The following is a 57,671-nucleotide window of genomic DNA, read 5'->3' on the forward strand; positions in this document are numbered from 1 at the left end:
GGCATTGACTTGAATACTGTAGAATGGGCCGAACATTAAGAATAACCGGAAACAATCGGCCGTCTGAAACGGTTTCAGACGGCCAAACGAAACGAACAACCATACCAATACACAAGGAACCCTATCATGGCATATAGCGATAAAGTAATTGATCATTACGAAAACCCCCGTAACGTCGGCTCTTTTGACAAAGACGACAACGACGTCGGTACCGGCATGGTCGGCGCCCCGGCCTGCGGCGACGTAATGAAACTCCAAATCAAAGTAAACGATAACGGCGTAATTGAAGATGCCAAATTTAAAACCTACGGTTGCGGTTCTGCCATTGCCTCTTCATCACTAATTACCGAATGGGTAAAAGGCAAAAGCTTGGACGAAGCTTTATCGATTAAAAACAACCAGATTGCCGAAGAACTGGAACTGCCACCAGTAAAAGTACACTGCTCTATCTTGGCTGAAGACGCGATTAAAGCCGCAGTTTCCGACTATAAAAAGAAACACGGCGGCGAATAAAGTAAGGTGTGTGCGGCTCTCCGCCTTATCCTATCTTTCGATCATAGCGGCATAGCTCATTGCCGCTGTTGGCACGGATAATGGTTTCTTCCATATCCGGAATAATAATTGGCACATTCTTCAGCTGAAAACATACCAATACAATTGGTTGATATAAAGGAAAAGCCATGCCGTTCAGCGAAACGGAAATCCAATCCCTATTGGCACAAAAAGGCATTGGCAAAACCATATTGCAACGCTTACAACAAATGGGTTTAGATAGCGTGTCGACTCTGGCCTGTGCCAATATAGATGATGTTTTAACACAAGGTTCGGCACTTACCGGCTCAACCTGCTGGAAAAACAGCCCACAGGCAAAAGCTGCGATCAGCAATGCTATTGCATGGGCACAACAACAGTCGGTCTCCCCAAAGCCAACCTATAAAACGGAAAATAAACAGACATGATTACCCTTACCGAAAAAGCAGCCAATCATATCCAAAACTTTCTTACCAAACGTGGTAAAGGCGAAGGCATCCGCTTGGGCGTAAAAACCAGTGGCTGCTCAGGCATGGCCTATACTTTGGAATTTGTGGATGAAGTCCAACCCGAAGATATGGTGTTTGAAGGTTTCGGCGTGAAAGTCTTTGTCGATCCCAAAAGCCACGTTTATTTAGACGGTACCGAATTGGACTACACCAAAGAAGGTTTGCAGGAAGGCTTTAAATTCCAAAACCCAAACGTGAAAGACGAATGCGGTTGCGGCGAAAGCTTCCACGTTTGATGATTGCCCTATTCAGTTTTAGACGGCCTATTTTCAATCATACAGGCCGTCTGAAAACTGTTTTGCCATAATCTCAATACCTTGTCTGATTTTATGGCCTCATAAAATTCTAGGTCGTCTGAAATATTTTTTTCAGACGGCCTTTTCAATATCATCAAAATCATTCATAAACCTTATCGCCCACCCCTACGGCCATTAGGTTTCAGCAGCAGATATGCTATACTCGCCCCCATCCGAAACCGATACGAATCAAGGAAAATACAATGGCTGATTTCAATAAAATCCTAACTCCCGGCGATGTAGACGGCGGCATTATCAACGTTGTCAACGAAATTCCTGCTGGCAGCAACCACAAAATCGAATGGAACCGCAAAGTTGCCGCATTCCAACTCGACCGTGTAGAACCTGCTATTTTTGCCAAACCGACCAACTACGGCTTTATTCCGCAAACATTAGATGAAGACGGCGACGAACTCGATGTATTGTTGATTACCGAACAGCCTTTGGCAACCGGTGTCTTTTTAGAAGCCAAAGTTATCGGCGTGATGAAATTTGTCGACGATGGCGAAGTAGACGACAAAATCGTATGCGTACCGGCAGACGACCGCAACAACGGCAACGCCTATAACAGCCTGAGCGACTTGCCCGCCCAATTAATCAAACAAATCGAATTCCATTTCAACAACTACAAAGCCCTGAAAAAACCGGGCTCCACCCAAGTACAATCATGGGGCGATGTAGCGGAAGCCAAAGCGGTTATTAAAGAATCTATCGAACGCTGGAACGCGCAAGCAAAATAAAGCTTTCTTTATTAAACACAGGCCGTCTGAAAGATTTCAGACGGCCTGTTGTATATAGCAGAATCGGTTCCATCATTTCACAAAAAAACGGGCAAAAAAACGATGCAACACATCGGCCGTGCCAATAACCACCACCATTCTGGAAACATGAAATGCCGTCACCAAAGGCACGCCTAATCGTAAGGTCTTAGCCGTAATCGTCATTTCCGTTACCCCGCCCGGTGCCAGCCCCAGCCCTAAAGTAGGCAGTGACACCGCCACCGTATTGGCCAATAAATAGGTAACCAATGCGGTTAATAACAACGAAACCGCCACATTAACCGCCACCACCGTCAGCAATCGCGGCGCACTCCGGAAAAAACCCGGCACAAACTTATTGCCCAACGACCACCCGATAACAAGCTGGCTGATATGCGAGATAGACGACGGAATAGCCGAAAGATGAATTTCGCACAACGTCAATAAAGTGGCTGCGGCCAACGGGCCGAATGTCCACGGATTCGTCCACTTAAACCATTCAAACAAACGCGCACACGCATAGCCGCACACAAACAACCCAAGCAACCCGAACCAATGAACGGACGTGTTGTAAGCCAAATTACCGCTATCGGTATTGTGAAAACCCATATATTGATAAAAAAACGGCACAATGGTCACAATCATCAGCACCCGCAAAGAGTGTGCCGACACCACTTTACCAATATCCGCCCCTTTCTCAGCAGCCATATAAGCCATCTGGCTGGCCCCGCCCATAGCCGAAGCATACCAAGCCGTTGCAAAATCAACCTTAGCACGGCGATACATAAACAGACTACCGAAAATACCCAACGATAGGGAAAACAACATGCCGAAGATCATCAGCGGCCAATAAGTCAACAATATCGCCGCCATCTGCGGGGTGAAATACAGGCCGAGCGAAAGACCGATAACCATCAGGCCGGTTTTGGTAGACCATGCCGGCGCACGAACCGGCACCCCGTTCAACCCAAAAACAGCCGTTGCCAGCAACGGGCCGAGCAGCCAGGGAATCGGTATATGGGTGACATCGGCCAACCAAGCACCACCCAAAGCAATCATAAAACCGGATAGATATTTTATCGAAGCCATTATTCAGCCATTTTAAAGCCGATCAAGAAGATATTCAGAGCCAATAAAATCACATTACCGATAAACAATGATGCAATCAACCCCCCATACAATATCAAACTGTTCGCCGAACAGTTTCGAGCCGAGCGCACTCAGAGTTTCACCAATACTGAAAAAACAATCACAATCGTTGCAACCCGACTGCTACTTGAAAATTTAATCGGTAATTATATACACCCATCATCACCAAACTTAAGCTAAAAAGCACTACATACCGATTCAAATCATTTAAGTTAAAAAACTACCAAAGAAACGCCGTCTGAAATTATTCAGACGGCGTTTCTTGACCCCTCTATCAACTACCTCGATAAGTAGAATAACCGAACGGAGATAATGTAATCGGCACATGATAATGATTGCCGTCTTTCAATTCAAAAGAAACTTCTACAAACGGGTAAAAATTATCCACTTTATCCCGAGCAAAGTACTCTTTAGTTTTGAATTTCAGTTTATAAGTACCTTTGTTATCTTTTCCTTCTCTTAACGGCAAAAAATTTGTGATCCTACCGTTATTATCGGTTTTGTTCTCACCAACCTCATCCCATTGACCCTGAGCATTCATTTTATACAATTCGACACTAACATTGGATGCAGGCTTGCCTTTACGAATATCCAAAATATGCGTGCTCAACTGATAATTATCCGCGGCAAAAACAGATGATGCCAAACCGCTAAAAATAATACAAAGTATAGTTTGTAATTTCATCACTCGTCTCCTTATATTTAAAGCTGTTTAAAGCCATTTATCCGGTTCAGGCAATAACTTGCCCGGATTCATAATATTATACGGATCCAATTGCTTTTTAATAGCACGCATCAAGTTCAGTTCAGTTTCACTCCGCACTTTAGGCAACCAATGTTTTTTAATCTGTCCGATACCGTGCTCTGCAGCAATGGTTCCTTCACATTGGAAAACATTGGCATAAACCACCTCATTAACCGCATTTTCATACTCATAAACCCGATTATCCGAGATATCCAGTAAAAAAGTATTGTAATGCAGGCTTCCGTCACCCAAGTGACCGAAAACTACAATCTGAATATCTTTAAAAGCTGTCTGAAGTGCTTTGCCGCAGTTTTCTACAAACTCAGCCACACGGGCAATCGGTACCGCAATATCATGCTTGATGCTGACACCGAGATTACGCTGTGCCGCAGAAATATTTTCACGCAACCGCCATAATTCGGAACGCTCCGATTCCGAATGCGCTAAAACCGCATTCTCAAAACCGTTATCCATTAAAAACTCAGCCAATAACGTACCTAAATCCTCCCGCGCAACCGAATCGGTTAATTCCATTAATACATGCCATGGTGCTTCAATAGGCTCACGACTTTGGCTAAAATCAGCCGATAGGGTCAATGCAAATTGGCTGATAAGCTCGAAACTGCTTAAGCGTCCGGAAAATGCTCCTTGTACCAACGACAACAAAGTGACTGCCTGCTCAATTGATTGAACGCCCACCCAAGCAGTCTCTTTAATAGTTGGTTGTGCAAATAATTTCAGTGTTGCACCCGTAATCACACCTAAAGTACCTTCACTACCGATAAAAAGATGGCGTAAATCATAACCGGTAGTATTTTTATGAAGGGGATTCAAATGAGATATCAACTCACCATTAGGTAATACAACTTCTAACCCCAAAACCAAATCGCGCATCGCACCATAGCGCAATACATTCAATCCGCCGGCATTACAAGCAATATTACCGCCGATTTGACAAGAGCCCTCACTCGCCAGACTCAGCGGGAAAAACCGTCCCGCTTTGGAAGCCGCTTCTTGCACATTTTGCAACACGACACCTGAATCTACCGTAATCGCATTATCTGCCACATTAATTTCCCGAATACGATTGAGCTTGGATAGATTGAGTAATACACCGCCATTGGGTACCGCTCCGCCGCACAATCCGGTATTCCCTCCCTGAGGGGTAACACTAATCCGGTTTGCAAAGCAAAAAGCCATTAATTGCCTGACATGTTCGACACTTTCAGGCTGTACGATAATATCGGCATACCCCGTATAACGCTTACGTTGGTCAACCAATAATGCCGTACTGTCTTCCAATATTTCCGAAGAATTGAGAAATCTTTTCAGCTGTTGTTTGATTTCTATCGGATTCATATTCATATAAATACCATCTGAAAGTGTAATGAGGAGTCATCAAGTAGTCTTAAGGATAAATTATAAAGATATAAATTTATATTTACATATAAGATTAAATAAGTATATTGAAACAACTATTGATATAAATAGGAATTTGATATGGATAAATAAAAAAGCAGAGTACGAAATGTACCCTGCTTTTTTTACATATTCGGAAATATGATTCTTTAATTTAGTTTGCAGCAGCAGAAGCTTCGGCAGCAGTTTCAGTAGCAGAAGCAGCAGCTTCGGCAGCAACAGCAGCTTCAGCAACAGCAGCAGAAGCATCGCTGTCACCTTCAGCCACAGCTTCTTGAGCATCAGCAGCAGCTTCAGACGCAGCTTCTTGAGCATCAACAGCAGCTTCAGATGCAGCTTCAGCAGCATTTTGTAAAGCTTCAGATGCATTTTGAACCGCATCTTGGGCTTGTTGTGCGTGATCGCCACAAGCAGCTAAGAACAAAGACATTAAAGCAGCAGCAAGTAAAGATTTTTTCATTTTCAAATACCTTTTAAATCGATTTAAAAAAACAAATATGAGGTAATCTTCTTTAATATAAGCCTCATAAGAATTCATCGCTGAACCTTGACAATTATGCATGATAGAAAAAATCAATGCAATGTAAGCAGTTTGCGTTTTCAGCAAGAATATGGTGGGTTAGTCACCTTTACACCCAAATAAGTTCGGCGTATAAAGAAAAAATTTACATTTTTTTTGTAAAAAAATAAAATTTCGCATCTATATTTCAAAATTAATTTTGAAATGTTAAAAATTAAAAAAAATAATTTATAAAATCGAATTTTATTGTTATTTTAATAAACAGTAGTATATAAGCAACACGGCAAAAGTAACCACTCGCCTCTATCTTGCTACTTTTACAAGCCTGAGAATACCCTCCATACATTCAGCCCAGCTATGTTGTGCTACAATTATCACTTTATTTTTCATTGATTATATACAACGCATAAGGATCTTCCACATGGCTATTCAAAAAAATTCCGTTGTCACGCTTCACTATAAAATGTTTGATGCAAACGAACAGCTGATTGATGAAACGGAACAACCGATTGTCTATCTCCACGGAGGTTACGACGGCATTTTCCCTCTAGTGGAAGAAGCATTACATGGTAAAGAAGTCGGCGATACAGTTGATGTACAACTGGCTCCGGATGATGCATTTGGCGAACAAAACCCGGAATTGGTACGTATTGAAAGCGTAGACGTTTTCCCCGTCGAAGTAGAAGTCGGCATGATGTTTGAAGCTGACGATCCGGAAACCGGTGACGTATGGGTTTACCGTGTAACCGACGTTGCTGACGGCAAAGCAGTTGTTGACGGCAACCATCCTTTGGCCGGCATGAAAATTCACTTCCAAGCAACAGTAGAAGATGTACGCGATGCAACCGAAGAAGAAATCGCTCATGGTCATGTACATGGTGAACATGGTCATCATCATTAAAATACGATTAAATATACCAATACAAAAACGGTCGGTTTATCCGACCGTTTTTGTATTGAAAACCCGTAAATTAGGTAATAAGGAAACGGCCTATACCGTTGCCATGTAAAAAAAACAGCTTATCCAATATGATTATTCATGATGGTTTTGCAGCAGCCAATGCACATAACGGCTGACACCTTCGTCTACATCAAAAAATGCATCCTGATAACCGGCTTCGCGCAAACGGGAAATATCCGCTTCGGTAAAACTCTGATACTTGCCTTTAAGCGCATCGGGGAACGGAATATAGCGAATCAATTCCTCTTTCACCAACTCTTGCAAGCTCATTGCCGCTTCGCCCTTTGCCACACGACAAGCATTTACCGTTGCCGCCGCCAAATCGTTAAACGGCTGGCTACGACCCGTACCCAAGTTAAAGATGCCCGATTTATCGGGGTTGTCTAAAAAGAACAGGTTCACTTTCACCACATCTTCCACGCTCACAAAGTCGCGGGTTTGCTCGCCTTTGCCATAGCCGTCGTTTTCACCAAACAGGTTCACATAACCTTGCGTTCGGTATTGGTTGAAATGATGGAATGCCACCGAAGCCATACGGCCTTTGTGTTGTTCATGCGGGCCGTAAACATTGAAATAACGGAAGCCGGCAACTTGTGCGGTCAACCCTGCTGCCATACGGCGGCGCACCACTTGGTCGAACAGGAATTTGGAATAACCATACACATTCAACGGTTTTTCCAATTCGCGCTCTTCGCGGAAAATCTCGCCCTTACCATACACCGCCGCACTGGAAGCGTATAAAAACGGAATCCGCTCATCCTGACACCAATCCAGCAAATCCAAGCTGTATTGGTAGTTATTTTCCATCATATACAGGCCGTTATGTTCCATCGTATCGGAACAGGCACCATCATGGAAAACGGCCTCGATTTCATCAAACGGCAGTATATGCTCACGCACCTGACGGATAAATTCATGCTTATCCAGATAATGGGCGATTTCGCATTCGGCCAGATTTTTGAATTTTTCACCACGGGTCAGATTATCGACAGCGACGATATCGGTAATCCCACGTTCGTTTAACGCTTTAACAATATTGCTGCCGATAAAGCCGGCGGCACCGGTGACAATAATGGTCATCATCTTTTCCTTTTATTGATTGGTGGCTGTCTGAAAACTATTCAAGTATTTTTCAGACGGCCTGTTCTTGCTCTTTCAATGCCGCAGTCAGTTCTTCAAACGAACACACGGCTGTACCCAATTTGGCTACCACCACGCCGGCGGCGGTATTGGCAAGGTGCATGGCTTCGGTTAAATCGTATCCTGCCGCCAAGCCCAAGCCCATACTGGCGATAACGGTATCCCCCGCACCAGAAACGTCATACACTTCCTGAGCGCGGGTGGGCTGGTTGTCGATCTGGTTGCTGCGAAACAGTGTCATGCCCTCTTCGCTGCGGGTCAGCAACAATGCTTCCAATTCGAGATGGCGGCGCAGGCTTTGGGTTTTTTCTACCAATTCTTCTTCATTGCGCCAACTGCCCACCACTTCTTTTAATTCGGCACGGTTGGGCGTGAGCAGAGTCGCGCCGGCATATTTTTCGTAATCATCGCCTTTCGGGTCGATCAACACAGGTTTGCCGGCCAAGCGGGCGCTTTCTATCATGGCGGCAACGTGCAACAACCCGCCTTTGCCATAGTCCGACAGCACCACCACATCATATTGCGGCAATAATTGTTGGTATTGTTCTTTCACCGAGTCGAGAATTTCCCGATGCGGTATTTCTTCAAAATCCAGGCGGATAAGCTGTTGGTTGCGGGCGACCACACGCAGCTTAACGGTGGTGGCGATTTCGGCATCGCGCATCATGTAAGCGGCCACCCCGTCCTGCCGCATCAATTCTTCAAGCGCCGACGCGGCTTCATCATCGCCGGTCACCGACAATAACGCGGCCTGCCCGCCGAGGGAAGCAATATTACGCGCCACATTGGCAGCACCGCCCGCCCGTTGTTCGACAGTGGCGATTTTGGCGACGGGTACGGGGGCTTCCGGTGAAATACGGGAAACATCGCCGAACCAATAGCGGTCGAGCATCACATCCCCTACCACCAAAACACGGGCTTGGGCCAAGCGGGATTGTAATTGTTGGGTATCGGCATTAAGAACCATGCGCTTATCCATTTTGTATGATTAAAAAATATGAAACCGATGGTTTTCAGACGGCCTCACATTATCAGGCCGTCTGAAAACAGATTATAAGCCGTTCACCGCTGCATTCACTTCACGCAATACGGCGACGGGGTCGGTCGCCAAAGTCACCGGACGCCCCATCACCAAATAAGTAGAACCAGCAGCCAACGCTTCGGCGGGAGTCATAATGCGGCGTTGGTCATCGTTATTGGCGGCAACATTCAAGCGGATGCCAGGGGTCACCAATACAAAATCTTCGCCCAAAGTACGGCGCAGCGGTGCCGCTTCATGCGCCGAACAAACCACGCCGTCCAAACCGGAATGTTTGGCCAACTCCGCCCAACGCACAACCAAATCTTCCACCGGTATATCTATACCGATTTCTTTCAAATCACTTTGTTCCATACTGGTGAGCACCGTCACACCAATCAGCAGCGGCTTTTGAGCATGATTGGCCACGGCTTCGGCAGCCGCTTCCATCATCCGCCGACCGCCGGAAACATGCATATCCACCATCCAAACGCCGATATCCGCCGCCGCTTTACAAGCTTGGGCAACGGTGTTGGGAATATCGTGGTATTTCAAATCAAGAAAAATCTGAAAGCCTTGATGAATCAGCTTTTCAACCAAGCTGCGGCCGGTTGCGGTAAACAATTCCTTGCCGATTTTCAAACAGCATAAGCTGGGGTCTAAGCGGCGCACAAAGGCCAAGGTGTCTTGTTCGTTGGCAAAATCCAAAGCCACGATAACCGGCGTGCGGGTGGTTTCGGTGTTGAAGTCGGTGATTAATGGATTCATAACAGGTTCCGTATCGGTTTATTCAGACGGCCTGCCGCAAAATAAAACAGGCCGTCTGAAACAATAAAATGTCTTCCGATTCTATCAGCTTTTACGCCGTTCCCGCATGATAAAATCACGCTTTCTTTGTTTTCAGACGGCCTTATTATGAATTGTCTTGCTTGGAACCATGTGCCCGACACCGCCACACTGGCACACGCCATCGCCACACAGGCCGCACCACTGTATCTCATTGTCTGCCTGCCAGACGATAGCATCCCCGAATTTCAACTTTCCGCCACACCCGATGCTTTAGAACAAACGCTGCACCGCAACCTGACGGCACAACTCGGCTGCATACAGTTTAACGGCCCCAATGTTTTAGAAAATATCCTGCCCAACGTACACCTATGGCTGATGCCGTCTGAAACCGCCACCCGACTCGGCGAACATTTCCCCATGCCTTTATTATGGCAAACCGAAGCCATGCCGCAAAAGGAAACCGTACCGCCGAAACCATGGTTCAGGCCGTCTGAAAACCGTGCCATCCCTACCCGCGTGCTGATTATCGGTGCGGGCATTGCCGGCGCCGCCACCGCCCGCGCACTGGCACAACACGGCCTGCCGGTAACCGTATTGGAAGCGGCCGAACCCGCCACCGCCGCTTCCGGCAACCGGCAAGGTTTGCTGTATGCCAAAATTTCACCGCACAATACCGAACAAACCGAATTGTTGTTGTGCGGATACGGCCACACCCGCCGCCTGTTGCAAAATCTACTGTCCGAACAAACCGACTGGGGCGGCAACGGCATCCTCCACCTCAATTACGATAATGAAGAAGCCCGCCGCAACCGTTTACTCAGCGAACAACGCCGACACAGCCATCTTTACCGTGCCGTTTCAGCCGATGAAGCCACACAAATTGCCGGTATTCCCATCGCACAAAGCGGCCTTTATTGGCCGCAAGGCGTTTGGCTGCATCCGCCCGCCCTTGTCCGCGCCCTGCTCAATCATCCTCTGATTGAAGTGCATAACCAAAGCCCCGTATTATCAGCCGAACACAACGGCCACTCTTGGCAGGTACACACTCCGAAGCACATCTTTAGCGGCAGCCATCTGGTTTACTGCACCGGCGCGCACAGTCCGCATATTGCCGATGCCAATATTGCAACCCTACCCTACCGGCTGATACGCGGCCAAACCGACCTTGCCTCGGCCACACCTTATTCGCAACAACTGCGCTGCGCCCTTTCCGGCACCAGCTACATCAGCCCCGCTTGGCAGGGTCGGCACGGCTACGGGGCGACCTTTGTCCAGCACGATACCGGCACCGACTGGCGTGAAGCAGACCGCCAAACCAATCTGCTGAACCTACAAACCTTAAATCCCAAATTGGCCGCCGAACTAGCCCCGCCATTACTTTCAGACGGCCTGAATCATATTCCGCAAGGGCACGCCGCCCTCCGTTGCGACAGCCCCGACCATTTGCCTATCGTGGGCGCATTGGGCGATATCCAAGCCATGCAAAGCGTTTACGCCAAACTCGCACTTGATAAAAACTACCGCATCCGCACCGCCTGCCCCTATCTGCCCGACGCCTATATCAACACCGCCCACGGCAGCCGCGGCCTGAGCACCGCCCCAATTTGCGCCGCCGCCGTTGCCGCCGATATTCTCGGTTTGCCCAACCCGCTTTCACAACGCATCCGCACCGCCCTCAGCTCCAACCGCCTGATTATCCGCGCCCTGATACGACAGCAGCCTTTAAGCGTATCTGCCCCTTAACAAGCGGACAAATACAATCGTTTCCATCCGAATAAAGCAAAAAGAAACAACCTAAGATACAGAAAACACAACCCAAATAGGCCGTCTGAAAAAAACCTGGCAATTATTGTAGGATAATCAGGCGGATTATCTTACAATACCGTTCATGACCAAAATAAACCACAGAGGCCATACCACTATGCAGTATGCCAAAATTCTCGGTACGGGCAGTTATCTGCCCGCCAACCGTGTCAGCAATGATGACTTAGCCAAAAAAATCGATACCTCCGACGAATGGATTACCTCGCGTACCGGTATCAAATTCCGCCACATTGCCGACGAAAACGAACAAACCAGCGATTTAGCCGTTATTGCAGCACGCAACGCCTTAGAAAATGCCGGTATGGCCGCTGATGAAATTGATTTGATTATTGTGGCAACTTCTACGCCCGATATGATTTTTCCGTCCACCGCCACCATCGTGCAGCAAAAGCTCGGTATCGGTGCCACAGGCTGCCCCGCATTCGACGTGCAGGCGGTGTGCGCCGGTTTTATGTATGCCATTACCACCGCCAACGCCTATATTAAAAGCGGCATGGCCAAAAACGTCTTGGTTATCGGGGCGGAAACCTTCAGCCGCATTTTAAATTGGGAAGACCGCACTACTTGCGTTTTATTCGGCGACGGTGCCGGTGCGGTGGTGTTAGGCGCATCAGACGAACCGGGTATTATCCACAGCAAATTACAGGCCGACGGCGACTATATCGACCTACTGAAAACACCCGGACAAGTCGTTAACGGACAAGTTTGCGGCACCCCCTTCCTCACGATGGACGGCCCCGGTGTGTTTAAATTTGCTGTAAAAATGTTGGCCAAAGTAGCCGAAGACGTTTTAAAAGAATCAGGCTATACCTCCGCGCAAATCGATTGGATTGTGCCCCATCAGGCCAATAAGCGTATTATCGAAAGCACCGCCAAACATTTGCATTTGAGCATGGATAAAGTGATTCTCACCGTAGAAAACCACGGCAACACATCCGCCGCATCGATTCCGTTGGCACTGGATAGCGGCATACGAAACGGCCAAATCCAGCGCGGCCAACACCTGCTGCTCGAAGGCATCGGCGGCGGTTTTGCATGGGGAGCGGTATTGCTAAAATACTAATTTCCAAAAGCACACAGGCCGTCTGAAACAATAAAAACATACTTCAGACGGCCGGGAGCAGGGGAAGCTCCCTTCCAATAAAAACAATATACTCACTTTAAAATCAATAAAAATGAATAAGCAAATACATTACGGCACGGTAACGCATTGGTTCGACGAACTGCAACGTGGATCGGTTTTTTCCGACGACCACGGCACACAACGAATTCTGCTGGAACCCTCCTCTCTAAATACAAACTATCCGCATCCCAAAAGCGGCGACCGCATCAGTTTCAGTCTCCATCAAGACGATAAAAACCGTTTATGCGCCGAAGACGCAACCTTATTGCCGCCTTTAAAAGAAAACGAACGTGTTGAAATCACGCTATCCGACTGGAATTACCAACAAAACGGCGGTTATGGCAAACATCAAATCCAACGCACCACACCTATTTTCATTTTAGGCCAGTTTCTTAATGATCAAACGCGTATCCCCGACACAGGGGAAATTTTGGAAGGCAGATTGGTCAAACACAGTAACGGCCAATGGTTGATGGTTGAGGCCGATATTATCGAACCTCCTCCCGAACTGCCCAAAGACATACCCGGCCCTAATGAAATACGCAGCCTACAAGCCGAACTAATGCCGCCTCCGCTACTGAAGAAAACCAAACCTACTTTCAGTAAACATGCTGCTACGCCATCGGAAAAACCTGCTACGCCCAACACTACAAATACTGAAGAAACTGAAAAAGCGGGTGCCGACACACTCCCTGCCAATAAAGTATTGTGCGGCACCATTATCAGTTGGAACGATGAAAAAGGATACGGTTTTATCTGTACCGAAAACAATCAAACCGTATTCTTCCATATTTCGGCCTTTCATTATGCCGCCCAGCGTCCGCAACAAGAGCAGCAAGTCAGCTTTTACTGTAACCGCCCAACAGGAAGCGAACCGCAAAGAGCCATGCGGGTGGTATTGCTCGGCCATGAAGCGGCTTTATTTTCCGAACGACCCTACGATTACCATGCATTTAATTTCAACCTGCAAAAACTATTATCCTACGGTATATTCGGACTGGCTTATTTAATAGTGGTAGCCTATTTTTCCGCCAAACTTGCACTTCTCTATCTGGCAGCCAGTGCCATTGCTTTTGGCATGTACCGCAGCGACAAGCAAACAGCCGTTACCCAAGCCGGCAAACAAGGCTATCTCGGGCGGGTGCCGGAGCAAAAACTCCATCAAATCGGCTTAATCGGCGGTTGGCCGGGTGCCTTATTGGCACGGGGCGCATTCAACCACAAAACCGGTAAAACCTCATTTATCCGTATTTTTTGGATAACTGTCGCCGTAAATATTGCCATCACCTATGCCCTGCTGATACATTATGCCGATAATCCGATCGCCTTATTTTTGAAAAACTAAAGGAATAATATGTCTTTTGCATTCTTCTTTCCCGGTCAAGGCTCGCAAAGCCTCGGCATGATGAACGGTTTTGACGGCGTTGCCACTGTCCGCAATACTTTCGACGAAGCATCCGCCGCACTCGGCCAAGATTTATGGGCGATGATAAACGGCGAAGATGCCGCGCCCATTAACGAAACCGTTAATACCCAGCCTTTAATGCTGGCGGCCGGGGTAGCCACTTATCGCGCTTATCTTGAAGCAGGCGGCAACCTACCCGCCGTGGTAGCCGGCCACAGCTTGGGCGAATACACCGCTTTAGTGGCTGCACAAGCCTTAAACTTTACCGATGCCGTACGCTTGGTGCGCCTGCGTGCCGAATTAATGCAAAATGCCGTGCCGCAAGGTGAAGGAGCAATGGCGGCTATTTTAGGATTGGATGACGATACCGTCCGCGATGTCTGCCGCCAAGCGGAACAAGGCGAAGTGGTTGAAGCCGTTAATTTCAATTCGCCCGGGCAGGTTGTGATTGCAGGCGCTACCGCCGCGGTCGAACGTGCGATGAATCTGGCCAAAGAAAAAGGCGCCAAACGCGCGCTGCCGTTGCCCGTTTCCGTCCCCTCACACTGCCGCCTGATGAAACCGGCTGCCGACAAACTGGCCGAAGCACTGCAAAGCATTAATATCAAGCAACCTGAAATCCGCGTGATTCACAATGCCGATGTCGCCGCCTACAACGATAGCGACAAAATCAAAGATGCTTTGGTACGCCAGCTTTACAGCCCCGTGCGTTGGACGGAAACTGTCAATGCTTTGGTTGCCGAAGGCATTACACAATCTGCTGAATGCGGCCCCGGAAAAGTATTGGCCGGTTTGGCCAAACGCATCAATAAAGAAGCCGTTTGCACTGCACTAACCGATATGGCACAAGTCCAAGCCTTTATCGAGGCGCACCGCTAAGCGCATAACAAACTAAACTTTCCTACAAAAGCAATAGGCCGTCTGAAACTTTCAGACGGCCTGCTTACGTATCAAAACCACTATATTTAAAATACAAAGCCCAATCAGCGTTTTTCCTGTTTACGTATCAAATACACCCCCAAAATACCAAACAACACAGTCGGTAAAATGGCAGCTATCACCGGCGGCACATTATAGAGTTGGCTGGTAAAACCGAATAATCTTCCGGTAAAATGGAATGCCAAACCCAAACAAATACCGCCAAATAATTTTAAACCCATATTGCCCCGACGGTTATTCTGAGGAGTAAATGCCAACGCCACCAATGCCATAATCATTGCCGCGATGGGATACATTAATTTTCGCCACCAAGCAATCTCATAGGTTTTAGTTTGCTGGTGATTGTCTTTCAGATGGCCGATATAAGTGGTGAGCGCTGTCACAGACATCTGCTCCGGCCGTACCAATAAAACATCCAATAAATTGCGTTGCAGTTCAATCGACCACTGTTCGACAGCCTGTGTTTCCGTCTTCACACCATTACCGTCCAACAGGCTGTGACGGGCATTTTTCAGCTGCCAGCCTTCGTTGTTTAAAACAGCAGAATCAGCCTCAACCGTTTCGGCAAGCTGAAAATCAACATTATGTGCCCAGATTTTTACGCCCAACAAAGTATGGTCGGGCAACATTTCGCGCACATTAATAATGTTATTCCGCTCTTTCAGCCATAAACCCTGACTACCGGTACTGATTTTACCGTTCACAGCTGTCGCTTTAAGATTCTCGGCACTACGGCTGAGAGAAGGAGCCGCCCACTCTCCCAACACAGCCGTCAATACAGCAAAAATCAAACCGAATTGCAGCAGAATGCTAATCAGCTGCTTGGTACTCATACCACTGGTTTTCATTACCGTCAGCTCACTGCCTGAAGCCAACTGGCTGAGTGCAATCAAGCCACCGATTAATACCACCAGCGGCATCAGCTCATAAGCATGGGCCGGCATCTGCATCACCACATATTGCATCATTTTCAGGCCGTTATAACTGCCTTTACCAATATCACCCGCTTCGGAAACAATATCGAAAAAGCTGTATAAGGCCAAAAAAGCCAACAGTGCATAAAAAGACGTTGCCGTGAGACGGCGGATAATATAACGGGTTAACAGCATTATTTCACCCCGCTTTTCAAACTCATTTTCACTGCCTGCCAAAACGGCTGTGCCGGCATGCTGCGTACCCTCAGTAAGATGATGGCAATTGCAGCAATCAGAATATGCATGGGCAACATACCCAACCAAAAATTCAGTTTACCGTCTTCAACCGCATTACGCAGAAAGGTCAGACCATTTTGATAAACCAGATACAACCCAATGGCAATCAGAATATTATAAGTATGGCCGGTACGTGGGTTGAAATAAGAAAGCGGTACGGCTAAAACACTCAATATCAACACACTGATAGGTAAAGACAGCCGCCACATCAATTCGGCCTGATGTTGCGCATCGCTGCTGCCGAATAATTCTGCCGTCGGAATCGTGCGGCGGTGTGCAATCGGGTCAACAATTTTGGGAACGGTACTGATAATCAGGCTTAAATGCTCAAACGACACCTGATTATAATCCGCTCTACCGGGTGTTCCGCTGTATCGGTAGCCGTTGCTAAGCTCTAAGGTGCGTTTATTGTCTTTTAACGAAAACGTTCCTTCCTTCGCCAAAATAATATTATCGTTTCCCTTATCATCTTGCTCGCGCAAAAACAGATTTTTCATCACACCTGAATCAACATCGAAAGTATCGACAAAATAAACCCTGCCATTACGTCTGCCTAAAGTGTTGAATTCCCCCGCCTCGACTAATGAAAGCTCTTGTTTCTGTTTAAGCAATTCAGCAAACTCACGACTTTTTAACTCTGCCCACGGCATAATCCAAAGCTGCATAACGGCAATCAGTACGGCAAACGGGATGGCAAACCGTAACACAGGGGCTACCCATTGTTTTAACGCCAATCCGCATGACAGCCAAACCGACATTTCACTATCGCGCCAATAGCGGGTCAGCACAGTCAGGATACTGATATATGCCGTTAACACCAATAACAACGGCGTCATCCCAACCACCCAGAAGCCGACCAGCGCGGTAACCGCATCAACGGCAACCCTCCCGTCGGCAGCGCGCCCGAGCAGGTTAATGGCCTGTGTCGACACCAACACAGCCAGCAATACCGCAAAAATACCCATTGCGGTAAGCGACAATTCTTTAAGAAAGTTTCTTTGATAAATCATAAATATGAACTACTTTCCTTACAGATGCTTTTTTCATACAGGCCGAGGCGTTTCAGACGGCCTGATATAGAGTACAATCAAAGGGAAAGATTTCGGTTGGCTTTTATCGGAATGATGCTAAGGCCGTCTGAAAAATCCGAATTTGAATCATTATCTCAATTAGGAGAAAAAACGTGAAATTTAACACAAAAGCTGAAAAATTGCAGCCAAACCAAAATGGTGCGTTACTGTATGTCTGTGAAGATACCTGCCCCTGTAGTGAAAACAGTAATAATGAAACCGCCGCCCTGCTCTGCGGTTCATTGGAAGAAGGCCAATCTTTTGCCGAAACCAAAGTATCTGTAAACGGCGGCCTGCAAGCCGTTGCCGTTGTCCGCATCAAAGAAATGAAACGCGACCTCATTGCCAAAGCGGCAGCCGAAGCAGCGGCTTGGGCGCAAAAGCAAGAACAGGTAAACGTTTGCTTGGCCGCATTTAACGCCGAGCATACCGAACTGGTTGCCGAGATTTTTGCAACTGCTTTCGGTACCGCCGTGTACCGCTTCGACCGCTACAAAAAAGAAAGCAAGCCTGCCAAACTGAATGAAGCGGTATTTTTTAGCGAAGCACATCCTTCATCCGTCGTCGCGGCACTTTCCCTTGCCGAAGCACAAGTATACGGCATGAGTATTTGTAAAAACCTCGGCAATGCGGCACCCAACGAATGCACTCCGAAATTCTTGGCACATACCGCCCGCGAAGAAGCCAAAAAAGTCGGCGCTTCGGCAAAAATCTTGGAAAAAGACTACATCAAGAAACATATGGGCGCGTTCTGGTCAGTAGCCAAAGGCAGCAAACAAAAACCCTATCTGGTCGAGCTGTCTTACTTTGGCGCGGCAGACAAAAACGAAGCACCGGTGGTTTTGGTCGGTAAAGGTATTACCTTTGATTCAGGCGGTATTTCCTTAAAACCCGGCCTGAATATGGATGAAATGAAATATGATATGTGCGGTGCTGCCAGCGTGATTGGCACTTTCTGTGCTGCTGCCAAGCTCAAATTGCCGATTAATCTGATCGCTATTGTGCCGACTTGTGAAAACATGCCTTCAGGTACAGCCAACAAACCCGGTGATATTGTGACCAGTATGAAAGGCTTGACCATAGAAGTGCTGAACACCGATGCCGAAGGCCGTCTGATTTTGTGCGACGCGCTGACTTATGCGGAACAGTTCAAACCTAAAGCCGTGATTGATGTCGCCACACTCACCGGCGCCTGTATTGTAGCGCTTGGCCATGATGTCAGCGGCCTGATGGGCAATAATCAAGAATTGGTCGATAATCTGCTTGCTTCAGCCAAAGCTACCGATGATAAAGCTTGGCAACTGCCGTTGTTCGACACTTATAAAGAACAGCTCAAATCCAACTTTGCCGACATCCCGAATATCGGTTCACCCGGCGCGGGCACCATCACAGCGGCAACATTCTTATCCTATTTCACCGAAGACTATCCGTGGGCACATCTTGATATTGCGGGTACAGCTTGGAAATCCGGTAAAGAAAAAGGCGCTACCGGCCGCCCCGTTCCCCTACTGCTCAACTATTTGCGTCAGGTAAAATAATACCGACTTGATAGCGGGTACCTAGTAGCCGTAAAACAGCAAAACGCCATTGCACCATCCATACTGTGCGATGGCGTTTTTATATCTTCATCACACAATATGCAAGTTTTCAGACGGCCTTATATCATATACACCTCTTATAGCAATTCAACGCTGCCCGTCTATACCGCACATCCACACACAACATCTGAGGTACAATACGGCCTTTCGTCTTACCCGCCCGTTTCAGACGGCCTCTTAGCCCATATATAATCATATTAATATGAACAATCCATCTATCTGGCAACCCGAATTACCGGAGCACCTAACCAATACCCGCCATGCCGGTTTAACCGCATTAATCCAAGCGCAATCGCTAACTGCCGCCTTGCGCGCGCTTGATGCATCATTTTCAGTACGCTTGCTGCACTTGGGTAGCACCCACTCCGATATTTTGTTTTCAGACGGCTTCGCCATCCCTACACCCAATAACGGATTCGGCCGAGATGTTTTATTGTGTTTAAACGATATACCCATCGTTTGGGCACGTAGCCTGTGTGCCGCTGATGCCTGTGTCTGGAGAGAACTGCTCGACTGCGGCACACGCCCTTTAGGGGAAAGGCTATTTGACGGTTCGCTGCCACTTACCCGTTCCACGTTTGAATACGCCATATTGCCGGACACATACCGTTTCAACGGCTGTGAAGAGCAATCTTTTTTAGCGCGCCGTTCGTTTTTCGACTTACAAAACGAACGGCTGGGTTTGGTCGAATGTTTCCTCCCCGCCCTGCAAAGTTTTGTTTAATCTTATGATAGTTGTTAAAAAATTCGATATAATTATAAAAAATAAGCCGTTTGGGAACAGACGGCTTTAATCTGTTATATCATTTATTTTTCAATAAATGAACCGACAGACCCAAACCAATTAAATACAAGAAATGAATATAAAACGCTTACTCTTAACTTTTCTCCCCCGCTATACCGTAGGCAGGTTGGTTATTTACAGCAGGCTGATGCGTATGGAAAAACCCATCGGCACTCTACTGCTGCTGTGGCCGACTTTTTGGGCACTGTGGATAGCATCGCAAGGTATTCCCGACTTTACCATTTTATTGGCATTTGCTGCCGGCACCTTTCTCATGCGCAGTGCCGGTTGCGTGGTTAACGACTTTGCCGACCGTGATTTCGACGGCTCGGTAGAGCGCACCCAAAACCGACCGTTCGCCCGCGGACTGGTTTCTACCGAAGAAGCCATTCTACTGGCGTTGATTCTCTGCTTAATGGCCGCCCTCTGTTTACTGCCGCTCAACCGCCTGACTTGGCTGATGAGCCTGCCGGCATTATTTTTGGCAGTCAGCTATCCGTTTACCAAGCGTTTTTTTCCCCTACCGCAATTTTATTTGGGGTTGGCCTTTTCATTCGGCATCCCAATGGCGTTTGCCGCCGTTACTGAAACCGTTCCGCCTCTGGCATGGCTGATTTTTGCCGCCAATGTTTTATGGACGCTGGCTTATGACACCATTTATGCGATGGCCGATAAAGAAGATGATTTAAAAATCGGTATCCGCACTTCGGCCATTACCTTTGGCAATAAAGACGTTGCCGCCATTATGTTGTGTCATTTCTGGTTTACTTTCCTCATGATTATTCTGGGCATTCAGATTCGTGCCACATGGCCGTTCTGGCTGGTTTTACCTTTTATTGTTTACAATCAGATACGGCAATACCGCCAAATCAAACAGCGTAACCGCTGGGTATGCTTCCGCACTTTTCTGGAAAACAACCATATCGGCCTGTTATGGTTTGTGGGCATTGTCGCCCACTATTTATGGCTATCGATTCAAATGGCTTATGCCCATTAATATCGCTTAAACAAAGCCATCTGAAAGATTCATTATTTTATCAATGGCTAAAATCATCCGTTCCAAACCAATAAAAAAGACGGGCAAATCACCCGTCTTTTTTTATTTCTTCGGCACATTGTGCAAAGCACATGCCGCAAGCACCGCAGCCTTAAAACGCTTCGCCAACTTTCACACCGCCGGCTGTGTCTTTCGGGGTAGCCAACTCGGCCACAACGGCTTGGGCAGCTTGGAATGCCGGCGTAGCCATCATATCTGCCGCCTCGCTTGCGGTTAAGGTATTGGCCATATACTGCCAACGTTCCGCCAGCTTATTATTTTCCGGCGTCACAAAACCATCGCGAAGCTCATCCACCAAATCCGGACGGTTACACACCAACACAATATCGCAACCGGCCTCAAATGATAAACGCGCCCGCTCGCGGATACCGCCGACACCGCCTGCGCCTTCCATGGTCAAGTCGTCTGAGAAAATCACACCGTTAAAGCCAATATCATGGCGCAACACTTCTTTCAGCCACTTAGCAGAAAAACCAGCCGGCAGGCTATCCACTTTAGGGTAAACCACATGGGCAGGCATCACAGCCGCCATACCTACGGCACTTAATCTGCGGAACGGCACTATATCGGCGGCATTTAATTCCTCAAAACTGCGGTTATCTTCCGGCAATACATGATGGCTATCCCCCTCTACAAAACCATGCCCGGGGAAATGCTTACCACAAGATTTCATACCGCCCCGATTCAACCCTTTTTGCAATGCCAACGCCAACTCGGTAACCACTTCCGGCTCGCAATGAAAACTGCGGTTGCCGATAACAGCGCACTGCCCCCAGTTCAAATCCAACACGGGGGTAAACGACAAATCTACACCGCAGGCACTCAGTTCGGTTGCCAATACCCAGCCGGTTTGTTCGGCCAAAGCTTTCGCCTTTTCTGCGCCCTCTTTATCCCAAATCTCACCGAACACATCCATAGCGGGCAAGCGGGTAAAGCCGTGAATAAAGCGTTGCACCCTGCCGCCTTCATGGTCAACGGCAATAATCAATTCCGGCGTTCTTAGTGCTTTGATTTCAGCAATCAGCTTTTTGAGTTGTTCGATATTTTCAAAATTTCTGCGGAATAAAATCACGCCGCCGACAGCAGGGTCTAAAAGGCGTTGCTTTTCTTCTTCCGTTAAATAAAAGGCATGTACATCAGCCATAACCGGGCCGCGCGGAATCATGGGTTTATTCATTACGTACTCACACAAACAAGGTAATATAGCGGTTTCACTGCTATCAATATAAGGCAGTATTTCAGGCCGTCTGAAACGTTCAGACGGCCTGTCTGCTATGAATACACACTATTATTATTTAAAAACCGAAAGGATATATTAAGCATATCTGCCGCCATACTTTATAAAATTCCGGTATAAAATATTCAGACGGCCTGTTTATCTTATCAGGCCGTCTGAATATATACGTTTATCAAGGCAGTCTTAAAGCAAAAAATAAAGTTGCACTGCCTCGCTGTACTAAAAGTGGCACATTTTTACCGGCACCGGCCAATGCACTACGGAAAGTAGACTCATCTTCAACCGCCATCTGATTGACGGCTAAAATCTCATCGCCCCGTCGAACACCTGAACGTTCGGCAGCACCTTCCACCTTCAATACCACCAAACGTTTTTTATCATTACTGATACGTGTTTGCATAGTTAAGCCGGCATTCTCAATCAAGAAAGCCTGTCCACTGGAAGTACCTGCCTGATCCGTTGTTTCCTCTTCACTCAACTCGTCATCATTACCACTGGCGCCAAGCTGGACTTTGACGTTGCTTTCATGACCGTCACGCCATATACCAAGCGTCACTTCTTTACCCGGCGCCATGGCACCGACCATCACCGGCAAATCACTGGATTGGCGGACTTCTTCGCCGTTCACGCTGCGGACGATATCACCTGCATGCAAACCGGCCTTAGAAGCAGGACTGCCCGGCAATACACGGGCAATCAATGCACCCGATGCTCTATCCAAACCGAACGACTGTGCCAAATCATAAGATACTTCCTGAATAATCACACCCAGTTGACCGCGCTGTACTTTACCGGTCGTTTTCAACTGTTCTGCCACATTCATCGCCACATCAATCGGAATGGCAAAAGAAATACCCATAAACCCGCCGCTTCGGCTGTAAATCTGCGAATTGATACCGACCACCTGACCTTTCAGGTTAAATAAAGGCCCGCCCGAGTTACCAGGGTTAATGGCTACATCAGTTTGAATAAACGGCGTATAGTTTTCATTCGGCAAGCTACGGCCTTTGGCAGACACAATACCGGCGGTAACACTGTTGTCAAACCCGAAAGGTGCACCGATTGCCGCAACCCACTCGCCCGGTTTCAAATCTTTAGCATTACCAACCTTAACCACCGGCAAATCTTGGGCATCGATTTTTAGTAATGCCACATCGGATTGCTGATCGGAACCCACCAGTTTGGCAGTATATTCACGCTTATCGTTCAACAATACCTTAATATTACTCATCCCACCGACCACATGAGTATTAGTGAGAATATAGCCGTCGGCGCTGATAATGAAACCCGAACCAAAATTTAATTCTGCTTCCTCTTCTTGCTCTTGTATTTCCGGCACATTCGGTACTAAACGTTTGAAAAACTCATAAAAAGGATCGTTATCAGGAAACTGATTCAAATCCATACCACCATCTCTATCTCGAGCACTACTGGGTGCTTTAACCGCCTGAATATTGACAACAGTCTGGCCTTCCTGTTCTACCAGTTTGGTAAAGTCAGGCAGTAGCATCTGTACATTACCGTCATCGGTTTTGGTTTCTACTTTTTTCACCAAATCCGTTTGTGCCTGTTCGTCTTTGCCGAAGAAACTCTCCACCTTATCACAACCGGTCAGCGCCAAAGCAGAGGCAGCCAGCAGGGCAATATATTTGGGGGTTTTATTCACAGCGTTTCCTTTTAATCAAGATATAGTATTCGGTAGGTTTGAGGAGGAATTGTAAACGAAAATAAGCCGTCATGCACCGACCTTCATTTATAAAGCAGTTTTTCAATTATTTCACTACTAAAAATTTCATATATACAACAACGTGATACATTATTTTTTTACCAATATAAAAACTGTTAGCAGGCTTTCTGAAATCAATAAGCTACCTCATCAGGCCAAATCCAAAAACCATAATCACTTAAAAAACCAATCAATTTTTTGCGGGATATTCACACAAATCATAAATCAAGCATTGCCCACATAACGGCTTCTGTGCCTTACAGGTATAGCGGCCATGTAAAATCAGCCAATGATGGGCATTTAACAAAAACTCTTTCGGCACCAAGCGCATCAGCTTGTCTTCAACCTCACGTACATTCTTACCCGGCGCGATTCTGGTACGGTTTGACACTCTGAAAATATGCGTATCAACCGCCATAGCCAGTTGGCCGAATGCCGTATTCAGCACCACATTGGCAGTTTTCCGGCCAACGCCCGGCAAGGCTTCCAATGCCTCACGGTTATCCGGTACTTCACCATTGTATTTTTCCAGTAGAATCCGACAGGTTTCAATAATATGTTTGGACTTGGTTTTATACAGGCCGATGGTTTTGGTATATTCCATCACACCCTCCAAGCCCAAATCCAACATGGCCTGCGGCGTACCGGCCACCGGAAACAGTTTGGCCGTCGCCTTATTGACACCGACATCGGTAGCCTGTGCCGACAGCAATACAGCAATCAACAGTTCAAATGGATTCTTATAATTTAATTCAGTTGTCGGGTGGGGATTGGCCGCACGGAAACGCTCGAAGATCTCTTGGCGGATATGTTTGTTCATAATCTAATCGGTTTGGTTTATCGTGTTAAAAAGTGCATCAAATATTTATCGGGCAGATACATGATTCAATCCACCGTTGTTTTCTTATTATCATTGATTGGAACAATAAGATAATATTTACAAGGCCGTCCGAATACTTTCAGACGGCCTCATTCAAATAATGCTCATTAAATAACATAATCGGCTTCCGGCCGCGGTATATTAATCTGCTGCAAAAAGCGTTTGGTACGTTCATGTTGCGGGTTAAGAAACAAAGTTTGAGGTGAGCCTTTTTCAACAATCACGCCACCGTCCATCACCACCACAACATCTGCCACTTCCATCGCGAACTTAATCTCATGCGTCACCACCACCATCGTCCAGCCCTCATCTGCCAGCTCTTTCATGGTATTGAGCACATCTTGCACCAATTCCGGATCAAGTGCCGAAGTCGGTTCGTCAAACAACATTAAGTCAGGCTGAATAGCCAATGCACGGGCGATACCGACACGCTGCTGTTGCCCTCCGGAAAGCTGGTGCGGATAAAGATCAACCTTATCTGCCAAACCCACTTTTTCCAATAAAGCGGCAGCTTCTCTTTTAGCATCTGCCGGAGCTTTCCCCTGCACCACAACCGGCCCTTCCATTACATTTTCCAAAGCGGTTTTATGGGGAAACAGATTATATTGCTGGAAAACCATCCCTGATTTACGGCGCAAAGCCAAAATCTCTTTTTTCGATAGTTTATGTGAAAAATCAATTTCCAAAGGCTGATGACCATCAAACACAACCTTACCCTGTTGCGGTGTTTCCAATGCATTCAAACAACGTAAAAATGTCGTTTTTCCGGAGCCCGAAGGCCCGAGAATCACCACCACACTGCCTTTTTCGATATCCAAATCAATACCGCGCAAAATAGCATTGTCACCAAACGCTTTGTGAATATTACGGATTTTAATCATGGTTTATACTCACTTCGCAACATGACGGTCGAGCCGTTTTTCCAGTTTGGCCTGCATCACAAACAAGAAGAAACAGAATACCCAATACACAATCCCCGCCTCGATATAAACGGGCAGAAAGTCATAGCTTGCATTGGCAATCTGCTGAGCAACTCGGAAAAGTTCGGTAATGGTCACCACCGAAGCCAAAGAGGTATCTTTAAACAAACTGATAAAAGTATTGCTCAAAGGCGGTACGGCAACGCGGAAAGCCTGCGGCATAATAATGCGGCGGAAGGTCTGCATATAGGTCATGCCGATAGAAAAGCCTGCTTCCCACTGCCCTTTGGGCACCGATAAAATGGCAGCACGAATGGTTTCGGAAGCGTAAGCACCGATATTCAACGAAAAGCCGATAACCGCAGTCGGCAACGGATCCAATGTGATACCGATAGAAGGCAAACCGTAAAATACCACCATCAATTGAACCAGCATAGGCGTACCGCGAATGGCGGAAACATAAAACTTTACTAAAGCAAATAATAGCCGGTGCACCCAGCCCGACAACGGCACCACGCGCACTAAAGCCACACCCAATGCAATCAGGATGCCGCAAATAAAAGAAACGACGGCCAGCGGTATTGAATAAAGGAAACCTGCTTTCACCATCGGCCAAAATGCGTTTATGACCAAAACCGCACGGGCTTCGGTCATAAACGGAATGGCAGTTAAAATATCATTTAACACTGACATCTACGCCAAAGAATTGTTCGCCCAATTGTTTCAATGTACCGTCTTCACGCAACTCATCAACGGCCGTACTGATTTTAGCCAAAGCTTCCTCATTGCCTTTATTCACAATAAAGCCGGCACCCAGTTTTTCCTCACCTGAAGCAGTCCATGCTGTTTTTAATCCTGAGTTTGGGTTTTTCTTCAAATAATCGAGCAATGCCAATGAATCGTTAAATGTAAAATCGGCACGTTTTTGTTGAACCAAAGTCAATGCCTGCGCCATTCCGTCTACCGGAATAATTTCAGCTTCGGCTTTTTGCGCCATTTCACCATAATTACTGCTTAATGTTTGGGCGGCAGACAAGCCTTTCATATCGGCAAAGCTTTTGATTCGGTCATCATCGGCACGTGAAACCGCCATCGGGCCTGAATAACTGTAGTCTGCCGATTTATCAAACGTAGCACGGCGCTCTGGTGTAGTCAGGCTAACCTGATTAGCCACCATATCAAAACGGCCTGCTTTCAAACCTGCCAACATAGCATCCCATTGGGTTTCTTTAAATTCAACCTGAATTCCTAATTTTTCCGCCACAGCACGGGTTACTTCCACATCATAGCCGGTGAGCTTGCCACTTTCATCATGATAGGTAAACGGTGCATAAGTACCCTCTGTACCCACAGTTACCGTACCTTTATTATCGATACGCGCCAACAGTGAAGCGGCTCCTGCTTCTGTTTGTGGTGTTGAAGCTTGATTAGTCGAAGCAGACGAACCAGTATCATTACCACAAGCAGCCAACACTAATGCGGCCATACTGCCGAACACGATTTTTTTAAACATAATGTTTCCTATGTTGAAGCGTATAAAATATAAATTGTACTTGAATAGAAACAAAATACAAATAATCCCTAATTATATGCTTAGATTCAAATGAATATAAATAAAATATCAAAAAAACATACAACCATGCCTGAAAACTCAAGGCAAAATTAGATTATTCGCCATCAAGCCAACCTGAAATCATACTCAAAAAATAAAATAATCTACTTATACAAAAACCATCTGAAATCAATTTTCAAACGGCTTTTCCTCATTCCCGACAAACTCACTCAACTATTTACAATAAATCTGTTAAAATAAGCGCCATTAAAAAATAATTCACAAGGCACAAACCATGGCACTCTTGCAAATCGCCGAACCCGGCATGTCTGCCGCCCCACATCAACACCGATTGGCCGTAGGCATCGATTTAGGCACTACCAATAGCCTCGTTGCATCCGTAAAAAGTGGTAGTGCTGTTTGTCTTCCCGACGAGCAAGGCCGCGTTACCCTGCCCTCAGTGGTACGTTATTGTGAAAATACCCGTATAGAAAGTGGCTACGATGCACTCAAAGCCCAAAAAATCGACCCTCTCAACACCATCAGCTCGGCCAAACGCCTTATTGGTCGAACATTGTCAGACCTTAAACAAGACAGTCATTATCTCCCCTACCGATTTGGCGGCAGCGAAAAGATTATCGAACTACAAACCCGTCAAGGCATTAAAACGCCGATTGATGTGTCTGCCGAAATATTACGCACCTTAAAAGAGCGTGCCGAAGAAAACCTTGGCGGCGAATTAACCGGCGCTGTTATTACTGTTCCCGCTTATTTTGATGACGCCCAACGCCAAGCCACAAAAGATGCGGCTCGACTGGCCGGATTAAACGTATTGCGGTTGCTAAACGAACCAACAGCCGCAGCCATTGCCTACGGTCTAGACAATGCTTCCGAAGGTACGTTTGTAGTTTACGATCTCGGCGGCGGCACACTTGACGTATCCGTCTTACAACTGACAAAAGGTTTATTTGAAGTAAAAGCCACCAACGGCAACAGTGCACTCGGCGGGGATGATTTCGACCACCGTCTGTTCTGCCAACTACTCGAACAAAACGGCTTATCACAATTAAACGAACAAGACAGCCAATTACTCATCAGTCTGGTTCGTGCTGCCAAAGAAAGCCTCACCACAGAAACCAGCACCACCATACGTGCGACACTTTCAGACGGCCATACCATCAACACTACCATCACCCGCCAAGCGTTTCACAACCTCACCCAACCGTTGGTTGCCAAAACCATCGAACCGGTGAAACAGGCATTAAAAGATGCGGGCATCAGCAAAACCGATGTGAAAGGTGTGATTATGGTAGGCGGTTCTACCCGTATGCTGCATGTACAACAAGCCGTTGCAACCTTCTTCGGCCAAACACCGCTCAATAATCTCAACCCGGATCAGGTCGTTGCCTTGGGTGCCGCTATGCAGGCCAATATCTTGGCCGGCAATAAAAGTGATGAAGAATGGCTGCTGTTAGACGTTACCCCGCTTTCGCTCGGTTTGGAAACCTACGGCGGGTTGGCTGAAAAAGTCATACCGCGCAACAGCACCTTACCGACTGCCCGCGCCCAAGAGTTCACAACTTTTAAAGACGGCCAAACCGCCATGACCATTCATGTGGTACAAGGCGAGCGCGAATTGGTTGCCGACTGCCGCAGTCTGGCCAAATTCACATTGCGCGGCATCCCCCCGATGGCAGCCGGTGCAGCCCGTATTTTGGTGACTTTCCAAGTCGATGCAGATGGACTGCTATCCGTATCGGCACGTGAGCAGTCAACCGGTGTACAGGCGCAAATCGAAGTCAAACCTTCTTACGGCTTGGATGACGAAACCATCACACAAATGCTGAAAGACAGTATGTCCAACGCTTCCGAAGATATGGCCGCACGTGCACGCACAGAGGCCACTGTTGAAGCCGAAGGGCTTATCAGTGCCGTTCAAGCTGCTTTAGCTTTGGATCGCGACCTACTGAACGAGGATGAATTAAACACCATTCAAACGGCCATTACCACGCTGGAAAACCTTATCCAAACAGGCAATGCCGACGAAATCCGACAAGCCGTTACCGACCTCGGACACACTACCGATGACTTTGCCGCCAAACGCATGGATAGAAACATTAAGCGCGCTTTAACCGGCCAAAAAGTAGAAGATATTTAAACCATCATTTTCAGACGGCCTCTTTTCTAAATAAAGGCCGTCTGAAAACGGTACATGATAATTGCGATAAAGATGAGCAAAACCGCCGATAGCAATGAAACACTATCGAAACTATGTCGATAATTATAAAATCCACACCGGATAATCCATATATTTTGAACACAAGCCCTACTATAACGGCCGGCTAAAGCCCGCCAAACCACAAACAGGAACAACATGCCTAAAATAACCATTCTCCCACACGCCGATCTCTGCCCCGAAGGCAAAACCATAGAAAATGCCCCTGAAGGCCAAACCATTTGTGATATTTTGTTGGATAACGATATTGAAATCGACCATGCTTGCGAAAAATCCTGTGCCTGCACCACTTGCCACGTGATTGTGCGGAAAGGCTTCGACAGTTTGGAAGAGCCGTCTGAAATTGAAGAAGACTTACTTGATCAGGCATGGGGCTTAGAAGCCGAATCACGCTTAAGCTGCCAAGCCAAAGTAAACGATGAAGATCTGGTGGTAGAAATTCCCAAATACACTATCAACCACGCCCGTGAACATCATTAACCACTTGCCGGTAATCTTTCCTAAAAAGGCTTTACCTCCCCGACTATAAGGAACCGAATCATGAAATGGACCGATACCTTACGAATTGCCGAAGAGCTTTACGACACACACCCCGATATCGACCCCAAAACCATACGCTTTACCAAATTACGCGAACTCATTATGGCTTTACCCGATTTTGACGATGATCCCGACCGTTGCGGAGAGCGTATTCTCGAGGCCGTCCAATTGGCTTGGATTGAAGAAGCGGAATAAAACCAACCTAAAAATTAAAACAGCACAATAAAAAAAGCAACGCAAATATCATTTTATTTGCGTTGCTTTTTTTATTAATACAGAATAGAAAATTAAGCTCCTTTTGCCGCTTCTTGTAACCGACCTTCAAAAGAAGACAAATCTACACCGGCATTACGAGCCATGGCTATGGCATCAGCCACTGCCATACCATTTGCCACTTCACCGTAAGCCCATAATAGTGAACTGCGTGTACCGGTTAGACAATAAGCCAAAACAGGTACATCCGCATCAGTCAAATGCGCTCTGAATTCAGCTGCCACATCGGCGTTAATCATAGGAGCGGTCACCGGCAGATAAACAAATTGAGTGATATCGGCTTCTTCAAACCACTGCTTCATCTGCTCGGCACTGGTCTGATCTATCGCTTCCCCATCCGGACGGTTACAAAACACACTTTTAATACCCAATGCCACTGCTTCTGCCACTGAAGTATGCGTTAATTGAGATGCAATATAAATTTTATCGGTCAATCGCCGGATAGTCATAATATTTATACTCCTTATATTATTTAATAAACTTACCAAGCCTTATTTCTCTTTTTTATTAGGTATATCAGAGAAAAGCTTGTTTGTCTTTTATTAATAAAAAGATTGCAATACCTAAAAAAATCAAACTAAACAAAATCGTTCGTTGAGCAAAATAAGTTACAAAAAATCCATTCAATAACGCACCAAAAGCGAAGCTGGCTAAAATGAGAAACGTATCTTGAAAAGCAATTTTTTTGTCAGGATCATGATTAATATAACCTCCAAAAAAATTTGTTGAAAGATTACGCAAATTTCCTGTCATCATCAAAGAAGTAAAAGGCTTACCCTTTAACTTGGTAAATGCCTGCAATTGCATTGCCGCAGCGATTGAAAGTAATGCATTCACCAAAAGATGTGGCATAACGGGAGAAAATAGTCCAACGAATAGCAATATCGCAGTCTCAAAAATTAAAAACCACAACTGTTGATTTTTTATAATCTTTGTCTGTATATGACTTGCCAGCAACACCCCTGAGAAAAAAGCAATGATTGGAATCGCATAATTAACCAGCACCGCCCAACTTCCTTGCCCCAGACGGATTCCAAGTAAAATAAAGTTACCTGTCTGCAACCCTGCAAAAACCTCGCCATGAACCAAGTAGGTGTAAGCATCCAACCCACCTGCAATTGCCGCTAGCACCATTCCAAATTCTAAGCGTTCATGAATTTTGTCAGACATCTTTATTCGTACCTTTTTATTCATCAAAAGTCTACGCCAATTCAATAAAAACAGCAAAATATGTATTTCGACTTGGAACTAATGTGTTTAATATAGAATAGTCATTAGACTGTTGAGCCTCTACCCTTAGTTTTATAAAAAGAATTTATGGCGGATATAAATCGTAAAATAAGGGTAAAAGCACCACTCAATAACCATGAGATTTTTTGCAACATCCGATTATTAAGCTCATTATTTTACTGATATATATATCTGAAGCTGTCAAATAACAGCTATTAATTGACCAATCAAGTTATACCCAAACTCAATATAAATTGATTTCAGACGGCCTCAACAAACTGAAGTAACCATTCAAATTGAATACCGTCTGTATTTAAGTATTGCTTTCAATCAAGCAACTAATACCGAAATCAATCAAGATGCCTGCAACCATGCTTTCAGCAAAGATTGATTTTCAATACTCAACATTGCTGTTTCCGGCTTTGCTTTTTGTACCGTCAAATCGGTTTCATGCAATACTCCGTCTCGGAAATAATGTATATGCACAATATCGCCTACCGATAATGACTGCCACTGCTTTTCAAAAGCCTTACAAGCAAAGCCGTTTAGCGCAATGATTTTATCTTTTGGGGAAAGCGCCGCCTGCTCCGCGCTTCCGCCGCTTAAAACATGAGTTAAGACAATACCGTCTTCTAGCTGTTTAAATTTCGCACCAAAATCGGTAGCCTGCTCACATTTCGCCGCTTCCATTACAAAACCACCGCCGTGACTGCGCGGTAACGGCAACCAATTCAAAGCAACACCCGCATCGAATAAACACTGTACCAAAGGCAGATCTTTCGTTGAATACAAGGCCGTCTGAAAGAAATCATCCAAATCCAAACCGGTAATTTCACGGCAATAAACCTGCCATTGCCCTTCAGGAATACCCTGGCCGTTTTCACACCACTTCCGATACAATGCCCGCATCACATCATCAAGACTTGTTCTACCATCACTACGACTACGCAATAATAAATCCAAACATAATGCGACTAATGCACCTTTCTGATAATAGCTCACAATAGCATTTGTGCTGTTTTCATCCTGTTTATAAAATTTATTCCATGCCGTAAAACTCGATTCCGCCAAAGTTTGTTTCAGACGGCCAAAGCCCTGCTGAACACGGGTAATACTTTTTGCCAATAGCTCTAAATATTGCTGCGGTCGAATCACACCGCTGCGTACCAAAAACAAATCATCATAATAAGAAGTAATACCTTCAAACGCCCATAACTGTTCGGTATAACTTTCCGAGTCTAATCGGTAAGGCACAAATACTTCCGGTTTAATAGATTTCACATTCCAAGCATGAAAATACTCATGACTGAACAAGCCAAGCAATTGGATATAGGCGTCATCTGCTTCCTCACCCATCTTTTCAGACGGCAAACTATTGCGATCAGCCAGCAACGCCGTACTGCTGATATGTTCAAGCCCGCCATAAATATCATCACCGACATGCAATAAAAACAGATATTCCTTAAAAGGTGCATTTCCTGAAAACATTTCCAACTGGCTGGAACAGATTTTTTGAATATCCTGAACCAATCTTTCTCGATTAAAAGATTGGTAATGCCCACTCAAAGCAATACGGTGGGGAATACCACCGGCTTCAAACGTTAAGGTTTCAATGCGGCCAAGTTCGACAGGGTGATCAATCAATTCGGCATACGAGGCCGCCTGAAACCGATTGGGTGCTGTTTGAGGCATTGTCGTTGCTACCGCCCAACCATTCGGCAACTCATCTAAAATAACCTTGTGAGGCTGAGCTTCAAAGCCGCCCACATTTAAAAATAAACATGCTCCATCGAAAAAGCCGCGCTCCGATGTTAAAAAAGCGCCTCGAACAGATAAATCATAGGCATAAACCGTATAGTAAATTTGCCACTCGCCACTTTCAGGCGGTGTTTCCCAACAGTTTTTTGAAATCTGCTTCAATGCTTTGGGTACATCATTACAAGTTGCCTGAATATCAACAATATGACGTGAGAAATCACGAATCAGATAACTACCAGGCACCCAGTTAGGAAGTTTGATTTGTAAAGGAATGTTGTCTTTGCAATGCAGTGTTAAACACACCTGCCACTCGTGAGATAAGCATTTAGGTCTGATAAAATACTGAAGCATATATTGCTTTCTTTTGTTAAATTCTGTATTTGAGTTTAAAGAAATTTGACTTAAATCAAGAAAAACTATGTGGTGAATCTATAATCTAACACATTATAGCCTTGCGCAACCGAACCTGGGTATTTTTCAAGATTTTTCTACCGATTAAGCTTGGTTCAGTATGGGTTTTGATTTAAAATGCACAGATTAAACTACCGTTAGTTGCGTAATTTTACTTTACCGGCGGTGTTAAATTAAGAAAAATCGGGTGCATCTTTGGTCTATTTAAGCAAGCCGGAGCAAACCGATAAGTGTGTTAACTGCCATGTTTAATGGAGACCCTTATGGAAACGCAAACTTATAACTACAAAGTGGTGCGTCAATTCGCCATCATGACTGTAGTTTGGGGCATTGTGGGCATGTTGGTCGGTGTTATCGCCGCCGGACAACTGTTCGCTCCTATGCTTAATCTTTCAGACATCGGACCATGGTTTCACTTTGGCCGAATCCGACCACTGCATACCAATGCTGTGATTTTCGCTTTTGGCGGCTGCGGTTTATTTGCCACATCTTATTATGTAGTCCAACGTACTTGTAACGTCCGTTTGTTCGGTGGCAAGTTTCTACCGGCATTTACTTTCTGGGGCTGGCAGCTAGTGATTGTTCTGGCCGCGATTACCCTACCTTTAGGCTACACCCAAGGTAAAGAATATGCCGAATTGGAATGGCCGATTGATATTCTGATTGCCGTGGTATGGGTTGCCTATGCCGTTGTATTCTTCGGTACGATTGCCACACGTAAAATCAAACATATCTATGTTGCCAACTGGTTCTACGGTGCGTTTATTTTGGCCGTTGCTCTTTTGCATATCGTCAACAATATCAGTATCCCTGCCGGTGTGATGAAATCTTATCCGGTTTACTCCGGTGCAATTGATGCCATGGTTCAATGGTGGTACGGCCACAACGCAGTTGGTTTCTTCCTCACAGCAGCCTTCTTGGGCATGATGTATTACTTCGTTCCCAAACAAGCAGGTCGTCCGGTTTATTCTTACCGTTTATCCGTTGTCCACTTCTGGGCACTGATTTTTACTTATATGTGGGCAGGTCCTCACCACCTGCACTACACTGCCCTGCCCGACTGGACACAATCATTGGGTATGGTATTGTCGTTGATTCTTTTCGCACCTTCTTGGGGCGGTATGATTAACGGTATCATGACACTGTCTGGTGCATGGCACAAATTGCGTACAGACCCGATTTTGAAATTCTTGGTGGTTTCACTTTCCTTCTATGGTATGTCTACTTTCGAAGGTCCTATGATGTCTATCAAGAGTGTTAATGCCTTAAGCCACTATACCGACTGGACTGTCGGCCACGTACACTCCGGTGCATTAGGCTGGGTAGGCTTTGTTACCATCGGTTCGATTTATTATCTGATTCCACGCCTGTTCGGCCGCAAAGAAATGCACAGCATCAAATTGATTGAAGCACATTTCTGGATTGCCACAGTCGGTGTTGTCCTTTATATCTCTTCTATGTGGATTTCCGGTGTAATGCAAGGCTTGATGTGGGGTGCTTTAAACGATGACGGCACACTGACTTACTCTTTCGTAGAGTCTGTAAAACGCAGTATGCCTTTCTATATGATTCGTTTTTCAGGCGGCCTGTTATACCTGAGCGGTATGGTTATTATGGCCTATAACGTTTATCGCACCATCATCAGCGGTAAACCGGTAGATGCCGAAATTCCTGCCATTTCTCAAGCACAACACCACTAAAATATAAGAAAGACAGGCTACCAAAATGAAATTGCAACAATTAGTCGAAGAAAAAGTCGGCGTATTGATTATCTTCACCTTCTTGGTAATCAGCTTCGGGCTTTTGATTGAAGTTGTGCCGTTATTTTTTACTAAAGCGGTCACAGAGCCCATCAAAGGCGTAAAACCTTATTCAGCATTACAAGTCGCAGGCCGTGATATCTTTGTACGCGAAGGCTGCTACAACTGCCACTCACAAATGATCCGTCCGTTCAGGGCAGAAACCGAGCGTTACGGTCACTACTCCGTTGCCGGCGAGTCAGTTTATGACCGTCCGTTCCAATGGGGTTCCAAACGTACCGGTCCGGATTTGGCACGTGTGGGCGGACGCTATTCTGATGAATGGCACCGCATCCATCTGCTTAACCCTCGTGACGTCGTGCCTGAATCCAATATGCCCGCCTTCCCTTGGCTGGCTCGCAATAAAGTCGATGCCAATACAACAGTAACCCACATGAAGGCTTTACGTGCGGTTGGCACTCCTTACAGCGACGAAGAGATTGAAAAAGCCCCGCAAGAGTTGGCTGATAAATCAGAACTTGATGCTGTAATTGCTTATCTGCAAAGCTTGGGCTTAGCACTGAAAAACGTAAGGTAACATCATGGATATTAACTGGGCTCGCTCGCTTTTCACTGTTTGGGTATTTATCAGTTTCATGTTGGTTCTCTATATCGTTTTAAACAAGCGAAACAAACGCAATTACGATGATGCTGCCAACAGCATTATGCAAGACAACGATACCCCTGATAATGATAAAAGCGGGCATTAACCCGGTTAGCCGTGATAACGGAGCATATAATGAACACAACTTCCCAATTTACCAGTAATTTCTGGAACATATACATTGCCGTTATTGTCCTACTCAGCTTTATCGGTTTGGCTTGGCTGTTACTTTCACAAAATAAAGTCAAAGCCCCACCAAAAGGTGAAGATGTCAAAACCATGGGACACTCATGGGACGGTATTGAAGAATATAACAACCCCCTACCCCGCTGGTGGTTTTGGCTTTATGTCGGCACCTGGTTATTCGGAATAGGCTATCTGTTTCTCTATCCCGGCCTAGGTGACTATAAAGGCTATTTAAATTGGACAAGCCACAATCAATATGACAAAGAGGTTGCAGAGGCTAACGAACAATATGGCAAGCTATATGCAAAATTTGCCAATATGTCTGTTGAGCAAGTTGCCCAAGATCCGCAAGCCAGAGAAATTGGTAAAAACCTATTCGATACTTACTGTATCCAATGTCACGGTTCTGATGCAAAAGGTTCAAGAGGTTTCCCCAATCTTACCGATAACGACTGGTTATGGGGTGGTGAACCTGAAAAAATTAAAGAAACCATTCAAAAAGGTCGAGTTGCCACTATGGCTGCATGGGGTCCTTCATTAGGTGAGGAACGCGTAAAAGATGTCGCCAACTATGTGATGTCTTTATCTAAAAACAAAGACCAATACGACGAAGAACGTGCCAAACGTGGTGATGCACTCTTCCATGGCGGCCCGGCAAACTGCTTTACTTGCCATGGTGATAAAGGCCAAGGTATTCAAGGCTTAGGCCCTAACTTAACCGATAATATTTGGTTATGGGGTGGCACACAAAAAGCCATTATCGAAACCATTACCAACGGTCGCCATAGTCAGATGCCAACTTGGGAAAACTTTTTGGATGATGACAAACTTCATATTATGACAGCCTATGTATGGGGTCTTTCTAATGCAAACGGTCAGCCGCAAGCTCAAAAAGTAAGCAATACAGAAACTCCGGCACAAGCGGTATCCACACCTGAACAACCGGCTGCATCTGATACTGATACAGGTAATGCTGCATCCAATTAAGTTGTTTCTACAACGTTTGAAATGTGTAATAGAGGTTTACTTTCCTATATAAAATATAGCCAGCCTCACCAACGCATTTTATAATAAACTAACCGTTCACCCGCACCTTATAAAAAATTATAAGGTGCGTTTTTTCATGCGCTATAGTCAATCAAAATCAATATTCGTATAAATAGTTATTCCCTACCCCATTCTTGTTTATTGGAAAACAGCCAACTTATTTTTTCCAATATTTCTGAAACTCTTAATATTAATTCTACTTATGTATAAGGCTGTCTGAAATTTTCAGACAGCCTTATACAGTTAAAACAAAAAATAATTTATATAATAAACAGCGATTTCATTTTCTTTTTTCATCGGGCTGTATAACGATATGCCGATAATTTACGTTTAATTTCCGGCAATGCCGCCAATGCCGCTTTTTCTCCCAATTTAATGGCTTCGGTTTTCTGATCAAACCCACCGACTGATCCTAAATGTTGTACTTGCGGCTTAATAACCACATCAGCATTACCTAATTCTCGTTGTAAAGCTGCCGTACTCATAATATTCAAACTTTGGTCAAGATAAGAAAAGAAGCCTGCTTCGCTCAATTTTGCCGGCTTAGCTGAAATATCAACCGCAATCACAAAGTTTGCCCCAAGATTTTTTGCCGCCGCAACTGGAACTGGTGCTGATAAACCACCATCCACATAACGTTTGCCACCAATAACTGCAGGCTGAAAAACATTCGGTATACTCACTGATGCCCGTACTGCCTGCCCGGTATTCCCACGGTTAAAAGCAACCATACGACCACTATCCAAATCTGTTGCCACTGCGGCAAATTTTATCGGTAAAGACTGAATCGGGCGTTGGTTAACTTTTCGGTTAATATAATCTTGTAATTTTTGCCCTTTAATAAAGCCGGTCGTAGACAGGGTTAAATCGACTAAGTCGGTTTTCCCTAAAATTTCCGCTTCCAATTCCAAACGATCAGGCGACATACCACTGGCGTATAAACTGCCTACAATCGAACCGGCACTGGTTCCGGCAACCACATTTACCGGAATATTATTGGCTTTCAATACTTTTAAAACACCAATATGAGCAAAGCCTTTCGATGCCCCTCCCCCTAATGCCAAGCCGACCACCGCTTGCGGTTTTTGCTGTACGGTCGGCTGTTTCGGAACAGATGGAGAAGTGGTACCACAAGCAGCCAATATAAAAACAGACGCAGCCAATAGGCCACGACGGGTATAACCTTTATTTATTGTCATAGTCTTATTTACCTAATGAAGTTTTAAATCATTCAGCTTAATTTTTTATTATACCTATAAAATCAATATCGCTTCGGCCAAAATAATTGCTGAATATTCTATATGGTTTCTCACGAGCACTAAGGTAAAGAAATTAAAAATGATGAAATATCTCTAACATAAAGCCGTCTGAATATTTCAGACGGCCTAAACCAACTATTATAAAATACTTATTTTAAAACAATCCGTGAATCACACCATCCGCATCAACATCAATTTTTTCTGCGGCCGGAACCTTCGGCAACCCCGGCATTTTCATCATATTGCCGCATAATGCCACAATAAAACCGGCACCGGCAGATACGGTAATACCGCGCACCGTAATGCGGAAACCTTCGGGCTTGCCTAATAGTTTGGCATTATCACTCAATGAATATTGGGTTTTTGCCATACACACGGGCATTTTATCCAAGTTCAGTTTTTCAAGAGAAGCTATCTCGGCCAATGCTTCGGCACTGAAATCCACATCATCGGCACCATAGATTTTTTGGGCAATCGTACGGATTTTCTCCTGAATACTCAAATCGGTATCGTAGGCAAATTGGAAATGATTTTCCCCGCTTTCAATCGCCTTAACAACTTTCTCAGCCAAATCCGCACCACCGGCACCGCCTTTACCCCATACTTCCGTGAGCGATACTTCAACCCCGTGTTCCGCACAGGCCGTCTGAATCATGGCCAATTCGGCATCACTATCCGACACAAAACGGTTCAACGCCACAACAACGGGCAAGCCAAATACGTTTTTCAGGTTACTGATATGTTTCAACAGATTAGGCAGACCTTTTGCCAAAGCAGCTACATTTTCATCCCCTAAGTTTGCACGCTCCACTCCGCCGTTGTATTTCAAAGCGCGAACAGTCGCTACAACCACAGCAGCATCCGGCTTGATGCCTGCCAAGCGGCATTTAATATCACAGAACTTTTCCGCTCCTAAATCGGCACCGAAACCGGCTTCGGTAACGGTATAATCGCCGAGATGACGGGCAATGCGGGTCGCCAGCACAGAATTACAACCATGCGCGATATTGGCAAACGGTCCGCCATGTACCAATGCCGGTGTGCCCTCAATAGTTTGCACCAAGTTCGGCTTAATCGCATCTTTCAATAATGCCGCCATAGCACCATTGGCTTTTAAATCACGGGCATAAACAGGGCTTCCGTCTTTGGCATAGGCAACGAGAATATTGCCCAACCGGGTTTTCAAATCAGCCAAATCATTGGCCAAACAAAATACCGCCATTACTTCGGAAGCCACAGTAATATCAAAACCGTCAGGTCGCATCACACCGTCAGTGGGCTTACCGATACCGTTGATAATATTACGCAACTGGCGGTCGTTCATATCCACAACACGGCGCCACAACACGCGCTTGGGATCAATATTTAGTTCATTACCCTGATAAATATGATTATCGAGCATGGCAGCCAATAAATTATTGGCGGCACCGATAGCATGAAAATCACCGGTAAAGTGTAGATTGATATCTTCCATCGGCAAAACTTGGGCATAGCCGCCGCCTGCCGCACCGCCTTTAATACCGAATACAGGGCCGAGAGAAGGCTCGCGTAATGCAATAACGGCCTGCTTGCCGATATGGTTGAGCGCATCGGCCAAACCGATAGTAACCGTAGTTTTTCCCTCACCCGCAGGCGTAGGGTTAATGGCCGTCACCAAAATCAAACGGCCTTGCTTTGGCGGCAGGGCGAAAGCATCGGCCGGATTGATTTTGGCTTTATGTTTACCGTATGGTTCGAACTGATCGGCATTCAAGCCTAGGTTGGCAGCAATTTCGCCAATAGGGCGCATAGTGGAAGATTGGGCGATTTCCGCATCGGTTTTGTAACTCATTATGGCTTCCTGTTTAGAAGGTGGCAAATAGAAGTATTATATAGTAAGCTGTGTTTTCTATATAGTTGTATCAATTATCATTCTCTTTTTATAAGCTAAATATAGAATAATTTCTGATGATATGATTTATGAGATGAGGCCGTCTGAAACGATTCAGACGGCCTCATCTCATAAATAAACTAAAATCGGTTTACTCCGGAATATTCCAAAAGAAAATGAATTTAAAATCTAAAAATATGGCTATTTCCTGATTTATATTAAGACTGTTGCAACGTTCTAATCACTTTACAATCGGTAACCACCTGCTCCCGACAATCAGCAATACCCTGCAAAAAAGATTCCACTTGTTGTAATGCCGTAATTTTCTCACGCACCGTCTGTAAATAACGGTTTACTATAGTATCGGCAATATCACAGGATGCCTGCGGCTCATTTTGCAATGTCAGTAAAACACGAATATCTTCCAAAGCAAAATCAAGCGAACGACACGTTTTAATAAATATCAAACGTGCCAATGCCGCATCATCGAATTGACGATAGCCGTTCGCTAAACGTCGTACAGGCAACAACAGATTGATTTTCTCATAGTACCGTATAGTTTCCGTACTCACGCCACTGGCTTTACTCAGTTGGCTGATGGTGCGCAATGTCTTCATATACCCTTGACCTTGTAGCAACTACAGGCTTTACAGTTTAACACTCCTTCAGTTTTTAAGGATAGATCATGGCCTGTACACATCATTGCTGCTCTACGGAAAACGCCGATAATGGCCGCTACCGTAATATTCTCTGGATAGCACTCTTCATCAATGCCCTAATGTTTGCAGTTGAAATCATTATGGGTATTAAAGCTGGCTCGGTGTCATTATTGGCCGACTCGCTTGATTTTTTCGGCGACGCTGCCAATTACGGCATCAGCCTTTTTGTAGTAGGAAAAACATTACATATCCGAGCCAAAGCATCATGGATAAAAGGTTATACCATGGGCGGGTTCGGCTTGTGGGTACTGGCTTCTACGCTATACCATTTTTGGTATGGAAATATCCCCAATCATCACGATATGGGGATAGTCGGTGTTATCGCTTTGATAGCGAATATTATTGTTGCCGTTCTGTTGTTTGCTTTCCGCAATGGCGACAGCAACCGCCGCAGCGTCTGGCTATGCTCACGCAACGATGCTATCGGCAATATAATGGTTGTTGCAGCCGCCTTTGCCGTGCAGTTCACCCAGTCATCATGGCCGGATTTACTGGTTGCCGTTACGATGGCAGTCTTGGCACTACAGGCGGCTGTACAAATTATACGTCATGCAAATACAGAATTATCGGCACGACCTAAAATCAGCCTTGTTGCGCAGCACGAACAGCATTTTGATCCGGATTGATCAAAATCTCGACACGGCGGTTTTTCGCACGGCCTTCCCAAGTATCATTGCCGGCTACCGGCTGACGCGAGCCATAACCAACAGTACTTAAACGTGAAGCGGCCACACCTCTTTGGTGCAAATAATCCGCAACCGATTGAGCACGACGGCGTGATAACGGTTCGTTAATGGCATCAGAACCGGTGTTATCGGTATGACCGGCAACAGTCAGCGTAGTATCGTGATATTTTACTAAAGTTTCAGCAGCTTTATTTAAAGCATCAATGGCATTACCATTCAAAGTTGAACTATTGGTTGCAAAAGTCACACTCTCAGGCATCACCAATTTGATTTGGTTACCGTTACGTTCCACTTCCACATTTGTATTCGCCAAGCTTTCACGTAATTGTTTTTCTTGGTAGTCCATATAACCGCCCACACCGGCACCAATCGCACCACAGGCCAATGCAGAGTTACGCGCACCTTTACCGCCATGCGTCAGCGCACCGATAATACCGCAGGCAGCTGCACCACCTAATCCGTACATAGCCGTTTTACTAGCTCTTTGCTGACCTGTAACAGGGTCGGTTACACAACCGGCCAACGCCAAAGCCGAAGCGGTAGCCAATACGGTTAAAGGTTTTAACATCTTCATGAATTTCCTTTCGAGATAAATAAAATATTGCGGACTCTCTGTCACACAAATAATAGGAAAATTGATATATTTTCAATACCAGCTTCCATCAAATATAAGTTTAAATGAATATAGCAGACAAAATATCTTACTAACTATATAGAACATTGATAAGAACAAAAGTTTACTTAACTTGATATTACAAAGCTAATCGCTTACTTACTTTACAGTAGAAATTTAGACCATCCGAATAAAAAAACCGTCTCTTTTATGAGACAACCCTTCTAATATCTAATAATCATATTGAAACTTAACTTGAAAAATATCTTTGCTTTTTATATCCAAACACACAATGCCTGCTGATCCATATCCTAGCCGGATGACAACAAACTTGACCACCAATCCGACTACCGCAACAATAACGGTTTTCATACCGCCGGACAAATCCATACCATGCATACGCTACAAATCAACAGTATCGATAAAAATGAAGTCTATAAAGAAATACTGCCGCAAATTGAAAGCCTTATTCAAGACGAGTCTGATTTAATCGCCAACTTGGCCAATATCGCCGCCGTATTAAAAACCACATTCGATTGGTTTTGGGTAGGCTTTTATCTGGCCGATACCCAGACTAAACAATTGGTACTCGGCCCCTTTCAAGGCCCACTCGCCTGCACACGTATTCCTTACGGACGCGGTGTTTGCGGACAAGCATGGGAAAAAGGCGAAACCATAGTTGTTGAAGATGTTAACCAACACCCCGATCATATTGCCTGTTCGTCACAATCACAGTCGGAAATCGTGATACCTGTATGGAACCAAAAACAACAGCTACTTGCAATTTTAGATATTGACTCAACCGAACTGGCCTGTTTTGACGACACTGATGCATATTATTTAGGCAAGCTGGCTGAAATAATTACCCGTTATCTTGGCTAAGGCCGTCTGAAAGACTGTTGTCACTGCCTGAAAACCATTATAATTATAAGCTGTATCTATTAAATAAAAACCTTCCCGGCACTCTATATAGACACGGGAAGCTGCCACTCACCAACCCACTAGCTATAACGGAGCACGGAATGAATTTTGAACAAGCACGTTTCAATATGGTAGAACAACAAATCCGCCCTTGGGATGTGTTGGATTTCGATGTATTGGATGCGTTGGCCGAAATTCCGCGCGAATATTTTGTGACCGAATCGCAACTACCCTATGCCTATTCAGATAAAACCCTACCTTTACCCAACGGCGGCAGCATGTTAGAGCCTAAAATCGTTGCCCGTATGGTTCAAGGTTTGGCATTAAAACCAAGCGATAAAGTATTAGAAATCGGTACCGGTTCGGGTTATGCAACCGCATTACTCTATAAACTCAGCGGTAATGTCACCACTGTCGATATCGATAGCGCACAACAACAACGCGCCAAAGAAGCATTAGATAAAATCGGCTTAAACAATATCAATTATCAAATCAGTGACGGTATCGCAGACGAAGGGGATGGTAACCTCTTTGATGCGATTTACGTTGGCGGCAGTGTACCGGAAGCTCCCGACACACTGAAAAACCGCCTCAAAGAAGGTGGCCGTATGGTGGTTGTCGTTGGCGGCGCCCCCGTACAACGTGCATTACTAATTACCCGAGAAGGCGGTAGCTATATCGAAAAAGTATTGTTCGATACACTGATTCCAAGTTTGGCTGTTCCTGAAAAATCTTTAGCAGCTAAATTTAATTTCTAATAAAATTGTCTTTTGATTTTTTATATTATTAAGAGGCCGTCTGAAAACCATTTCAGACGGCCTCTTTAACTTTTAATAAATAAATGCATACCAACGAATTTAAGTTAAAATGCAGCACCTAAATCTACAACAAATTAAATGCTGCTTTTATATTATTTATGCCGATAAAACCTACTTTTGAAATAAGCATCCGCCCCTTCGCGTAGCAGTACCAAAGTCACAGCAGCCAGCGGCAATCCTACCAACATACCGACAAAACCCATCAACTGACCAAAAGCCATTAATGCAAAGATCACCCAAAATGGCGACAAGCCGATACGGTCACCGACAATTTTCGGTGTAATCAAAAAGCTTTCCAAAAACTGGCCGACAGCAAATACCGCCCACACCATCAGCAAGCCCTGCCATGAACCAAATTGCAGCAATGCCGCCACCGTTGCCAGCAACAAGCCGGTAAATGCACCCAAATAAGGCACAAACACCAAAATACCGGCAATCATACCAATGGCAAAACCCGAATCCAGCCCTGTCAGCATCAAGCCTACGCCATAAATCACACCCATAATAAGCATAACCAATAGCTGACCGCGCAAAAACTCACCCAATACTTTATCCATATTGCCGGATATACGCGTATAAGTATCGACAAACCGTCTCGGCACCAATGCCTTAATACCAAATGCCCAACGTTGCCAGTCGAGCAAAAAGTAATACAATAAAAACGGCAGAAGGAACATATTGCTCAAGCCCAATGCCACCGTTCCACTTTGGCGCACCAATGTCGGTGCTATCTTTCCGACCGCATTATTTAACTCACCTGTATGCGATTTCAACCATGCAGCCATACTGGCGGTATCAATTTGTGCATATTCGCCGACCAAATTATTCAACCAAGGCAACAGCTTGTTCTGAATAAAATCGACGATGCCCGGCAGACGTTCCAACATCGTATTAAACTGGTTCACCAGCATCGGCACAATAATCAATACCAAAGCCAACAACAGCAATAATGCGAAAATCATCACCAACATCGAAGCTAGAGGGCGCTTCATGCCCTTATGGCGCAATTTTTCAACCAACGGGTTTAAGATATAAGCCAACACTGCGGCCACGATAAACGGCGTGAGAATATTACTCAGAGCAAATAACAACCACACCAGCAACAGCAGTACAACCGCCATAATAATCCACGGTTTCGCACCGCGGGCTCTTCTTTGATACATAACTACCCTTGTTCGGATTTAATCGGAAACGTGCTTCAAAAAGCGGCAATAAGCATAGCAGTTTATCTCTTATTTTGCACCTATACGAAACAAGCGGACGTAATTTGAAATTATTTACACGACACAAGGCATACCGCTGCGAATTCGGGTAAAATATACGCAATTTTCCCTTACAGAAAGCCCGAACCATGAGCGATTCACTAAGCTACCGAGATGCCGGCGTAGATATCGACGCAGGCGACCAACTGGTTGAAAACATCAAACCTTTTGCCAAACGCACCATGCGCCCCGAAGTTTTAGGTGATCTGGGCGGTTTCGGCGCATTGGTGGAAATTAGCAAAAAATACCAAAACCCCGTATTGGTTTCCGGCACCGACGGTGTCGGCACGAAATTAAAACTTGCTTTCGACTGGGACAAACACGACACCGTCGGCATTGACTTAGTAGCCATGAGTGTCAACGATATTTTAGTACAGGGCGCAGAACCTTTATTTTTCTTAGATTACTTCGCCTGTGGCAAATTGGATGTAACCCGCGCTACCGATGTCATCAAAGGTATTGCCCAAGGCTGCGAAGAATCCGGCTGTGCCCTAATCGGAGGCGAAACAGCCGAAATGCCCGGTATGTATCCGGAAGGTGAATACGACTTGGCCGGTTTCGCCGTTGGTGTGGTTGAAAAAGACAAAGTGATTAACGGCCGCAATATTGTTGCGGGTGATGTAGTGCTCGGTTTGGCTTCCAATGGCGCCCACTCTAATGGTTACTCATTAATCCGCAAAATTATTGAGCGTGACAACCCCGATTTAGACAGCACTTTCGATGGCGACAAAACCCTACGCCAAGCCATTATTGCGCCGACCCGCTTATACGTTAAACCGATTCTGGCCGCTTTAAAACAATTCGATATTAAAGGCATGGCACATATTACCGGCGGTGGAATTACCGAAAATATCCCGCGTATTTTGCCTGAAAACACCGTCGCCCAAATTGATGCCAATGCTTGGACGTTGCCCAAATTGTTCCAATGGCTGCAAAAAGCCGGCAGTGTACAAATACAGGAAATGTATCGTACCTTTAACTGTGGCATCGGTATGGCAGTGATTGTAGCCAAAGAAGAAGCAGATGCATTGCAACAATTCTTAGCCCAACAAGGTGAAACGGTTTACCGTTTGGGTGTCATCAGAGAACGTCAGGGCGATGAGCATCAAACACAAGTTGCTTAAAAGCTAAACGTTTAAAGAACTTGCAAACCATAGGCCGTCTGAAAAAGTTTCAGACGGCCTATGGTTTATCTATGTTTATTAAATACAGTAGCCGTTACCACTATCAGCCAACACGCTGTCTTCCCGCATAAATAATTTCATCAGCAATATCCATAGCCTGAAAACTATCAGGATCTGCCAACTTCCACATATCATCCAAAATCTTACGGCCGCAATCTCCTGAAAGCAACGTACCCGGTTCAATAAATTGATAATGCTCGGAAAGCAGTTTAATCCAACCATCAGGCTGGCGGCGTACAATATGATGCGGCTTTAATTGTGAGGGATGCGATAATCCGGCACTACCCGTAATATCAGCCAAAGCCTTAAGCGTATTGGCGTGGAAGTTTTTTACCCGCATCGACTTATCAGGTACATTTAAGGCTTTCTGTCTGGAAATATCTTGTGTTGCCACACCTGTCGGACATTTATTGGTATGGCAAGAACGGGACTGGATACAGCCGACAGCAAACATAAAACCACGTGCACTATTACACCAATCCGCACCCAAACTCATCATTTTGGCAATATCAAAACCGCTAATCAGCTTACCGCTTACACCAAGTTTGATTTTATCGCGGATGCCGGCACCCACTAAAGTATTCTGCACAAAAATCAAAGCATCCACCAACGGCATACCGATGGAGTCCATAAATTCTACCGGCGCAGCCCCCGTGCCGCCTTCAGCACCGTCAACCACAATAAAATCCGGATAATTGTCTTCTTCCATCATGGCTTTCACAATTGCCATAAACTCCCAAGGCATACCGATACACAACTTAAACCCAACGGGTTTACCGCCGGACAACTCACGCAACTGTTGCCAAAATTGAACCAATCCGCGTGGTGTTGAAAACGATGAATGAACGGCTGGTGAAATGCAGTCTACACCCATAGGAATATCACGGGTTTCCGCAATTTCCGGGCTAATTTTAGAGGCCGGCAATACGCCGCCTTTACCCGGCTTAGCTCCTTGCGATAATTTAATTTCAATCATTTTGACTTGATCACTTGCCGCACGTTTAGCAAAAGCCTCAGGATTAAAACGGCCTTCTTCATCACGGCAACCGAAATAACCTGTGCCGATTTCCCAAATCAAATCACCACCGTGTTTTTTATGATAAGGGCTGATACTACCCTCTCCCGTATCATGGGCAAATCCACCCATTTGGGCGCCCTTATTCAAAGATTCTATTGCCGCAGCAGAAAGCGCGCCGAAGCTCATTGCCGACACATTAAACAGCGATAAATCATAAGGCTTCAAACAACGCTCATTACCCACACGTACACGGAAATCATAATCGCTGATTTTGCGGCTGTTGCCTGAATGTAAAAACCATTCGCTGCCGGTTTGGTTTAAATCATTTAAGCTGCCAAATGCATTGGTGCTATCCAAATTTTTAGCCCGTTGATACACCAGCGACCGTTGCTGACGCGAAAACGGCACTTTCTCCTGATCATCTTCTAAAAAATACTGCCGGATTTCAGGGCGGAAATTTTCCAACAGAAAACGTATATGCCCGCCAATCGGATAATTACGCAAAATAGCATGGCGTTTTTGGGTAAGATCATGAATACCGAGCGCTGTAAAAGCCAATGATATAGCCAATAGCCCCCAATATTGGAGAAATAAGCTTAATATACTTAAAACAACAAACAGCCACATCAAACCATAACGCGGCATAATAAGAAAACCGTAATTAGCAGAACGGGTATTGGAAGGTTTAGGCATAATATTCCTCAATTTATTTTGCTTTATCAATGAGATAAATCCACTAATCTAATCAAAGCATTCGTTTATCTATTTTTATTTTTCTAAATTACCAATTCACGAAGCCGAACTGTTAAGCATATCATATTATATGCCGATTATCTGCTTATACACTATGTTCGTGTTAACTTTGAGCACCATATATTTTAATTTAATTTCATTAAAATTCATTCACATAAAAAATTTTAAAAAAAACCCCATAGACAAACATAGCGTATTTTAATATTATCCATCCCCTAAATTCACAGCACTAACTAAAGCGGTGAGATACGCACCCGTAGCTCAGTTGGATAGAGTATCTGGCTACGAACCAGAGGGTCGGGCGTTCGAATCGCTCCGGGTGCGCCAACAATTTAAATTATATCCGCGCCCATCGTCTAGCGGTTAGGACATCGCCCTTTCACGGCGGTAACCGGGGTTCGATTCCCCGTGGGCGTGCCAATTTTTCAAGCCTCTTGTTATTACAACAAGAGGCTTGAGTTTTTTTGTTTTAAATACTTATTCAAGATTATCAATATATAACCTAACAACAATCTTTACGGCTGTTTAATCCGTGGTAAAACTTTCACGCTCAAAGGCAGATGGTCGGAAAGTTTTTGCCACTGTTTTTCTTTATGGATACGGGCGTCCAACACTTCCAGATTACGCGTATAAATACGGTCGAGGCTTAATACCGGCAAACGGGCAGGAAATGTTTTCGGACGTTTGCCCGCCGCATCGACAAATGCTTCTTGCAGGTCTAAAGCCTTGCCCAGCGAATGCGAAGATTTATAGCGCCAATCGTTAAAATCGCCGGCAATAATCAACGGACTGTCCGGATCGACATATTGATCGACATATTCGTAAATCGCCTGATATTGCTTGATGCGGTCAAGTTCGCGTAAATTCAAATGGGCACACAAACACACCAGCGGAAGCTCCCAATTTTCGGGTTGGAATTCGCAATGTAATACGCCGCGTTGCTCGAGTTTGTTTACAGTAATATTCAAATTATGGCGGGTATCGATAGGCATATGGCTGAGAATTGCATTGCCGTGGTGTCGTTCCGGATAGACGGCATTTTTACCGTAACTGCTGTTAAACGATAAATGCTCACCGAGAATATCGTAATGCGGTCTATGTGGGAAATCGGGGAGTCGGTTATGGCGGATACGGTGCTCGCCCTGCACTTCCTGCAAAAGCAGGATATCTGATTTCAAGCTGTGTAGCGCTTCCGCCATGCTGCCGACCTGTACTTTACGGTTTAAGGCAGACATGCCTTTATGCATATTGTAAGAGGTAACGGTAACAGGAACTGGTGTCATAATGTGTCCGATTTTGGTTTTATTATCTGATTTATTATATAACATCAGGCCGTCTGAAAAACATGGTTTTACATTTTCAAGCAATACGATAAAGTATTTTAAATACATCAACATACCGCTTAATACGGCTTATCCGATTGCCCTATACCAAAGTGAAGCAAAATCACAACACTAAATATTATCAATATAGCCAACCCAAACAAAAACAAAACCCTACGGCGGCGGTTCCTTGTCAAATCAAACCATAGCCACGCTATATCTGACCCTGTAAAAATGCTATACTCAGCCCCTATTTTTCCATACCATTTTCAGGCCGTCTGAAACATGATTACCAAACAAGAATACCAAGCCCAAGCAAAAGCGGGTTATAACCGCATTCCGCTTGTTCAAGAGCTGCTGGCCGACTTGGACACCCCGCTGTCGCTTTATCTCAAACTCGCCAACCAACCGTTTACCTATCTGCTGGAATCCGTTGTCGGCGGCGAACGTTTCGGGCGTTATTCTTTTATCGGCCTACCCTGCAAAACCTATTTGAAAGCAGAAGGCAAAAAAGTCAGCGTATATCAAGACGGCAACCTAACCGAACAATACGAAGGCAATCCGCTACATTTTATCGAAGCCTTCCACGAACGCTTCAAAACACCGGAAATTCCCAATCTGCCCCGCTTTACCGGCGGTTTGGTCGGCTATTTCGGCTATGAAACCATTTACCATTTCGAGCATTTCGCCCACCGTTTCCGCAATAGCAACAAACCCGACACCATCGGCACCCCCGATATCCTGCTGATGCTGTCGCAAGAATTGGCCGTGGTCGACAACCTCAGCGGCAAAATCTACCTGATTGTTTATGCCGACCCAAGCCTTTCAGACGGCTACGAACAGGCACGCAACCGCTTGGAAGATTTGCGTACCCTGTTGCGCCAAAGCTGCGCCATTCCGTTATCGCTCGGCAGCCCGAAAACCGAACCGGAACACGAAACCGGCGAAGCGCGCTATAAAGAATATGTACGCAAAATCCGCCAATACATTCTTGACGGCGACTGTATGCAGGTTGTTCCCAGCCAGCGCATGAAACAGAAGTTCAGCGACCATCCGCTCAGCCTCTACCGCGCCCTGCGTACACTCAACCCCTCGCCCTATATGTTTTATTACGATTTCGGCGATTTTCATGTGGTCGGTTCGTCCCCCGAAATCCTCGTGCGCCGCGAACGCGACAATATTATCGTCCGCCCCATTGCTGGCACCCGTCTGCGTGGCAAAACACCGACCGAAGATTTGGCCAACGAACAAGATTTATTGAACGACACCAAAGAAATCGCCGAACATGTGATGCTGATTGATTTGGGCCGCAACGACGTCGGCAGAGTCAGCGAAACCGCACAAGTTAAAGTAACCGAAAAAATGGTGGTCGAACGCTATTCGCATGTGATGCACATTGTTTCCAATGTCGAAGGCCGTCTGAAACCCGACACCGACAATATGGCCGTACTCGCCGCCACCTTCCCCGCCGGCACCCTATCCGGCGCGCCCAAAGTACGGGCATTAGAAATCATCGAAGAGCTTGAGCCTGTTAAACGCTGCATCTACGGCGGCGCCGTCGGCTGCTGGAGCTTTAATAACGATATGGACTTGGCCATCGCCATCCGCACTGCCGTGATTAAAGATCAAACCCTGTATGTGCAAAGCGGTGGCGGAATTGTGGCCGATTCAGACGAAGAAGCCGAATGGCAGGAAACCCAAAACAAAGCCCGTGCGGTCTTGCGGGCGGCAGAAATGGTTCAGAGCGGGCTGGATAAATAGGCCGTCTGAACATTTTTCCTCTTAAAATATTTACCGAATCAAAACTCAAATAACAATACTTTTTAACTTTAACACTTATGGCTATTAAATCTAATACATTATTTCATTTCACACCCAAAGAAGAATATTTGTTTGATCTTTTAGAAAATGGCTTTTGTCCGAGATATTGTTATGAAGATATTAGATGGATTTTTAATGAAGAGTTTCTACAAGAACTATCCAATACAAATAACGATGAAGGATTTCTTATAAAGCTTGTTAAAGGTTTTACTGAAAAAACTATTTCTTCTATCGCTTATCCTATGACTTGTTTTTGTGATATTCCTTTAACTCAAATTACATCCCATACAGATTTATATGGAAAATTTGGCTTAGGAATGACTAAAGAATGGGGAATTAAAAATGGTTTAAACCCAATATTTTACGTCTCCAGAGACAGCTCTATACCTAATAATATTCGCAAATACCTCTTAGATTTTCATAATATATATTCAGTACCATTGAAAATCATCAATGAACAAGAATCTATAATGCCATTATTGAATTTATTACCTTTCATTAAGCCTTTGAAAGGTGAAATGAAAAAATCAGGCCAGACTTTCAAAAAAAACTTTGATGAAGAGTGTGAGTGGAGGTATATACCGCCACTTCAAAAACCAAAATTTGAGAGCTTTATACCCAACCTTCCACTTATAGAAAAAAGTCTTGAAGAAGAAAACGCATTAACTAAAAAATATGCATCATTAGCTTTCCAACCAAATGATGTTAAATATATTTTCGTTCCTAGTGACAAAGAAATCCCTAATGTTATCAAAAAAATTCATGAAATTTTTAATGATAAAAAATACGAAAAAGATGAAATACATTTACTTTCATCAAAAGTAATTTCACTGGAAACCATAACAAAAGATATTTAATAGATAATATAACCTGATTCATTAATTTTTATAAATAACCTACTATGAACACATCCCAACCTATCCTCCCTCCTGCTATGCTCGGCGTGCTTGGCGGCGGCCAACTAGGCCGTATGTTTGTCGTTGCCGCCAAAACCATGGGCTATCAAGTGACCGTACTCGATCCCAATCCTGATGCGCCGGCCGCCGCATTTGCCGACCGCCACTTGTGCGCACCATTCGATGATAAAGCCGCTTTGACCGAATTGGCCGAATGCGCCGCCGTAACCACCGAATTTGAAAACGTTAGCGCCGATGCCCTGCATTTTTTGGCCGACCATACCGTTGTTTCGCCGCGCGGCGATTCGGTATCCATTGCCCAAAACCGTATTCAGGAAAAAGCATGGATTCAAAAAGCCGGTTTGGAAACGGCGCCTTATCAGGCAGTTTGTTCTCTTGACGACATTACCGAAGCCAGTGCGGAACTCCTACCCGGCATTTTAAAAACCGCCACCTTGGGCTATGACGGCAAAGGTCAGGTCCGCGTAAAAACATTGGACGAACTAAAAGCGGCCTTTGAAACGTTAAACCGCGTGGACTGCATCTTGGAAAAGATGGTGGATTTGCGTAGTGAAATTTCCGTAATTGTCTGCCGTTTAAACAGTGATAACGAACAAACTTTCGACCCTGCCGAAAATATCCACGAAGACGGCATACTGGCCTATTCCATCGTACCCGCCCGTTTGAGTGCCGATGTGCAACAGCAGGCGCAAGATATGGCGCGGCGCTTGGCCGATGAGTTGGATTATGTCGGCGTGTTGGCGGTTGAAATGTTTGTGGTCGGCGATACCCATAGCTTAATCGTGAACGAAATGGCACCCCGCCCGCACAACTCCGGCCATCACACCTTAAACGCCTGCACAACCGACCAATTCCAGCAACAAGTCCGTATTATGTGCGGCCTGCCGCCTGCCGACACCCGCTTATTGTCTTCCTGCTGCATGGCCAATATTTTAGGCGATGTGTGGAAAGACAACGGCGAGCCGGATTGGCTGCCAATACAAACCGACCTACATGCCTATCTGCACCTTTATGGTAAAAAATCAGCCAGTAGAGGCCGCAAAATGGGGCATTTCACGGTTTTAGACCAAGATGCCGGCACGGCCTTTGAAAAAGCCCAATCACTGCATGCAAAATTATGATGCCGTTTCAGTGACATAAATGCCGGTAAGGTTTGTTTTTATTATCTATAAAAACCATAATGCACTCTATTTAGGCCGTCTGAAATATTCACTTATTTTCAGACGGCCTGATTTTTTTGCAAAACCTGCCAAAATGTTGGAAACTTAAGGCCGTCTGAATGTCTTAACCGACTTAAGCCGATTTTATCCATTTCCACAACCCTACTTTTCAGACGGCCTCCGATAACCTATGCATGCAAATAAAATCCCTGCCAGTGCCGCTATGCTGGTGAAAAACTCCGAACGCTATCTGCCCGAAGTATTGGCCGCTTTGTCAGCATTCGACGAAGTGCTGCTACTCGATAACGGCTCAACCGACCGCACCTTTGAAATCGCGCAACAATTTGAAAACGTACGTATACACACACATGAGTTTACCGGTTTCGGCCCCATGAAAAATTTGGCCGCTTCTCTGGCCAAACATCATTGGATTTTCAGTATCGACAGCGACGAAGTGCCCGATGCCGAGTTAATCGAAAGCATTCGGGAGGCGGTTGCGCATAACGACCCGCAAACCGTTTACAGCCTTTCGCGCCTAAACCATTACAACGGCCGCCTGATTAAAGGGTGTACGTGGTATCCCGATATTCTACCCCGGCTTTATCACCGCAACTACACAGAATTTTCCGACCGACAAGTACATGAAAGCCTTCAAATACCATCCAATCTGATTGTGCGCAAGTTAAAAGGCCATTTAAAGCATTACTCTTATGAAAATGCCGAAGGCCTGATTCAAAAGATGCAGCATTACACAACCTTATATGCGGTAGAAAACCGCTATAAAAAAACAGCTACCCCATTCAAAGGCTTGCTGCATGGTATGACTGCTTTTTTTAAAAACTATATTTTAAAACGCGGCTTCTTATATGGTGCAGACGGCTTGATTATTTCGGCAACCAATGCACAAGGCTCTTATTATAAATACGTTAAGCTCTACGAACACAACCGCAATGTCAGTGTTGCGCTGATTATCACTACCTACAACCGCCCCGACGCATTAGCTTTGGTGCTGAAATCCGCTTTGGCACAAACCCGCCTGCCTCAAGAAATTATTATTGCCGACGATGGCTCCGACCGCAGAACCACCGAAGTGATAGGCAAATTCGCCCAAGTCAGCCCGGTTCCGGTTAAGCATACTTGGCAACAAGACAAAGGTTTTCGTGCCGCTCAATCCCGCAATCGTGCCATTGCGGCGGCCTCTTCCGATTATTTGATTATTATCGATGGGGATATGATATTGGATCCGTCTTTTATTGCCGACCATATCGCCATTGCCCGGAAAGGCCGTCTGATTCAAGGTTCGCGCGTATTAATCATGCAAGAACGTACCCAAGATATTCTGAGTGACCGTGAGCTACTATTGCCCAATCTTTCCTTTACCGCCAACGGCATTGAAAAACGTTTGGCCGCTCTCAGAATGCCCAAGCTGGCCAAATTTATCGGCAAACGCGGCAATCAAAAACATAAAGGCGTTAAAAGCTGTAATATGGGTTTTTTCCGTGACGACGCACTGGCGGTTAACGGCTTTAATAATGAATTTGTCGGCTGGGGGCGTGAAGACAGTGAATTTATTGCACGTTGCTACCATAACGGTATGAAACGGCATAATCTCAAATTTGCCGGCATTGCCTATCATTTATGGCATAACGAAGCCGATAGGGCTGCCTTGCCGACCAATGATGCTTTATTAAAAGCCACTTTGGAAGAAAAGAAAATCCGCTGCGAACATGGTGTGGATGAATTTTTAGCACAACCCGATAAACCTGACGACTCGGATAATGAAACCCAAACGATCCCCTAAATATTAAAAAACGGGATAACACGTTTTAAATCATGAATAAAAACCAAAGGCCGTCTGAAAACATTTTCAGACGGCCTTGATTAAGCGCAATGGTTTGAAACCAAATAGTTTAATTAATACAGACCCTCGCGCTCTTCACGGGTACTGATATAGATATTTTTCACTTGAGTATAAGCATTCAATATCATTTTATGGGTTTCACGACCGATACCGGATGTTTTGTAACCGCCGAATGGTGCGCCGGCAGGCAGACGGTTATAACAGTTCACCCAAACACGACCGGTTTCCAATGCATGTGAAACACGCAGGCAACGGTTAATGTCTTTACTCCAAACTGCACCGCCTAAGCCGTATTCGGAATCATTGGCCATTTTCACCACTTCTTCTTCGGTTTTGAATTTAATCACGGTTGCCACAGGGCCGAAGATTTCTTCTTGAGAAATACGGGCATCATTACCTTTAGCTTCAATCAGAGTCGGCTCAACGAACTCGCCTTTACCCAAATCGCCACTTTCAATTTTCTTACCGCCGGTAATAATACGGCCACCTTCTTGCTCACCGATTTTCACATATTTCAGAATAGTTTCCAGTTGGCCGACATTAACCTGAGCACCCATTTGAGTATCGTCTTCCCAAGGCAGGCCGACTTTCACTTTTTTAAACTCTTCTGCCAAGGCTGCAACAAATTTATCGTAGATACCTTCTTGAACGAAAATCCGTGAACCGGCACAGCACACTTGGCCTTGGTTAAACAAAATACCTTTTTGTGCACCTTCTAAAGCTTTATCAAAAGGCATATCGTCAAAGAAAATATTGGCAGACTTACCGCCCAATTCCAAAGTAGACGGAATCAACATTTCCGCTGCCGCAATACCGACACGACGACCGACCGCAGTCGAACCGGTAAAGGCTAATTTATTAAAGCCTTTATGGTGCAGCATATATTCACCTGATTTGGAACCACTACCGGTAATAATATTGAATACGCCTTTGGGTAGCAGATGATTGATTTTTTGAGCCAACGACAACAAACTCAATGAAGTGCTGCTAGAAGGGTGAATCACAATGGTACAACCAGCCGCCAACGCAGGGGCGATTTTCCATGCAGCCATCAGGAATGGGAAGTTCCACGGAATAATCTGACCGACCACGCCAATCGGTTCACGCAATACGAGGGATAAATCTTCTCCATCCAACTGATTGCATGTACCCTCTTCTCCACGGATAACACCGGCAAAATAACGGAAATGATCGGAAGCCAACGGAATATCTGCGGCACGGGTTTCACGAATCGGTTTACCGTTATCCAGTGTTTCCTGCAACGCAAACAACTCGGCATTCTCATCAATCACATCGGCAATTTTATTGAGAATGGCTGCACGTTCTGTAACGGTCGTTTTACCCCATGTTTTAAAAGCTTTCTGTGCGGCTTCAACAGCAGCATCCACATCTTCATTCGTAGCCTCGACAAATTTGGCCAACTCCTCATTATTAGCCGGATTGTAAGACGTACGCATTTCGCCTTTGCTGCCTTTGGTCCATTCGCCATTAATCAGCAAACCATATTCTTTATCAAATACATTTAAATTTTTAGCCATTGTCATTCTCCTAAGTTTATAGTTATAAGCTCGTAAGCTTGACTTTAGCATAGTAGCTTTCAACTGATGTTTCAAGCATATCCGGCCGAGAGTATTGTAAAATTATGCTTTTTTTTATCACTAGATATTAATGCCAATAGCATTTGATTACACTCATTTTTAATTAAACGGTTTCTTCTGCCAGTATGGTTTTATATCTTTCAGACGGCCTATAAAAACATCTTGCTCTTCATTACCTAATTCGAATACCAAAGCACCGGATAAATCGGTACGCAATAATGTGATGCCGTGCGCCCGCAAACGCCGTCTAACCGCCTTTGCCGGATGTTTATAAGCATTGGCATAACCGCTGGACGCCACCGCATAACGTGGCGAAACCGTATTCAAAAAGCGTCCGCTTGAAGACGACCCACTACCGTGATGCCCCAAAATCAGTACTTGGCTATACAACTTTTCACCAAATTCATTAACCAATGCCGATTCGCCGCTTTTTCTTAAATCGCCCGTAACCAATAACGACTGCCCTGCGGCCAACACCCGCAAGACGCAACTTTTATCATTATCTTCACGCGCCAAGGTTTCAGACGGCCTTAAAAATTCAAAATACACGCCGTCCCAAAACCAATAACGTTCTTCACACAACGAAGCCCCGTTATAAAACTCAGGCTGGCCGGCCATGATCAGTTGCGGCTTTTTCGCTTGAT

General features: G+C 45.3%; 54 protein-coding genes, 2 tRNA genes and 1 pseudogene (2 of these 57 running past the window's edge). 30 read left to right on the forward strand and 27 right to left on the reverse strand.

The features are described from left to right. From D0T92_RS09845 to D0T92_RS09865, 5 genes are all read left to right on the forward strand, one after another. Positions 1–39, forward strand: the 3' end of a protein-coding gene (locus D0T92_RS09845; RefSeq protein WP_151052437.1) for an IscS subfamily cysteine desulfurase. Its footprint begins 1,176 nt before the window's first position; only the last 39 of its 1,215 coding nucleotides appear in the window; its start codon lies off the left edge, out of view; its stop codon occupies positions 37–39. A gap of 87 nt (positions 40–126) precedes the next feature. Continuing rightward, positions 127–513 carry a Fe-S cluster assembly scaffold IscU gene (gene iscU, locus D0T92_RS09850; RefSeq protein ID WP_151052439.1) on the forward strand — a complete coding sequence of 129 codons (387 nt, stop codon included), beginning with the start codon at positions 127–129 and terminating at the stop codon, positions 511–513. A gap of 167 nt (positions 514–680) precedes the next feature. Beyond that, positions 681–959: a recombinase RecA gene (locus D0T92_RS09855; RefSeq protein ID WP_151052441.1), complete on the forward strand. Its 279-nt coding sequence runs from the start codon at positions 681–683 to the stop codon at positions 957–959. Further along, the gene (iscA, locus tag D0T92_RS09860; RefSeq protein WP_151052443.1) at positions 956–1,276 is read left to right on the forward strand and encodes an iron-sulfur cluster assembly protein IscA; all 321 of its coding nucleotides are present in this window, start codon (positions 956–958) and stop codon (positions 1,274–1,276) included. Before D0T92_RS09855 ends, iscA begins: the two co-directional genes overlap by 4 nt. A gap of 263 nt (positions 1,277–1,539) precedes the next feature. Then, entirely contained in the window at positions 1,540–2,076 is a 537-nt protein-coding gene (locus tag D0T92_RS09865; protein WP_151052445.1) for an inorganic diphosphatase, read from the forward strand. 72 nt (positions 2,077–2,148) lie between these two features. Here the strand turns inward: D0T92_RS09865 and D0T92_RS09870 are convergent, their stop codons facing one another. From D0T92_RS09870 to D0T92_RS09885, 4 genes are all read right to left on the reverse strand, one after another. Further along, positions 2,149–3,183, reverse strand: coding sequence for an AbrB family transcriptional regulator (locus D0T92_RS09870; RefSeq protein ID WP_151052447.1), 1,035 nt, complete (start codon positions 3,181–3,183; stop codon positions 2,149–2,151). Between the two features lie 334 nt (positions 3,184–3,517). Beyond that, complete coding sequence (uraH, locus tag D0T92_RS09875) at positions 3,518–3,928, reverse strand: hydroxyisourate hydrolase (protein ID WP_151052449.1); 411 nt, start codon at positions 3,926–3,928, stop codon at positions 3,518–3,520. Positions 3,929–3,955: 27 nt separating this feature from the next. Next, positions 3,956–5,347: an FAD-binding oxidoreductase gene (locus D0T92_RS09880; RefSeq protein WP_151053051.1), complete on the reverse strand. Its 1,392-nt coding sequence runs from the start codon at positions 5,345–5,347 to the stop codon at positions 3,956–3,958. Between the two features lie 214 nt (positions 5,348–5,561). Then, positions 5,562–5,867 (reverse strand): hypothetical protein, encoded by a 306-nt coding sequence (locus D0T92_RS09885; RefSeq protein ID WP_151052451.1) that lies wholly within the window; start codon positions 5,865–5,867, stop codon positions 5,562–5,564. 481 nt (positions 5,868–6,348) lie between these two features. Between D0T92_RS09885 and D0T92_RS09890 the strand changes: the two genes are divergently transcribed. Then, positions 6,349–6,828: an FKBP-type peptidyl-prolyl cis-trans isomerase gene (locus tag D0T92_RS09890; RefSeq protein WP_151052453.1), complete on the forward strand. Its 480-nt coding sequence runs from the start codon at positions 6,349–6,351 to the stop codon at positions 6,826–6,828. A 132-nt stretch (positions 6,829–6,960) separates the two neighbouring features. Here the strand turns inward: D0T92_RS09890 and rfaD are convergent, their stop codons facing one another. The 3 genes from rfaD to pyrF form a co-directional block, all read right to left on the reverse strand. Then, positions 6,961–7,968 carry an ADP-glyceromanno-heptose 6-epimerase gene (gene rfaD / locus D0T92_RS09895; protein WP_151053052.1) on the reverse strand — a complete coding sequence of 336 codons (1,008 nt, stop codon included), beginning with the start codon at positions 7,966–7,968 and terminating at the stop codon, positions 6,961–6,963. 52 nt (positions 7,969–8,020) lie between these two features. Beyond that, complete coding sequence (gene rfaE1 / locus D0T92_RS09900) at positions 8,021–8,995, reverse strand: D-glycero-beta-D-manno-heptose-7-phosphate kinase (RefSeq protein WP_151052455.1); 975 nt, start codon at positions 8,993–8,995, stop codon at positions 8,021–8,023. Between the two features lie 84 nt (positions 8,996–9,079). Beyond that, a complete protein-coding gene (gene pyrF, locus D0T92_RS09905; protein WP_151052457.1) occupies positions 9,080–9,814 on the reverse strand; it encodes an orotidine-5'-phosphate decarboxylase in 735 nt (244 codons plus the stop codon). A 147-nt stretch (positions 9,815–9,961) separates the two neighbouring features. On the opposite strand from pyrF, the gene mnmC reads away from it, so the two are divergent. From mnmC to fabD, 4 genes are all read left to right on the forward strand, one after another. Then, positions 9,962–11,578 (forward strand): FAD-dependent 5-carboxymethylaminomethyl-2-thiouridine(34) oxidoreductase MnmC, encoded by a 1,617-nt coding sequence (gene mnmC / locus D0T92_RS09910; RefSeq protein WP_151052459.1) that lies wholly within the window; start codon positions 9,962–9,964, stop codon positions 11,576–11,578. 178 nt (positions 11,579–11,756) lie between these two features. Continuing rightward, positions 11,757–12,722 carry a beta-ketoacyl-ACP synthase III gene (locus D0T92_RS09915; RefSeq protein WP_151052461.1) on the forward strand — a complete coding sequence of 322 codons (966 nt, stop codon included), beginning with the start codon at positions 11,757–11,759 and terminating at the stop codon, positions 12,720–12,722. Between the two features lie 112 nt (positions 12,723–12,834). Further along, positions 12,835–14,127, forward strand: a complete 1,293-nt coding sequence (locus D0T92_RS09920; protein ID WP_151052463.1) for a DUF1294 domain-containing protein — start codon at positions 12,835–12,837, stop codon at positions 14,125–14,127. Between the two features lie 9 nt (positions 14,128–14,136). Continuing rightward, complete coding sequence (gene fabD / locus D0T92_RS09925; protein WP_151052465.1) at positions 14,137–15,066, forward strand: ACP S-malonyltransferase; 930 nt, start codon at positions 14,137–14,139, stop codon at positions 15,064–15,066. A 104-nt stretch (positions 15,067–15,170) separates the two neighbouring features. Here the strand turns inward: fabD and lptG are convergent, their stop codons facing one another. Together lptG and lptF are read right to left on the reverse strand one after the other, a co-directional pair. Continuing rightward, complete coding sequence (gene lptG / locus D0T92_RS09930; RefSeq protein WP_151053053.1) at positions 15,171–16,238, reverse strand: LPS export ABC transporter permease LptG; 1,068 nt, start codon at positions 16,236–16,238, stop codon at positions 15,171–15,173. Continuing rightward, complete coding sequence (gene lptF, locus D0T92_RS09935; RefSeq protein WP_151052468.1) at positions 16,235–17,347, reverse strand: LPS export ABC transporter permease LptF; 1,113 nt, start codon at positions 17,345–17,347, stop codon at positions 16,235–16,237. The genes lptG and lptF overlap by 4 nt, the downstream gene beginning before the upstream one ends. A 173-nt stretch (positions 17,348–17,520) precedes the next feature. Here lptF and D0T92_RS09940 point away from each other — a divergent pair, with 173 nt between their 5' ends. From D0T92_RS09940 to ubiA, 3 genes are all read left to right on the forward strand, one after another. Beyond that, a complete protein-coding gene (locus tag D0T92_RS09940) occupies positions 17,521–18,945 on the forward strand; it encodes a leucyl aminopeptidase (RefSeq protein WP_151052470.1) in 1,425 nt (474 codons plus the stop codon). A 262-nt stretch (positions 18,946–19,207) separates the two neighbouring features. After that, positions 19,208–19,729 (forward strand): chorismate--pyruvate lyase family protein, encoded by a 522-nt coding sequence (locus tag D0T92_RS09945; protein ID WP_151052472.1) that lies wholly within the window; start codon positions 19,208–19,210, stop codon positions 19,727–19,729. 133 nt (positions 19,730–19,862) lie between these two features. Then, the gene (gene ubiA / locus D0T92_RS09950; protein ID WP_151052474.1) at positions 19,863–20,786 is read left to right on the forward strand and encodes a 4-hydroxybenzoate octaprenyltransferase; all 924 of its coding nucleotides are present in this window, start codon (positions 19,863–19,865) and stop codon (positions 20,784–20,786) included. Positions 20,787–20,937: 151 nt separating this feature from the next. On the opposite strand, the gene nagZ is transcribed toward ubiA, so the two are convergent. The 6 genes from nagZ to D0T92_RS09980 all read right to left on the reverse strand — a co-directional run bounded on the left by nagZ (position 20,938) and on the right by D0T92_RS09980 (position 27,122). Continuing rightward, positions 20,938–22,023 carry a beta-N-acetylhexosaminidase gene (gene nagZ / locus D0T92_RS09955; protein ID WP_151052476.1) on the reverse strand — a complete coding sequence of 362 codons (1,086 nt, stop codon included), beginning with the start codon at positions 22,021–22,023 and terminating at the stop codon, positions 20,938–20,940. 232 nt (positions 22,024–22,255) lie between these two features. Beyond that, on the reverse strand, positions 22,256–23,749 hold the full coding sequence (locus D0T92_RS09960; protein WP_151052478.1) for a DegQ family serine endoprotease: 1,494 nt from the start codon (positions 23,747–23,749) through the stop codon (positions 22,256–22,258). A 250-nt stretch (positions 23,750–23,999) separates the two neighbouring features. Next, positions 24,000–24,629, reverse strand: a complete 630-nt coding sequence (nth, locus tag D0T92_RS09965) for an endonuclease III (RefSeq protein WP_151052480.1) — start codon at positions 24,627–24,629, stop codon at positions 24,000–24,002. 167 nt (positions 24,630–24,796) lie between these two features. Beyond that, complete coding sequence (locus tag D0T92_RS09970) at positions 24,797–25,570, reverse strand: amino acid ABC transporter ATP-binding protein (protein WP_151052482.1); 774 nt, start codon at positions 25,568–25,570, stop codon at positions 24,797–24,799. 9 nt (positions 25,571–25,579) lie between these two features. Beyond that, positions 25,580–26,263: an amino acid ABC transporter permease gene (locus D0T92_RS09975; RefSeq protein ID WP_191963698.1), complete on the reverse strand. Its 684-nt coding sequence runs from the start codon at positions 26,261–26,263 to the stop codon at positions 25,580–25,582. 22 nt (positions 26,264–26,285) lie between these two features. Beyond that, entirely contained in the window at positions 26,286–27,122 is an 837-nt protein-coding gene (locus D0T92_RS09980; protein ID WP_151052484.1) for an amino acid ABC transporter substrate-binding protein, read from the reverse strand. A gap of 334 nt (positions 27,123–27,456) precedes the next feature. Between D0T92_RS09980 and hscA the strand changes: the two genes are divergently transcribed. The 3 genes from hscA to iscX all read left to right on the forward strand — a co-directional run bounded on the left by hscA (position 27,457) and on the right by iscX (position 30,132). Continuing rightward, the gene (gene hscA, locus D0T92_RS09985; RefSeq protein ID WP_151052486.1) at positions 27,457–29,319 is read left to right on the forward strand and encodes a Fe-S protein assembly chaperone HscA; all 1,863 of its coding nucleotides are present in this window, start codon (positions 27,457–27,459) and stop codon (positions 29,317–29,319) included. A 216-nt stretch (positions 29,320–29,535) separates the two neighbouring features. After that, a complete protein-coding gene (gene fdx, locus D0T92_RS09990; RefSeq protein WP_151052488.1) occupies positions 29,536–29,877 on the forward strand; it encodes an ISC system 2Fe-2S type ferredoxin in 342 nt (113 codons plus the stop codon). Between the two features lie 60 nt (positions 29,878–29,937). After that, the gene (gene iscX, locus D0T92_RS09995; protein ID WP_151052490.1) at positions 29,938–30,132 is read left to right on the forward strand and encodes a Fe-S cluster assembly protein IscX; all 195 of its coding nucleotides are present in this window, start codon (positions 29,938–29,940) and stop codon (positions 30,130–30,132) included. 92 nt (positions 30,133–30,224) lie between these two features. Here iscX and D0T92_RS10000 read toward each other — a convergent pair whose 3' ends face one another. The 3 genes from D0T92_RS10000 to D0T92_RS10010 all read right to left on the reverse strand — a co-directional run bounded on the left by D0T92_RS10000 (position 30,225) and on the right by D0T92_RS10010 (position 33,549). After that, on the reverse strand, positions 30,225–30,659 hold the full coding sequence (locus D0T92_RS10000) for a TIGR01244 family sulfur transferase (protein WP_151052492.1): 435 nt from the start codon (positions 30,657–30,659) through the stop codon (positions 30,225–30,227). Between the two features lie 67 nt (positions 30,660–30,726). Further along, entirely contained in the window at positions 30,727–31,380 is a 654-nt protein-coding gene (locus D0T92_RS10005; RefSeq protein WP_151052494.1) for a YoaK family protein, read from the reverse strand. Between the two features lie 414 nt (positions 31,381–31,794). Continuing rightward, entirely contained in the window at positions 31,795–33,549 is a 1,755-nt protein-coding gene (locus tag D0T92_RS10010; protein ID WP_151052496.1) for a M61 family metallopeptidase, read from the reverse strand. A gap of 323 nt (positions 33,550–33,872) precedes the next feature. Here D0T92_RS10010 and ccoN point away from each other — a divergent pair, with 323 nt between their 5' ends. From ccoN to ccoP, 4 genes and pseudogenes are all read left to right on the forward strand, one after another. Beyond that, complete coding sequence (gene ccoN, locus D0T92_RS10015; protein ID WP_191963640.1) at positions 33,873–35,309, forward strand: cytochrome-c oxidase, cbb3-type subunit I; 1,437 nt, start codon at positions 33,873–33,875, stop codon at positions 35,307–35,309. Positions 35,310–35,334: 25 nt separating this feature from the next. After that, complete coding sequence (gene ccoO, locus D0T92_RS10020) at positions 35,335–35,946, forward strand: cytochrome-c oxidase, cbb3-type subunit II (protein ID WP_151052500.1); 612 nt, start codon at positions 35,335–35,337, stop codon at positions 35,944–35,946. 4 nt (positions 35,947–35,950) lie between these two features. Further along, complete coding sequence (locus D0T92_RS10025) at positions 35,951–36,118, forward strand: cbb3-type cytochrome oxidase subunit 3 (protein ID WP_151052502.1); 168 nt, start codon at positions 35,951–35,953, stop codon at positions 36,116–36,118. Between the two features lie 29 nt (positions 36,119–36,147). Next, positions 36,148–37,075 (forward strand): annotated as a pseudogene (ccoP, locus tag D0T92_RS10030) (cytochrome-c oxidase, cbb3-type subunit III); the annotation flags it as partial. A 463-nt stretch (positions 37,076–37,538) separates the two neighbouring features. Here ccoP and D0T92_RS10035 read toward each other — a convergent pair. The 3 genes from D0T92_RS10035 to D0T92_RS10045 form a co-directional block, all read right to left on the reverse strand. Further along, the gene (locus tag D0T92_RS10035) at positions 37,539–38,444 is read right to left on the reverse strand and encodes a patatin-like phospholipase family protein (protein WP_191963641.1); all 906 of its coding nucleotides are present in this window, start codon (positions 38,442–38,444) and stop codon (positions 37,539–37,541) included. Between the two features lie 214 nt (positions 38,445–38,658). Further along, the gene (locus D0T92_RS10040) at positions 38,659–40,335 is read right to left on the reverse strand and encodes a formate--tetrahydrofolate ligase (RefSeq protein WP_151052506.1); all 1,677 of its coding nucleotides are present in this window, start codon (positions 40,333–40,335) and stop codon (positions 38,659–38,661) included. A gap of 257 nt (positions 40,336–40,592) precedes the next feature. Continuing rightward, on the reverse strand, positions 40,593–40,991 hold the full coding sequence (locus D0T92_RS10045) for a MerR family transcriptional regulator (RefSeq protein WP_151052508.1): 399 nt from the start codon (positions 40,989–40,991) through the stop codon (positions 40,593–40,595). A gap of 68 nt (positions 40,992–41,059) precedes the next feature. Between D0T92_RS10045 and D0T92_RS10050 the strand changes: the two genes are divergently transcribed. Next, positions 41,060–41,719 carry a cation transporter gene (locus tag D0T92_RS10050; protein ID WP_151052510.1) on the forward strand — a complete coding sequence of 220 codons (660 nt, stop codon included), beginning with the start codon at positions 41,060–41,062 and terminating at the stop codon, positions 41,717–41,719. On the opposite strand, the gene D0T92_RS10055 is transcribed toward D0T92_RS10050, so the two are convergent. Next, positions 41,676–42,353 carry an OmpA family protein gene (locus tag D0T92_RS10055; protein WP_151052512.1) on the reverse strand — a complete coding sequence of 226 codons (678 nt, stop codon included), beginning with the start codon at positions 42,351–42,353 and terminating at the stop codon, positions 41,676–41,678. The two genes, D0T92_RS10050 and D0T92_RS10055, sit on opposite strands and share 44 nt — an antisense overlap. Positions 42,354–42,785: 432 nt before the next feature. Here D0T92_RS10055 and D0T92_RS10060 point away from each other — a divergent pair, with 432 nt between their 5' ends. Both D0T92_RS10060 and D0T92_RS10065 read left to right on the forward strand, forming a co-directional pair. Next, the gene (locus D0T92_RS10060; RefSeq protein ID WP_151052514.1) at positions 42,786–43,274 is read left to right on the forward strand and encodes a GAF domain-containing protein; all 489 of its coding nucleotides are present in this window, start codon (positions 42,786–42,788) and stop codon (positions 43,272–43,274) included. Between the two features lie 140 nt (positions 43,275–43,414). Continuing rightward, a complete protein-coding gene (locus D0T92_RS10065) occupies positions 43,415–44,071 on the forward strand; it encodes a protein-L-isoaspartate O-methyltransferase family protein (protein ID WP_151052516.1) in 657 nt (218 codons plus the stop codon). Positions 44,072–44,223: 152 nt separating this feature from the next. On the opposite strand, the gene D0T92_RS10070 is transcribed toward D0T92_RS10065, so the two are convergent. Further along, positions 44,224–45,294 carry an AI-2E family transporter gene (locus D0T92_RS10070; RefSeq protein ID WP_151052518.1) on the reverse strand — a complete coding sequence of 357 codons (1,071 nt, stop codon included), beginning with the start codon at positions 45,292–45,294 and terminating at the stop codon, positions 44,224–44,226. 188 nt (positions 45,295–45,482) lie between these two features. Between D0T92_RS10070 and purM the strand changes: the two genes are divergently transcribed. Next, positions 45,483–46,517 (forward strand): phosphoribosylformylglycinamidine cyclo-ligase, encoded by a 1,035-nt coding sequence (gene purM, locus D0T92_RS10075; RefSeq protein WP_151052520.1) that lies wholly within the window; start codon positions 45,483–45,485, stop codon positions 46,515–46,517. 103 nt (positions 46,518–46,620) lie between these two features. Here purM and D0T92_RS10080 read toward each other — a convergent pair whose 3' ends face one another. Then, entirely contained in the window at positions 46,621–48,288 is a 1,668-nt protein-coding gene (locus D0T92_RS10080; protein WP_151052522.1) for an FMN-binding glutamate synthase family protein, read from the reverse strand. 310 nt (positions 48,289–48,598) lie between these two features. Here D0T92_RS10080 and D0T92_RS10085 point away from each other — a divergent pair. Together D0T92_RS10085 and D0T92_RS10090 are read left to right on the forward strand one after the other, a co-directional pair. Then, positions 48,599–48,675: transfer RNA gene (locus tag D0T92_RS10085), tRNA-Arg, on the forward strand. A gap of 18 nt (positions 48,676–48,693) precedes the next feature. Then, a tRNA-Glu gene (locus D0T92_RS10090) sits at positions 48,694–48,768 on the forward strand. Positions 48,769–48,863: 95 nt separating this feature from the next. On the opposite strand, the gene D0T92_RS10095 is transcribed toward D0T92_RS10090, so the two are convergent. Continuing rightward, on the reverse strand, positions 48,864–49,631 hold the full coding sequence (locus D0T92_RS10095) for an endonuclease/exonuclease/phosphatase family protein (protein WP_151053056.1): 768 nt from the start codon (positions 49,629–49,631) through the stop codon (positions 48,864–48,866). Between the two features lie 324 nt (positions 49,632–49,955). Between D0T92_RS10095 and trpE the strand changes: the two genes are divergently transcribed. The 4 genes from trpE (at position 49,956) to D0T92_RS10115 (ending at position 55,369) form a co-directional block, all read left to right on the forward strand. Continuing rightward, on the forward strand, positions 49,956–51,431 hold the full coding sequence (trpE, locus tag D0T92_RS10100) for an anthranilate synthase component I (RefSeq protein WP_151052524.1): 1,476 nt from the start codon (positions 49,956–49,958) through the stop codon (positions 51,429–51,431). A gap of 77 nt (positions 51,432–51,508) precedes the next feature. Further along, positions 51,509–52,348, forward strand: a complete 840-nt coding sequence (locus D0T92_RS10105; RefSeq protein ID WP_151052526.1) for an abortive infection system antitoxin AbiGi family protein — start codon at positions 51,509–51,511, stop codon at positions 52,346–52,348. Between the two features lie 44 nt (positions 52,349–52,392). Continuing rightward, positions 52,393–53,529: a 5-(carboxyamino)imidazole ribonucleotide synthase gene (locus tag D0T92_RS10110; protein WP_151052528.1), complete on the forward strand. Its 1,137-nt coding sequence runs from the start codon at positions 52,393–52,395 to the stop codon at positions 53,527–53,529. A 229-nt stretch (positions 53,530–53,758) separates the two neighbouring features. Then, positions 53,759–55,369 (forward strand): glycosyltransferase family 2 protein, encoded by a 1,611-nt coding sequence (locus tag D0T92_RS10115; RefSeq protein WP_151052530.1) that lies wholly within the window; start codon positions 53,759–53,761, stop codon positions 55,367–55,369. Positions 55,370–55,482: 113 nt separating this feature from the next. On the opposite strand, the gene D0T92_RS10120 is transcribed toward D0T92_RS10115, so the two are convergent. Both D0T92_RS10120 and D0T92_RS10125 read right to left on the reverse strand, forming a co-directional pair. Next, entirely contained in the window at positions 55,483–56,967 is a 1,485-nt protein-coding gene (locus D0T92_RS10120) for an aldehyde dehydrogenase family protein (RefSeq protein ID WP_151052532.1), read from the reverse strand. Positions 56,968–57,126: 159 nt separating this feature from the next. Further along, a protein-coding gene (locus D0T92_RS10125; RefSeq protein ID WP_404821650.1) for a DNA internalization-related competence protein ComEC/Rec2 crosses the window boundary here: on the reverse strand, positions 57,127–57,671 show its final stretch. Its footprint extends 1,690 nt past the window's final position; 545 of the gene's 2,235 nt are visible here — the last part of the coding sequence; its start codon lies off the right edge, out of view; it ends in the stop codon at positions 57,127–57,129.

Origin of the sequence: Neisseria zalophi, from assembly GCF_008807015.1 — a bacterium.
GTDB lineage: Bacteria > Pseudomonadota > Gammaproteobacteria > Burkholderiales > Neisseriaceae > Neisseria > Neisseria zalophi.

Bases quoted from the DNA above. Each gene is read 5' to 3' on its own strand.
- iscU (WP_151052439.1), top strand. From the start codon at position 127: ATGGCATATAGCGATAAAGTAATTGATCATTACGAAAACCCCCGTAAC.
- D0T92_RS09855 (WP_151052441.1), top strand. From the start codon at position 681: ATGCCGTTCAGCGAAACGGAAATCCAATCCCTATTGGCACAAAAAGGC.
- iscA (WP_151052443.1), top strand. From the start codon at position 956: ATGATTACCCTTACCGAAAAAGCAGCCAATCATATCCAAAACTTTCTT.
- D0T92_RS09865 (WP_151052445.1), top strand. From the start codon at position 1,540: ATGGCTGATTTCAATAAAATCCTAACTCCCGGCGATGTAGACGGCGGC.
- D0T92_RS09870 (WP_151052447.1), bottom strand. From the start codon at position 3,183: ATGGCTTCGATAAAATATCTATCCGGTTTTATGATTGCTTTGGGTGGT.
- uraH (WP_151052449.1), bottom strand. From the start codon at position 3,928: ATGAAATTACAAACTATACTTTGTATTATTTTTAGCGGTTTGGCATCA.
- D0T92_RS09880 (WP_151053051.1), bottom strand. From the start codon at position 5,347: ATGAATCCGATAGAAATCAAACAACAGCTGAAAAGATTTCTCAATTCT.
- D0T92_RS09885 (WP_151052451.1), bottom strand. From the start codon at position 5,867: ATGAAAAAATCTTTACTTGCTGCTGCTTTAATGTCTTTGTTCTTAGCT.
- D0T92_RS09890 (WP_151052453.1), top strand. From the start codon at position 6,349: ATGGCTATTCAAAAAAATTCCGTTGTCACGCTTCACTATAAAATGTTT.
- rfaD (WP_151053052.1), bottom strand. From the start codon at position 7,968: ATGACCATTATTGTCACCGGTGCCGCCGGCTTTATCGGCAGCAATATT.
- rfaE1 (WP_151052455.1), bottom strand. From the start codon at position 8,995: ATGGTTCTTAATGCCGATACCCAACAATTACAATCCCGCTTGGCCCAA.
- pyrF (WP_151052457.1), bottom strand. From the start codon at position 9,814: ATGAATCCATTAATCACCGACTTCAACACCGAAACCACCCGCACGCCG.
- mnmC (WP_151052459.1), top strand. From the start codon at position 9,962: ATGAATTGTCTTGCTTGGAACCATGTGCCCGACACCGCCACACTGGCA.
- D0T92_RS09915 (WP_151052461.1), top strand. From the start codon at position 11,757: ATGCAGTATGCCAAAATTCTCGGTACGGGCAGTTATCTGCCCGCCAAC.
- D0T92_RS09920 (WP_151052463.1), top strand. From the start codon at position 12,835: ATGAATAAGCAAATACATTACGGCACGGTAACGCATTGGTTCGACGAA.
- fabD (WP_151052465.1), top strand. From the start codon at position 14,137: ATGTCTTTTGCATTCTTCTTTCCCGGTCAAGGCTCGCAAAGCCTCGGC.
- lptF (WP_151052468.1), bottom strand. From the start codon at position 17,347: ATGATTTATCAAAGAAACTTTCTTAAAGAATTGTCGCTTACCGCAATG.
- D0T92_RS09945 (WP_151052472.1), top strand. From the start codon at position 19,208: ATGAACAATCCATCTATCTGGCAACCCGAATTACCGGAGCACCTAACC.
- ubiA (WP_151052474.1), top strand. From the start codon at position 19,863: ATGAATATAAAACGCTTACTCTTAACTTTTCTCCCCCGCTATACCGTA.
- nagZ (WP_151052476.1), bottom strand. From the start codon at position 22,023: ATGAATAAACCCATGATTCCGCGCGGCCCGGTTATGGCTGATGTACAT.
- nth (WP_151052480.1), bottom strand. From the start codon at position 24,629: ATGAACAAACATATCCGCCAAGAGATCTTCGAGCGTTTCCGTGCGGCC.
- D0T92_RS09970 (WP_151052482.1), bottom strand. From the start codon at position 25,570: ATGATTAAAATCCGTAATATTCACAAAGCGTTTGGTGACAATGCTATT.
- D0T92_RS09975 (WP_191963698.1), bottom strand. From the start codon at position 26,263: ATGACCGAAGCCCGTGCGGTTTTGGTCATAAACGCATTTTGGCCGATG.
- D0T92_RS09980 (WP_151052484.1), bottom strand. From the start codon at position 27,122: ATGTTTAAAAAAATCGTGTTCGGCAGTATGGCCGCATTAGTGTTGGCT.
- hscA (WP_151052486.1), top strand. From the start codon at position 27,457: ATGGCACTCTTGCAAATCGCCGAACCCGGCATGTCTGCCGCCCCACAT.
- fdx (WP_151052488.1), top strand. From the start codon at position 29,536: ATGCCTAAAATAACCATTCTCCCACACGCCGATCTCTGCCCCGAAGGC.
- iscX (WP_151052490.1), top strand. From the start codon at position 29,938: ATGAAATGGACCGATACCTTACGAATTGCCGAAGAGCTTTACGACACA.
- D0T92_RS10000 (WP_151052492.1), bottom strand. From the start codon at position 30,659: ATGACTATCCGGCGATTGACCGATAAAATTTATATTGCATCTCAATTA.
- D0T92_RS10005 (WP_151052494.1), bottom strand. From the start codon at position 31,380: ATGTCTGACAAAATTCATGAACGCTTAGAATTTGGAATGGTGCTAGCG.
- D0T92_RS10010 (WP_151052496.1), bottom strand. From the start codon at position 33,549: ATGCTTCAGTATTTTATCAGACCTAAATGCTTATCTCACGAGTGGCAG.
- ccoN (WP_191963640.1), top strand. From the start codon at position 33,873: ATGGAAACGCAAACTTATAACTACAAAGTGGTGCGTCAATTCGCCATC.
- ccoO (WP_151052500.1), top strand. From the start codon at position 35,335: ATGAAATTGCAACAATTAGTCGAAGAAAAAGTCGGCGTATTGATTATC.
- D0T92_RS10025 (WP_151052502.1), top strand. From the start codon at position 35,951: ATGGATATTAACTGGGCTCGCTCGCTTTTCACTGTTTGGGTATTTATC.
- D0T92_RS10035 (WP_191963641.1), bottom strand. From the start codon at position 38,444: ATGACAATAAATAAAGGTTATACCCGTCGTGGCCTATTGGCTGCGTCT.
- D0T92_RS10040 (WP_151052506.1), bottom strand. From the start codon at position 40,335: ATGAGTTACAAAACCGATGCGGAAATCGCCCAATCTTCCACTATGCGC.
- D0T92_RS10045 (WP_151052508.1), bottom strand. From the start codon at position 40,991: ATGAAGACATTGCGCACCATCAGCCAACTGAGTAAAGCCAGTGGCGTG.
- D0T92_RS10050 (WP_151052510.1), top strand. From the start codon at position 41,060: ATGGCCTGTACACATCATTGCTGCTCTACGGAAAACGCCGATAATGGC.
- D0T92_RS10055 (WP_151052512.1), bottom strand. From the start codon at position 42,353: ATGAAGATGTTAAAACCTTTAACCGTATTGGCTACCGCTTCGGCTTTG.
- D0T92_RS10060 (WP_151052514.1), top strand. From the start codon at position 42,786: ATGCATACGCTACAAATCAACAGTATCGATAAAAATGAAGTCTATAAA.
- D0T92_RS10065 (WP_151052516.1), top strand. From the start codon at position 43,415: ATGAATTTTGAACAAGCACGTTTCAATATGGTAGAACAACAAATCCGC.
- D0T92_RS10070 (WP_151052518.1), bottom strand. From the start codon at position 45,294: ATGTATCAAAGAAGAGCCCGCGGTGCGAAACCGTGGATTATTATGGCG.
- purM (WP_151052520.1), top strand. From the start codon at position 45,483: ATGAGCGATTCACTAAGCTACCGAGATGCCGGCGTAGATATCGACGCA.
- D0T92_RS10080 (WP_151052522.1), bottom strand. From the start codon at position 48,288: ATGCCTAAACCTTCCAATACCCGTTCTGCTAATTACGGTTTTCTTATT.
- D0T92_RS10095 (WP_151053056.1), bottom strand. From the start codon at position 49,631: ATGACACCAGTTCCTGTTACCGTTACCTCTTACAATATGCATAAAGGC.
- trpE (WP_151052524.1), top strand. From the start codon at position 49,956: ATGATTACCAAACAAGAATACCAAGCCCAAGCAAAAGCGGGTTATAAC.
- D0T92_RS10105 (WP_151052526.1), top strand. From the start codon at position 51,509: ATGGCTATTAAATCTAATACATTATTTCATTTCACACCCAAAGAAGAA.
- D0T92_RS10110 (WP_151052528.1), top strand. From the start codon at position 52,393: ATGAACACATCCCAACCTATCCTCCCTCCTGCTATGCTCGGCGTGCTT.
- D0T92_RS10115 (WP_151052530.1), top strand. From the start codon at position 53,759: ATGCATGCAAATAAAATCCCTGCCAGTGCCGCTATGCTGGTGAAAAAC.
- D0T92_RS10120 (WP_151052532.1), bottom strand. From the start codon at position 56,967: ATGGCTAAAAATTTAAATGTATTTGATAAAGAATATGGTTTGCTGATT.